Annotated in this window: 51 protein-coding genes and 3 pseudogenes (1 of these 54 running past the window's edge); 8 read left to right on the forward strand and 46 right to left on the reverse strand. The window is 43.9% G+C overall.

Annotated elements, in window-relative coordinates; translation table 11 throughout:
• Positions 1-408 precede the first annotated feature (408 nt).
• The 5 genes from PGQ38_RS11720 to gap form a co-directional block, all read right to left on the reverse strand.
• Positions 409-1,686, reverse strand: a complete 1,278-nt coding sequence (locus tag PGQ38_RS11720) for an IS110 family RNA-guided transposase (RefSeq protein WP_118701149.1) — start codon at positions 1,684-1,686, stop codon at positions 409-411.
• A gap of 99 nt (positions 1,687-1,785) precedes the next feature.
• Positions 1,786-2,790 carry a site-specific integrase gene (locus PGQ38_RS11725; RefSeq protein WP_270431850.1) on the reverse strand — a complete coding sequence of 335 codons (1,005 nt, stop codon included), beginning with the start codon at positions 2,788-2,790 and terminating at the stop codon, positions 1,786-1,788.
• A 198-nt stretch (positions 2,791-2,988) separates the two neighbouring features.
• Positions 2,989-3,738 carry a triose-phosphate isomerase gene (gene tpiA, locus PGQ38_RS11730; RefSeq protein ID WP_204453277.1) on the reverse strand — a complete coding sequence of 250 codons (750 nt, stop codon included), beginning with the start codon at positions 3,736-3,738 and terminating at the stop codon, positions 2,989-2,991.
• 188 nt (positions 3,739-3,926) lie between these two features.
• Positions 3,927-5,120, reverse strand: coding sequence for a phosphoglycerate kinase (locus PGQ38_RS11735; RefSeq protein ID WP_118580955.1), 1,194 nt, complete (start codon positions 5,118-5,120; stop codon positions 3,927-3,929).
• Between the two features lie 143 nt (positions 5,121-5,263).
• Positions 5,264-6,283 (reverse strand): type I glyceraldehyde-3-phosphate dehydrogenase, encoded by a 1,020-nt coding sequence (gap, locus tag PGQ38_RS11740; protein WP_117851616.1) that lies wholly within the window; start codon positions 6,281-6,283, stop codon positions 5,264-5,266.
• A 369-nt stretch (positions 6,284-6,652) separates the two neighbouring features.
• Here gap and PGQ38_RS11745 point away from each other — a divergent pair, with 369 nt between their 5' ends.
• A complete protein-coding gene (locus tag PGQ38_RS11745; protein WP_204453278.1) occupies positions 6,653-7,486 on the forward strand; it encodes a histidinol-phosphatase HisJ family protein in 834 nt (277 codons plus the stop codon).
• A 165-nt stretch (positions 7,487-7,651) separates the two neighbouring features.
• Here the strand turns inward: PGQ38_RS11745 and PGQ38_RS11750 are convergent, their stop codons facing one another.
• The 3 genes from PGQ38_RS11750 to nifS form a co-directional block, all read right to left on the reverse strand.
• Positions 7,652-10,258 (reverse strand): cation-translocating P-type ATPase, encoded by a 2,607-nt coding sequence (locus tag PGQ38_RS11750; RefSeq protein ID WP_204453280.1) that lies wholly within the window; start codon positions 10,256-10,258, stop codon positions 7,652-7,654.
• A 288-nt stretch (positions 10,259-10,546) separates the two neighbouring features.
• Complete coding sequence (gene nifU, locus PGQ38_RS11755) at positions 10,547-10,993, reverse strand: Fe-S cluster assembly scaffold protein NifU (protein ID WP_118580961.1); 447 nt, start codon at positions 10,991-10,993, stop codon at positions 10,547-10,549.
• A 186-nt stretch (positions 10,994-11,179) separates the two neighbouring features.
• The gene (nifS, locus tag PGQ38_RS11760; protein WP_118580964.1) at positions 11,180-12,361 is read right to left on the reverse strand and encodes a cysteine desulfurase NifS; all 1,182 of its coding nucleotides are present in this window, start codon (positions 12,359-12,361) and stop codon (positions 11,180-11,182) included.
• Between the two features lie 203 nt (positions 12,362-12,564).
• Between nifS and PGQ38_RS11765 the strand changes: the two genes are divergently transcribed.
• On the forward strand, positions 12,565-14,001 hold the full coding sequence (locus tag PGQ38_RS11765; protein ID WP_204453282.1) for an MATE family efflux transporter: 1,437 nt from the start codon (positions 12,565-12,567) through the stop codon (positions 13,999-14,001).
• A gap of 96 nt (positions 14,002-14,097) precedes the next feature.
• Positions 14,098-15,129: a 3-deoxy-7-phosphoheptulonate synthase gene (locus tag PGQ38_RS11770; RefSeq protein ID WP_118580970.1), complete on the forward strand. Its 1,032-nt coding sequence runs from the start codon at positions 14,098-14,100 to the stop codon at positions 15,127-15,129.
• A gap of 394 nt (positions 15,130-15,523) precedes the next feature.
• On the opposite strand, the gene xerD is transcribed toward PGQ38_RS11770, so the two are convergent.
• Complete coding sequence (gene xerD, locus PGQ38_RS11775) at positions 15,524-16,405, reverse strand: site-specific tyrosine recombinase XerD (RefSeq protein WP_173718393.1); 882 nt, start codon at positions 16,403-16,405, stop codon at positions 15,524-15,526.
• A gap of 24 nt (positions 16,406-16,429) precedes the next feature.
• Positions 16,430-16,543 (reverse strand): annotated as a pseudogene (locus PGQ38_RS20715) (DUF6783 domain-containing protein); the annotation flags it as partial.
• Between PGQ38_RS20715 and PGQ38_RS20720 the strand changes: the two are divergent.
• Positions 16,502-16,660: a DUF6783 domain-containing protein gene (locus PGQ38_RS20720; RefSeq protein ID WP_368072541.1), complete on the forward strand. Its 159-nt coding sequence runs from the start codon at positions 16,502-16,504 to the stop codon at positions 16,658-16,660. The pseudogene PGQ38_RS20715 and the gene PGQ38_RS20720 sit on opposite strands and share 42 nt — an antisense overlap.
• 126 nt (positions 16,661-16,786) lie before the next feature.
• Here the strand turns inward: PGQ38_RS20720 and PGQ38_RS11780 are convergent, their stop codons facing one another.
• The 8 genes from PGQ38_RS11780 to spo0A all read right to left on the reverse strand — a co-directional run bounded on the left by PGQ38_RS11780 (position 16,787) and on the right by spo0A (position 24,760).
• Positions 16,787-17,389: a stage II sporulation protein M gene (locus PGQ38_RS11780; RefSeq protein ID WP_173718392.1), complete on the reverse strand. Its 603-nt coding sequence runs from the start codon at positions 17,387-17,389 to the stop codon at positions 16,787-16,789.
• A gap of 215 nt (positions 17,390-17,604) precedes the next feature.
• Entirely contained in the window at positions 17,605-19,149 is a 1,545-nt protein-coding gene (gene rny / locus PGQ38_RS11785) for a ribonuclease Y (protein WP_408609631.1), read from the reverse strand.
• 202 nt (positions 19,150-19,351) lie between these two features.
• Positions 19,352-19,840 carry a regulatory protein RecX gene (locus tag PGQ38_RS11790; protein WP_195379679.1) on the reverse strand — a complete coding sequence of 163 codons (489 nt, stop codon included), beginning with the start codon at positions 19,838-19,840 and terminating at the stop codon, positions 19,352-19,354.
• Positions 19,841-19,843: 3 nt separating this feature from the next.
• Positions 19,844-20,920: a recombinase RecA gene (gene recA, locus PGQ38_RS11795; protein ID WP_118580990.1), complete on the reverse strand. Its 1,077-nt coding sequence runs from the start codon at positions 20,918-20,920 to the stop codon at positions 19,844-19,846.
• A gap of 655 nt (positions 20,921-21,575) precedes the next feature.
• Complete coding sequence (locus PGQ38_RS11800; RefSeq protein ID WP_118580993.1) at positions 21,576-21,824, reverse strand: spore coat protein; 249 nt, start codon at positions 21,822-21,824, stop codon at positions 21,576-21,578.
• Positions 21,825-21,836: 12 nt separating this feature from the next.
• The gene (locus tag PGQ38_RS11805; RefSeq protein ID WP_148462515.1) at positions 21,837-22,022 is read right to left on the reverse strand and encodes a hypothetical protein; all 186 of its coding nucleotides are present in this window, start codon (positions 22,020-22,022) and stop codon (positions 21,837-21,839) included.
• A gap of 394 nt (positions 22,023-22,416) precedes the next feature.
• Positions 22,417-23,862, reverse strand: coding sequence for a glycogen synthase GlgA (glgA, locus tag PGQ38_RS11810; protein WP_118580996.1), 1,446 nt, complete (start codon positions 23,860-23,862; stop codon positions 22,417-22,419).
• Between the two features lie 91 nt (positions 23,863-23,953).
• Entirely contained in the window at positions 23,954-24,760 is an 807-nt protein-coding gene (spo0A, locus tag PGQ38_RS11815) for a sporulation transcription factor Spo0A (protein WP_204453284.1), read from the reverse strand.
• A gap of 572 nt (positions 24,761-25,332) precedes the next feature.
• Between spo0A and PGQ38_RS11820 the strand changes: the two genes are divergently transcribed.
• Positions 25,333-26,664, forward strand: coding sequence for a SpoIVB peptidase S55 domain-containing protein (locus PGQ38_RS11820; protein ID WP_226855487.1), 1,332 nt, complete (start codon positions 25,333-25,335; stop codon positions 26,662-26,664).
• A 29-nt stretch (positions 26,665-26,693) separates the two neighbouring features.
• Here PGQ38_RS11820 and PGQ38_RS20030 read toward each other — a convergent pair.
• A pseudogene (locus PGQ38_RS20030) lies at positions 26,694-26,744 on the reverse strand (DUF6783 domain-containing protein); the annotation flags it as partial.
• Here PGQ38_RS20030 and PGQ38_RS20035 point away from each other — a divergent pair.
• Positions 26,721-26,903: pseudogene (locus PGQ38_RS20035) on the forward strand (DUF6783 domain-containing protein); the annotation flags it as partial. The pseudogenes PGQ38_RS20030 and PGQ38_RS20035 sit on opposite strands and share 24 nt — an antisense overlap.
• A gap of 30 nt (positions 26,904-26,933) precedes the next feature.
• Here the strand turns inward: PGQ38_RS20035 and recN are convergent.
• The 25 genes from recN to PGQ38_RS11945 all read right to left on the reverse strand — a co-directional run bounded on the left by recN (position 26,934) and on the right by PGQ38_RS11945 (position 54,106).
• Positions 26,934-28,610, reverse strand: a complete 1,677-nt coding sequence (gene recN, locus PGQ38_RS11825) for a DNA repair protein RecN (protein ID WP_226837138.1) — start codon at positions 28,608-28,610, stop codon at positions 26,934-26,936.
• Positions 28,611-28,849: 239 nt separating this feature from the next.
• A complete protein-coding gene (gene argR / locus PGQ38_RS11830) occupies positions 28,850-29,305 on the reverse strand; it encodes an arginine repressor (protein WP_118581008.1) in 456 nt (151 codons plus the stop codon).
• A 191-nt stretch (positions 29,306-29,496) separates the two neighbouring features.
• On the reverse strand, positions 29,497-30,375 hold the full coding sequence (locus PGQ38_RS11835; protein WP_270431858.1) for an NAD(+)/NADH kinase: 879 nt from the start codon (positions 30,373-30,375) through the stop codon (positions 29,497-29,499).
• A gap of 55 nt (positions 30,376-30,430) precedes the next feature.
• On the reverse strand, positions 30,431-31,255 hold the full coding sequence (locus PGQ38_RS11840) for a TlyA family RNA methyltransferase (protein WP_118581011.1): 825 nt from the start codon (positions 31,253-31,255) through the stop codon (positions 30,431-30,433).
• Entirely contained in the window at positions 31,252-33,135 is a 1,884-nt protein-coding gene (gene dxs, locus PGQ38_RS11845) for a 1-deoxy-D-xylulose-5-phosphate synthase (protein WP_173715645.1), read from the reverse strand. Before dxs ends, PGQ38_RS11840 begins: the two co-directional genes overlap by 4 nt.
• Positions 33,136-33,148: 13 nt before the next feature.
• Positions 33,149-34,045 carry a polyprenyl synthetase family protein gene (locus tag PGQ38_RS11850; protein WP_270431884.1) on the reverse strand — a complete coding sequence of 299 codons (897 nt, stop codon included), beginning with the start codon at positions 34,043-34,045 and terminating at the stop codon, positions 33,149-33,151.
• Positions 34,029-34,253 carry an exodeoxyribonuclease VII small subunit gene (xseB, locus tag PGQ38_RS11855; protein WP_270431862.1) on the reverse strand — a complete coding sequence of 75 codons (225 nt, stop codon included), beginning with the start codon at positions 34,251-34,253 and terminating at the stop codon, positions 34,029-34,031. Before xseB ends, PGQ38_RS11850 begins: the two co-directional genes overlap by 17 nt.
• Positions 34,254-34,334: 81 nt before the next feature.
• Positions 34,335-35,564 carry an exodeoxyribonuclease VII large subunit gene (gene xseA / locus PGQ38_RS11860; protein WP_118581022.1) on the reverse strand — a complete coding sequence of 410 codons (1,230 nt, stop codon included), beginning with the start codon at positions 35,562-35,564 and terminating at the stop codon, positions 34,335-34,337.
• On the reverse strand, positions 35,557-36,114 hold the full coding sequence (nusB, locus tag PGQ38_RS11865; RefSeq protein ID WP_118581025.1) for a transcription antitermination factor NusB: 558 nt from the start codon (positions 36,112-36,114) through the stop codon (positions 35,557-35,559). Before nusB ends, xseA begins: the two co-directional genes overlap by 8 nt.
• A 104-nt stretch (positions 36,115-36,218) precedes the next feature.
• Positions 36,219-36,605: an Asp23/Gls24 family envelope stress response protein gene (locus PGQ38_RS11870; RefSeq protein ID WP_118581028.1), complete on the reverse strand. Its 387-nt coding sequence runs from the start codon at positions 36,603-36,605 to the stop codon at positions 36,219-36,221.
• Between the two features lie 183 nt (positions 36,606-36,788).
• Positions 36,789-38,378 (reverse strand): peptide chain release factor 3, encoded by a 1,590-nt coding sequence (locus PGQ38_RS11875; RefSeq protein ID WP_118581031.1) that lies wholly within the window; start codon positions 38,376-38,378, stop codon positions 36,789-36,791.
• A 136-nt stretch (positions 38,379-38,514) separates the two neighbouring features.
• Positions 38,515-39,180 carry a SpoIIIAH-like family protein gene (locus PGQ38_RS11880; RefSeq protein ID WP_330674488.1) on the reverse strand — a complete coding sequence of 222 codons (666 nt, stop codon included), beginning with the start codon at positions 39,178-39,180 and terminating at the stop codon, positions 38,515-38,517.
• Positions 39,181-39,221: 41 nt separating this feature from the next.
• Positions 39,222-39,593, reverse strand: a complete 372-nt coding sequence (locus PGQ38_RS11885) for a hypothetical protein (RefSeq protein ID WP_226855058.1) — start codon at positions 39,591-39,593, stop codon at positions 39,222-39,224.
• Entirely contained in the window at positions 39,550-40,116 is a 567-nt protein-coding gene (locus PGQ38_RS11890; RefSeq protein ID WP_173769997.1) for a stage III sporulation protein AF, read from the reverse strand. The genes PGQ38_RS11885 and PGQ38_RS11890 overlap by 44 nt, the downstream gene beginning before the upstream one ends.
• Positions 40,117-40,203: 87 nt before the next feature.
• Positions 40,204-41,472: a stage III sporulation protein AE gene (locus PGQ38_RS11895; protein WP_270431866.1), complete on the reverse strand. Its 1,269-nt coding sequence runs from the start codon at positions 41,470-41,472 to the stop codon at positions 40,204-40,206.
• Positions 41,469-41,855, reverse strand: a complete 387-nt coding sequence (locus PGQ38_RS11900; RefSeq protein WP_118581049.1) for a SpoIIIAC/SpoIIIAD family protein — start codon at positions 41,853-41,855, stop codon at positions 41,469-41,471. The genes PGQ38_RS11895 and PGQ38_RS11900 overlap by 4 nt, the downstream gene beginning before the upstream one ends.
• Before the next feature lie 44 nt (positions 41,856-41,899).
• Complete coding sequence (gene spoIIIAC, locus PGQ38_RS11905) at positions 41,900-42,094, reverse strand: stage III sporulation protein AC (RefSeq protein ID WP_021924294.1); 195 nt, start codon at positions 42,092-42,094, stop codon at positions 41,900-41,902.
• A gap of 75 nt (positions 42,095-42,169) precedes the next feature.
• A complete protein-coding gene (locus PGQ38_RS11910; RefSeq protein WP_233456011.1) occupies positions 42,170-42,685 on the reverse strand; it encodes a stage III sporulation protein AB in 516 nt (171 codons plus the stop codon).
• Complete coding sequence (spoIIIAA, locus tag PGQ38_RS11915; protein ID WP_226815059.1) at positions 42,682-43,605, reverse strand: stage III sporulation protein AA; 924 nt, start codon at positions 43,603-43,605, stop codon at positions 42,682-42,684. Before spoIIIAA ends, PGQ38_RS11910 begins: the two co-directional genes overlap by 4 nt.
• 102 nt (positions 43,606-43,707) lie before the next feature.
• Positions 43,708-44,856 carry a hypothetical protein gene (locus PGQ38_RS11920; RefSeq protein ID WP_187565768.1) on the reverse strand — a complete coding sequence of 383 codons (1,149 nt, stop codon included), beginning with the start codon at positions 44,854-44,856 and terminating at the stop codon, positions 43,708-43,710.
• Positions 44,857-45,119: 263 nt separating this feature from the next.
• On the reverse strand, positions 45,120-46,949 hold the full coding sequence (locus PGQ38_RS11925; protein WP_270431871.1) for an ATP-dependent helicase: 1,830 nt from the start codon (positions 46,947-46,949) through the stop codon (positions 45,120-45,122).
• Between the two features lie 19 nt (positions 46,950-46,968).
• Entirely contained in the window at positions 46,969-48,423 is a 1,455-nt protein-coding gene (gltX, locus tag PGQ38_RS11930; protein WP_173773261.1) for a glutamate--tRNA ligase, read from the reverse strand.
• Positions 48,424-48,754: 331 nt separating this feature from the next.
• Positions 48,755-48,988, reverse strand: coding sequence for an acyl carrier protein (gene acpP, locus PGQ38_RS11935; protein ID WP_021924300.1), 234 nt, complete (start codon positions 48,986-48,988; stop codon positions 48,755-48,757).
• Between the two features lie 102 nt (positions 48,989-49,090).
• Positions 49,091-50,230 (reverse strand): FtsW/RodA/SpoVE family cell cycle protein, encoded by a 1,140-nt coding sequence (locus tag PGQ38_RS11940; protein ID WP_270431888.1) that lies wholly within the window; start codon positions 50,228-50,230, stop codon positions 49,091-49,093.
• Positions 50,231-50,524: 294 nt separating this feature from the next.
• A complete protein-coding gene (locus tag PGQ38_RS11945) occupies positions 50,525-54,106 on the reverse strand; it encodes a hypothetical protein (RefSeq protein ID WP_270431874.1) in 3,582 nt (1,193 codons plus the stop codon).
• 348 nt (positions 54,107-54,454) lie between these two features.
• Between PGQ38_RS11945 and PGQ38_RS11950 the strand changes: the two genes are divergently transcribed.
• Both PGQ38_RS11950 and PGQ38_RS11955 read left to right on the forward strand, forming a co-directional pair.
• Positions 54,455-55,075, forward strand: a complete 621-nt coding sequence (locus PGQ38_RS11950; protein ID WP_173718378.1) for a TetR/AcrR family transcriptional regulator — start codon at positions 54,455-54,457, stop codon at positions 55,073-55,075.
• 35 nt (positions 55,076-55,110) lie between these two features.
• Complete coding sequence (locus tag PGQ38_RS11955; protein ID WP_270431876.1) at positions 55,111-55,884, forward strand: DUF6062 family protein; 774 nt, start codon at positions 55,111-55,113, stop codon at positions 55,882-55,884.
• Between the two features lie 100 nt (positions 55,885-55,984).
• Here PGQ38_RS11955 and PGQ38_RS11960 read toward each other — a convergent pair whose 3' ends face one another.
• Positions 55,985-57,424: a TrkH family potassium uptake protein gene (locus PGQ38_RS11960; protein ID WP_226855056.1), complete on the reverse strand. Its 1,440-nt coding sequence runs from the start codon at positions 57,422-57,424 to the stop codon at positions 55,985-55,987.
• 12 nt (positions 57,425-57,436) lie between these two features.
• Positions 57,437-57,671: the end of a Trk system potassium transporter TrkA gene (gene trkA / locus PGQ38_RS11965; protein ID WP_195991427.1), read on the reverse strand. Its footprint extends 1,124 nt past the window's final position; 235 of the gene's 1,359 nt are visible here — the last part of the coding sequence; its start codon lies off the right edge, out of view; the stop codon is at positions 57,437-57,439.

The following is a 57,671-nucleotide window of genomic DNA, read 5'->3' on the forward strand; positions in this document are numbered from 1 at the left end:
CCTCCCATAATAATCTTTGTTTTTCTCTTGTTAACTCGCTTTTTCTCACATTTTCATTTTTTCATAGAGATTACTTCTAAGTCTATGTCATTCCCCTTGGCCATAAATCATGGATATACGGATGTTTAGGGTACACAAAACAAGACGTCGTCTTATTCTGCTATGATCGGCCTCTCTTCCCCAACTCCTTACGGCAGCCTAACCTCCCATATCATACGGGATCTCCTATAACTTCAGGGTCCTTAATTCCTTCGTTCTGCTTATCCATAAAGGGGTGTCATGATGCTCCATTGCTGAGTCTCTGCTCTGATGGTAAAAAATCTGACTTGGCTCTTTATGTTTATGAAATTCTTCTGTTTCTTTCAGCACCTTGCGGCGGACGTCTCCTGAATCTCACAGTTGATCTTCTTATGCTGCCTGTGGCTGCCTGTGAATGTCAGAAAGCATCTTCTGCGCATCATAGGTCACTCCATTTGCAAGGATGGCATAAAAGACTCGTATCAGCTTACAGCTGATTGCAATCACGGATTGTTTCTTCTTGAGCGGATTGTTCGCTCTTGTCGTGTAATACTCATGCAATGACTTAAACTCTGGATTCGTAGCTATCAGCGGAATCGCTGCATTGAACAGTACTGCCCGCAGCTTACTCCGCCCTCTTTTACTTATGGTCGTCTGTCCTTTGTGCTTTCCAGAGCTGTTCTCCCGTAATGAGAGTCCTGCCAGCTTTTGTATCTGTCTGGGTGATTCGAAACGCCTCACATCACCCACTTCTGCCAGAAATCCGGCTACCGTGATCACTCCTATACCTTTGATGGCAAGCATCTGCTCGCTTTCGGGTATCTTCCTGCACAACTTTTCTATCTCCTCTATAACGGCGTCAAGCTGTGCCTTTTTGTATTCGTAATCCTCGAGCAATAGCTTCATTTCATACTGGGCAGCCGAAGAGCCTTTCTTTAAGCCAATGCTGCGTTTTGCTGTCTCACACAGGGTCGTTGCCCTTTTCATTCCTACAGCCCTAAGCTTTGCATCTCGCCAGATTTGATTGATTTTCTCGGCTCCCAGTTCCACGATTGCTTCCGGAGTACAAACTTTCTTTAGAAGCAGCATACTGCTCTGTGCTTCATAGTCCCCAAACACATCTGTGTACTCGGGGAAATATATGGCGAACCATCTGGCAAATCTGTTTTTGATCTGGGTCATCTCCCTGATGAGTCTCTTACGATTGGTCACCATAATTCTTAAATCAGCATACACACCATCCGGTGTATACGGTGCAGAATACCGGCCCTCGGTAACCAGCTTTGCGATCACCTTCGGATCCTTCCTGTCATTCTTGCTTTGGCTGTTGTCATCCAGTTCCTTGGTCTGCTTTACCGCATAAGGGTTAACCATAACCAGGAGGATGCCCTCATCCTCAAGATAAGCGCCAAGATCAAACCAGTAATGACCTGTCGGCTCGATACCTACGATAACATCTGACTTTCTGTACTTGTCCTGTAAACGCTGCATCCATGCTTTAAAGGCTTCAAAACCTTCTCTGCTGTTGCTGAATGTAAAGACTTTCCCAAGTTCAATGCCTCTCCAGTCAAATGCTCTGGCATACTGTGTCGTACTTCCGATATCAATTCCAACTACCAAAGTTGATTCTTTTACTTGATTGATTTTTTCATTCTGCTTATAATTCATTTGTGGGTGTCTCCTTTGAACGATGATTTGTCAACCGGCCAGTTAACAATCATTATTCTATAGGTGGCACTCATTTTTTGCAAACCGGTTATTTGTTACTTAACAGGAATGCTCCATAGAAGAATTAGAACGCCTTTTCCCATTGATAAACGTCGGATATAACAGATTATCTGGATTATTCTTACATTTAAGTCGTGTCTGTTCCATCATATACAGTACACATTCCCGGCATAAGTCAGACATCATAATAAAACGTGTCTCTTTGTTTTTGGGAACTTTCGTATAGTATTCTATACCTTTATTCTTATCATTGCCCTTGAATCGAAGTGATCGCGTTTCTACAATATAGATCTTATTATTTTCAAGATCTATATTATCATTTCTCAATGCTGCAAATTCACCAGCTCGCAACCCGGTTTCTAACAAGAATAGTACAACGACCGGGTATTGTCCCATATTATTTTTGTACGCATAATAGAATTTCTGAATATCTTCTGGGGTAAAAATTTTTTTACGTTTCTTTATATCTTCTTCCCTTTTCCTGTTATATTCATCCGAAATCTCTCTCTTAACGCTCACCTGTTCAGCGTAATTTTCCTTCAGCAAACTGCGATTTACTAACCATTTACAACAACGTTTGCACAGTTGCATAGGCAATGAACAGGTCTTTTTACTCTTTAATCCCAATATAGTATCATAATATTTTTCAAACTCTACGGCATTAAGCATATGCAACTGATATTTCGCTATCGGAAAAGGATAAAAATTTCGATTCAGATTGCTAATATAAGAATGATATCCGCTTCCAGTTAAATTCGGCTTTACTTCTTGCTCAATAAACTCACTCATATATTCACCGAACGTTTTCGCCTTATTTATTTTAACATCTTTTCCTCGTTCAATTTCCTTTTCCCATGCGGCAACATCCATTTTAGCCTTGTCACGAGCAGCAGATTCCGTATCACCTATTCTTTTAATCCGCTTCGGCTTACCTGTCTTGGGATTCAAGTACTTACTCTGAATTACGCATTCATACTTTCCGCTGGGTAATTTTCTTACGTTTCCTTCACCATTTTCTTTTCTACCATCAATTTTTTTAGCCATTTTTCTTCCTCCATGTAACAAATATCACTTTTTCAATTTAAGATGTTTTCAAGCCTCAAAAGTGATAGTAAAAAGTGATAGTAGGTAAATTATAAAACGCCCCTAACCACAACTCAATTAGTAATTAGTACCAATTTTGATTGTGTTTAGAGGCGTTAAATCACTTCTCGCTTGGACACATTAGCTAAATTTAGCTATTTATTTGTAGTTTACGATATCGCCGAACTCTGGTTTCAGGGATGCACCGCCTACAAGACCGCCGTCGATGTCTGCCTGAGCAAATAACTCCGGAGCTGTCTTAGCGTTTACAGATCCGCCGTACTGGATGCGGATTGCTGCTGCAGTTGCCTCATCATAGATCTCAGCGATGCAAGCACGGATTCCTGCGCAAACTTCCTGAGCCTGCTCAGTTGTAGCTGTTTTACCAGTTCCGATAGCCCAGATTGGCTCGTAAGCGATAACGGCTGTTTTAGCCTGATCAGCTGTAACATTCTGGAAACCAACTTTAACCTGCTGACGGATGAAGTCCATAGTTACGCCCTGCTCTCTCTGATCAAGAGTCTCTCCACAGCACATAATTGGAGTAATTCCATGCTCAAATGCTTTAAGCATTTTTTTGTTTACAGTTTCGCTTGTCTCAGCGAAGTACTCTCTTCTCTCAGAGTGTCCGAGAACTACGTATTTAACACCAGCGTCTGTAAGCATGTTCGGGGAAATCTCGCCTGTGAAAGCACCTTTCTCCTCGAAGTACATGTTCTCAGCACCAACCTGGATGTTGGAGCCTTTTGCAGCCTCAACTACAGGAAGAATATCAATAGCCGGTACGCAGAATACTACGTCAACGTCATCATTAGCTACTAATGGTTTTAAAGTTTCAACTAATTTAACTGCCTCACTTGGAGTCATGTTCATTTTCCAGTTTCCGGCAATAATTTTCTTTCTAGACATTTTATATATCTCCTTTTGTGTGATAAGGAAGTTCGATTCACTAAACGGACATGTCGCCGGCAGGCGACATCACCATATATGAAAGTCAGCTGGTCTGCGCCGTTGGCTTGCTCTCATTAAGTTCCTTCGAACCAAATTCGCACATAATTCAAGCTGCGCTTACAGCTTGCTTTCATTAAGTGCTCTATTTATTTATCGTTAGCTGCTGCTACACCTGGTAACTCTTTTCCTTCAAGGAATTCAAGAGACGCACCGCCACCTGTGGAGATGTGTGTCATCTTGTCACCATAGCCGAGGATGTTAACAGCTGCAGCGGAATCACCACCACCGATGATAGTGGTAGCATCTGTATCAGCAAGAGCTTTGGCAACAGCCTCTGTGCCATGAGCGAAGTTCGGCATTTCGAAACAGCCCATCGGTCCGTTCCAAACAACTGTCTTGGCATCTTTTACAGCGTCAGCGAAAAGTTTCTCTGTCTCTGGTCCGATGTCCATTCCTTCCCATCCATCCGGGATTTCGCCACGTTTTACGACCTGGATGTTGCAATCATTGGAGAAGGAATCACCAATTCTGTTATCAACCGGAAGAAGAAGCTTAACGCCTTTTTCTTCTGCCTTCTTCATCATGTCTAATGCATACTGAAGATAATCATCCTCGCAAAGGGAAACACCAATGTGTCCGCCCATAGCCTTGGAGAATGTATAGGACATTCCACCACCAATGATCAGAGTATCCACCTTGTCAAGAAGGTTGTTGATAACAGAGATCTTGCTGGAAACCTTAGCGCCGCCAAGGATAGCTACGAATGGTCTATCAGGATTGTTTACAGCGTTTCCGAGGAAATCGATTTCTTTCTGCATCAGATATCCAACAACAGCTGTATCTACATATTTGGTAACACCAACGTTAGAGCAGTGTGCTCTGTGAGCGGTACCAAATGCATCGTTTACAAATACATCGCAAAGAGAAGCAAGTTCCTTGCTGAATTCATCACCGTTCTTAGTCTCTTCTGCACGATAACGGGTATTCTCAAGAAGAATGATCTCGCCGTCTTTCATGTCAGCTACTGCTGCTTTTACAGTGTCATCTACAACAACCGGGCTTGGAACGAATTTCACTTCCTGTCCGAGAAGCTCTGTGAGACGTTTAGCAACAGGTGCAAGAGAAAGCTCCGGTTTCGGCTCTCCTTTCGGTTTTCCAAGGTGAGAGCAAAGGATAATCTTTCCACCATCTGCAACAAGCTTCTTGATTGTAGGAAGAGCTGCTACCAGACGGTTCTCATCTGTAATCTTGCCGTCCTGCAGAGGTACATTGAAGTCACATCTTACGAGGACTCTTTTGCCTTTTACGTTGATGTCATCAACAGATTTCTTATTCAGCATCTTGTTATGCCTCCTTATAAAATTTAACTTTTTATACAGACAAAAGGGTCCGGTCCTATTCAGACCGGACCCTTCTCTGAGTCTTATTCATATGCCGCCAAACTATAGCTTGCCAGCATTCGAAAACCCTACTCTGCTACTAATTAAGCGTTAAGCAGTTTACCAAAGTGTTTGATTGTACGAACCATCTGGCTTGTGTAGGAGTTCTCATTGTCATACCAGGAAACAACCTGAACCTCTGTTGTGCCATTCTCAAGTGGAAGAACCATTGTCTGAGTAGCATCGAACAGAGAACCAAATCTCATACCAACGATATCGCTGGAAACGATCTCATCTTCGTTGTATCCGAAGGACTCGTTAGAAGCTGCTTTCATAGCTGCGTTGATCTGCTCTTTAGTTACATTTCCTTCAACAACTGCTGTAAGGATTGTAGTAGAACCTGTTGGGGTTGGAACACGCTGTGCGGAACCGATCAGTTTGCCGTTCAGTTCTGGGATAACAAGACCGATTGCTTTAGCAGCACCTGTGCTGTTCGGAACGATGTTAACTGCAGCTGCACGGGATCTTCTCAGATCGCCTTTTCTCTGCGGTCCGTCAAGTGTCATCTGATCGCCTGTGTAAGCGTGGATTGTGCACATGATACCGGATTTGATTGCAGCAAGGTCATTAAGTGCTTTAGCCATTGGAGCTAAGCAGTTTGTTGTACAGGAAGCTGCGGAAATGATGTGATCCTCTTTTGTAAGAGTCTCATGGTTTACATTGTAAACGATTGTCTTAAGGTCGTTTCCAGCCGGAGCGGAAATGATAACGTGTTTAGCACCTGCATCGATATGAGCCTGAGCTTTGTCTTTGGATGTATAGAATCCAGTACACTCAAGAACTACGTCTACACCGATCTCTCCCCATGGAAGCTCAGCAGCGTTAGCTTTTGCATAAATTTTGATTTCTTTTCCGTCAACTGTGATGGAATCTTCTCCAGCTACTACTGTATCTGCAAGAGCATATCTTCCCTGAGTTGAGTCATATTTTAATAAGTGAGCGAGCATTTTAGGAGATGTTAAGTCGTTGATAGCAACGATTTCAAATCCTTCTGCACCGAACATCTGACGGAATGCAAGACGACCAATACGTCCAAAACCATTAATTGCAACTTTTACTGCCATGATAAATTCCTCCTATGAATTAAATGGTAAAAATTATGTGAGTGCTTCAATCTTTGTGAAAGAAACATCAACCTATAGCGTATTGTACCTAATTCCGAACAAAAATTCAAGCCTATTTTCAAAAAAATAACAGGCAAATTGCCACAAATATTCTCTGATATGATATACTGCTCTCAAATGAGACAATTAAGTCCCTTTTATGACACATTGGCAGCATTTATGCACGTTTTTTCCTTTCTTTTTCGTGTAGGAAGAATTTTTTTCACATGTTCCTTCGCTGTACACTTATCCATAAAATATATCTTTATATTTACAGAAAATATATTTTTAAAATACTTTTCTTGGTTTATAATTTATAAGGAGGTTATTATGAAAATACTTTCCAACTCTCCCGGAGTTTTGTGGGACTGCCACATGCATTCTGAATTTTCCGCAGATTCCGGCACTCCCACTGAGGATATGATCCGCCAGGCCATTGCACTGGGGTTTAAGGGAATCTGCTTTACAGAGCATCTGGATCCAGACTATCCACCAACTCCGGATGACCTGGAATTTGCCCTGGATATTCCCGCCTATTACACTAAATTCAACGAACTGAAAGAAACTTACAAGAATCAGATTCACATCCATTTCGGTATTGAGATCGGTTTGCAGCTTCATCTTAAACAATATTTTCACAATCTTTTAAAGGAATATCCTTTCGATTTCGTGATTGGTTCTTCTCACGTAGTCCACGGTGCTGACCCCTACTACCCGGAATTTTTCCAGGGCAGGAACGAGGAACAGGCCTACCTTGAATATTTCGAATCCATTCTGGAGAATCTGGATGCATTTCATGAAATGGACACTTATGGACATCTGGATTATATTGTCCGCTATGGTCCAAACAAAAACCAGTTTTATTCTTATGAAAAATATCGGAACATTCTGGATGCGATTCTGAAAAAACTGGCAGACACAAATGTAGGACTGGAAGTCAACACCGGCGGTTATCACTACGGTCTTGGAGAGCCAAACCCATGTACGGATATCATCCGGCGTTATAAAGAACTAGGGGGCGAAATCATCACCATTGGTGCTGACGCGCATACACCGGATAAAATAGGATACGCTTTTGATAGGGCTGCGCAGGTGCTGAAAGAATGTGGATTTGAGTATTATACAGTATTTAAAGATCGGAAACCAAACTTTGTAAAGTTATAACGAAGCCCTGTTTTTCCATACCCGGCAGAAGAAATCAGCCCGGCTTTTAGAGCATGTTAAAAAAATGCCTCATCGCCATAACAAGCGATGAAGCATTTTTTGCGTTTCTTTTCAAATTCAGCTTGAGGTATTATTTTTGATTGCCACTCAAGACCAGGTCAGTCATTATTTCTGCACTTTCTCCAAAAACAGAGAAATAATTCCTTTCTTTTCCTTCTCATGTGCCTTGTTATACAAAGATCTGCACCATTCTGTGATAACTTCGATTACAACCGGAGAGAAGGTCATCAGGATAAATACCAGGATGATCATTCCGAACTCCAGGGAGCCAAGTGCAAGCAGGTTCTGCACACATACGGCTGCAAAGAAGAAAATAAACTGCATACCGTAAATAATGATTTTCCTGTACCTGCTTAGAGGCGCGTATACCGTCTTCAAAGCTGCCATGTAGTTCCATCCGGTTACCAGGAAACAGGCTGTACTCAGCATTACATTGCTATGGTAAACGTTCTGGCAGACCAGCATAATGGTAAATACACATCCCGTAATGGTGACTGCTGCTGGGAATGCATTCATAAATACATAACGCAGAAAACCACTCTCAATCTTGTTGAAGTTGTTTTCCTGGGCGAGCAGGAAGGTTGGGATACCCACTGCGCAGGCACTGATCAGGGACATCTGAATTGGCTCAAACGGATAGCTATCGCCCCAGAAAATAGTGATCAGACACAGCAGCACAGAGAAAATAGTTTTGATCAGGAACATGGAGGCTGCGGTACGGATGTTGTTCACCACACGGCGTCCCTGGTTCACAATTTCCGGCATAGCGGCAAAATTTGAATCCATGAGCACTACATTTGCAATGTTCTTGGCAGCGTCACTTCCCTCTGCCATAACTACGCTGCAGTCTGCCTCTTTCAGTGCCAGAACATCGTTCACACCGTCACCGGTCATGGCAACTGTATGCTTCTGTTTCTGAAGGGCAAGCACCATCTCTTTCTTCTGCTGCGGAGTTACACGGCCGAATACGGAACACTCTGCAACGGCACGCTCCATATCCTCCGGTGTGGTGATGGTAGTGGCATCAATGTATTTATCTGCATTCTCCAGTCCTGCTTTTTTTGCAATGGCAGAAACAGTCACAGGATCATCACCGGAGATCACTTTCAGATCTACGCCCTGGTCTTTGAAAAATGCCAGGGTTTCAGGGGCATTATCCCTGATAATGTCAGTAAGCATAAATAACGCAACCGGCTTTAACCCTTCCGGAAGCTCATTCTCCCGATTCAGGTTTGGGCTATGCGCCAACACCAGAACACGTAAGCCTTCTTTTCCATAAGCAGCACACTGCTTGATCAAGTTTTCATTTCCATCCGGGAAAAGGAACTGGGCAGCACCCATCAGATAAGTTCCTTCTGTTTTAAAGGCTACACCGCTGTATTTGCGATCTGAGGAAAACGGAATGCAATGATCTACCGGCATGTCCGTTCTTCTGGAGAAGCGTTTGTGGAGTGCATCTGCGGTGGCGTTCTTGTCCTTTAAAACGGACATCATGTTTGCCATGACACGTTCGATCTCACCCATGGTCAATTCTGGCTGGGCGCCGCTGATGGCTAAATCAGTATTGACATTGCCCTGTGGATCTTGTGCTGACAGCTGTTCAGTAGTTCCCATAACAACTCCTATCTGCAATTGTGCCGCAACCACGGATACTTCAGACTGCGCCTCTGCAGCTGCCATTTCTGGAACTTTCTGAGCTTGATTCGCTGTTCCATTTATTGTACTTTCGCTTATATTCTCATTTTCTGCTTCCGGAGCCTTGATCTCCATCTCTTCCACATAGGGCTGTACCTGTTCCACGCACATAGTACCGGCTGTGATGGTTCCGGTTTTATCCAGACAGAGGGTATCCACTCTCGCCAGAGTCTCAATACAATACAATTCCTGCACCAGGGTATTCTTACGGGTCAGCGTCAGCGCACCAAGAGTCAGCGCCACACTGGTAAGGAGCACCAGTCCCTCAGGGATCATTCCAAGGACAGCAGCCACCATATTCACTACTGCATCCCGGATTCCGTTTCCCGCAATGTAATATTGCTTATAAAACAACAGCATTCCCATAGGAACTATGATCACACTTATAGTCTTCAGAATCGCATTCAGGGAATTACGAAGTTCTGAGTTATGACGTTTAAATTCCTTCGCCTCGCTGGTAATCTGAGATGCGTAATTATCCTTGCCAACGTGGATAACCTGACAGCAGGCCTCTCCGGATGTGACAAAGCTTCCTGAAAAAAGCTCGTCCCCTTCATTTTTCTGAAGGTTATCCGATTCACCGGTCAGCAGGGATTCATTGACCTCAATACTGCCCTCAAGCACCTTGGCATCTGCAGGCACCTGATCTCCTGTTTTCAGAAAAAGGATATCGTCCAGAACCAGCTTCTCCGTGGAGATAGACCATTTTTTGCCTTCACGCAAGACCACTGCCTTGCTCTCCGTAAGGATAGCCAGCTTATCCAGCGTCTTTTTCGCACGCACTTCCTGGATGATTCCGATCACTGTATTGATCACAATAATTCCCATGAACATGGAGTTCTTATAGGAACCAACCAGCAATACCATAATCATCAGAGCCAGATTCAGAAAGTTGAAAAATGTAAGCACATTCTCCCTTACGATCTGCTTATAGCTCCTTGTGTTGGGGTTCTCATTGACATTGATTTTCCCCTCTTCAATTCTTTGTTGTACCTGTTCGTTTGTCAGTCCTGTCATCGTTACTTCCTTCATTCTTATGTTTTATTTAAGGATGTTTCCGTTTTACTCTTTTTCCCATTGTATGATACCAGTGTCAAAAGGTCAAAAAACCGTTCGTGCCATTGTATTAAAATAGGGCAGATGATAACATCCGCCCTGATGAATTCTCTTTACGGTCTGCCTCATCTTTACCACCTATTTATCTGTAACGAAATAAATCTGCTTAAGGATTCGGTTTCCTGTAAAAAATATTATTCTTTTGTATCGATGACGACACTTTATAATTACTGCAGTTCGCAGTAACTATTAATACTCTTCTTCCTCTGCCTCTTCACCCTCATGGATGTCAGACTTCGGTTTCTTCAGACCTTCGATCTCAATGTGATGCTTCTGTGCGTAATCCCACAGTGCAGCATGTACAGCCTCCTCTGCAAGAAGAGAACAGTGTACTTTCACTGGCGGAAGTCCGTCCAGAGCCTCCATAACAGCCTTGTTGGTAAGCTTCATGGCTTCCTCAATAGTTTTACCTTTTACCATCTCAGTAGCCATACTGCTGGTTGCTACTGCGGCACCGCAGCCGAAGGTTTTGAATTTGCAGTCTCTGATAATATGTGTCTCGTCATCGATATCCAGGAAAATTCTCATAATATCGCCGCATTTGGCATTTCCTACTGTACCGACACCGCTTGCATTCTCTATTTCTCCAACATTACGTGGATGCTGGAAATGATCCATTACTTTCTCACTATACATCTTTTTTTCCTCCTGGCAAGTGTTTTAATCAAATTTTTTATTTTTTTTAACTATTCAGCAGGCACTATTCCGCGAGGTGTTTTTTGTGAACGTAGTTCACAGAAAACCCGAGAATGTCGGCGCGAAATCATGCAAAGCATGATTTCTGTGCATCGCGAAGCGTGTAACTGTGAAGGTACTGAACAGTTACTGTTTTTTTATAAAATCTTCATATAATGGAGACATTGATCGCAGGTAAGCTACGATTTCTTTCAGCTTATCTACTACGAAATCAGCATCTTCCATGGTAGTCTCCTCGCTTAAGGTCATACGCAGGGAACCATGCGCAATCTCATGTGGGAGTCCGATAGCCAGAAGTACATGGGACGGATCCAGGGAGCCTGATGTACAGGCGGAACCGCTGGATGCACAGATGCCATAATTGTCAAGCATGAGCAGCATGGACTCTCCTTCGATGAACTGGAAGCTTACATTTACGTTATTTGGAAGACGTTTGGTGCGGTCACCATTTAATTTCACATACGGAATCTCTTTCAGGATTCTTTCAATGAAATGATCTCTTACCTGAATCTCTTTGTCTGTACGTTCTTTCATAGTGCGGACTGCACGATCTGCAGCAACGCCGTAACCTACGATTCCAGGAACATTCTCTGTACCTGCGCGGCGCTTTCTCTCCTGCGCTCCACCATGTACAAAGGAACGTATCTTAACACCCTTGCGGATGTAAAGGAAACCGATTCCCTTCGGTCCATTCAGCTTATGTCCACTGGAGCTGAGCATATCAATTCCTAACTCATCTACATTGATCGGCACCTGTCCAAAAGCCTGTACTGCATCTGTGTGGAAAAGGATGCCATGCTCTTTGGCAATTGCACCGATTTCCCTGATCGGCTGGATAGATCCGATCTCATTGTTCGCAAACATAACAGAAATCAGAATCGTCTCTGGTGTAATAGCTTTCTCAAGCTCGTCAAGCTTCACAATACCATTCTCATCTACATCAAGATATGTGATCTTCGCTCCGCGCTCTTTCTCAAGATATTCGCAGGTGTGAAGGATTGCATGATGCTCAATTTTGGTTGTGATGATGTGGTTTCCTTTGGATTTATATGCTTCAAAGGTGGCTTTCAGTGCCCAGTTATCAGACTCTGAACCGCCAGCTGTGAAATAGATTTCTTCTTTCTTGGCACCAAGTGCATCTGCGATCTGGCCTCTTGCCTTGCTGACGCCTTCTTTGCTCTTGGATGCGAAGTCGTAAATGCTGGATGGATTTCCATACATTTCGGTAAAATAAGGAAGCATTGCTTCTACTACTTCCGGAGCGGTCTTGGTAGTAGCCGCATTATCCAGATATATCATTTTTCCCATTTTTCTTCCTCCTGGTTTATTGGTATCAATTCGATATGAAAGACTCCCGGGAAAGGGTTATTTCATCTATCTCCTTAGGTACTTTTCTATTTCCTAGTATTTCGCTTGGATTTCTATCCCACTTTACCAGATAATAACAGTTCTGTCAAGGCACATTTACAGCATAAACTAATTAAAAGGATGAAGAGGATAGGCGGATTCTTATGTCTGACAAACTTTTTATCAAAGGAACCCTGATTCTTACTCTTACCGGCCTTGTCAGCCGCCTGATGGGTTTCTTCTATAGAATATTCTTATCTCATACTATTGGTGCACAGGGAGTTGGAATTTACCAGCTTACGCTTCCGGTTCACGCAATCGTACTGGCAGCCTGCTGTATGGGCATTCAGGCTGCTATTTCCAGGCTGTGTGCCTCTTTCACTGCCCTTGGAAAAGAAAAAGAGTCCAGAGATGCGTTGCTTCTTGGAACATTTCTTTCGATGGCACTTTGCGGACTTTTATCTTTTCTGGTCTATTGGAATGCAGATTTTGTGGCTTCTGCCTTGTTAAAAGAGCCGCGTACTGCGGTTCTGCTTCGTATTCTTGCCTTTAGTTTTCCTTTTTCAGCCTTGCATTCATGCGTAAACAGCTTTTATTATGCCAGAAAAACGACTGGAATTCCAGCTTTTATCCTGCTTCTTGAGCAGACTTCCCGGATCGGCAGCACTTACGTGATCTACCTGATTCTGATTTCCCAGAAAAAAGAGATTACCCCTGTAATAGCGGCCGGAGGTGCACTTTTCAGTGAGCTTACAGCCACTGCAGCATGTATGCTGGCACTTGGACTGGATTTTTCCAGGGAAAATTACAAACCAGGCACCGGACTGCTTCAACGTATTTTACGAGTATTTTTCTGTATGAGCAAAGGTGCTCACAGAAATTCACCTTCTGCTGTAAAATATATTTCACATATACAACCAGCTTCTGTCAAAAACAATACTGCCACTTCCATAAATGCTCTTATAAAAGGAATCGCCCAGATTGCAGTTCCCCACTCTGTCAACCGGCTGCTGCTTACCTTACTCTCTGGCATCGAAATGGTTCTTATTCCCCAAAGACTGCTTCTGGCTGGAATAAATCGGACTGATTCCCTGTCTGTGTACGGAATTTTTACCGGAATGGCGCTGCCGCTGATTCTTTTCCCGGCGACACTGACAAATTCTGCCTCTGTTATGCTGATGCCTTCTGTGGCTGGTTTACAGGCCCTCGGTCATGAAAAAAAAATTCGGCATGTGATCCGCCGCACCTGTGAAAACTGCTTTTTCTTCGGAGGTTTCTGTACATTCTTTTTCTTTATTTTCGGAAAATCACTGGGAAATTTTCTTTTTCACAGCGAAACTGCGGGGATTTATATAAGAACGTTAGCTTTTATCTGCCCTTTTCTTTATACAAATACTGCACTGGAAAGTATTCTGAACGGTCTCGGGCGCCCAGATGCCTGCCTATTTCACAATATTGCAGGAGTGTGTATCCGAATTGGATTTGTTTTCTTTTCTATTCCTGTGCTTGGAATCCGTGGATATTTTTACGGAATGCTCCTTTCCCAACTGATTCTTACCTTGCTTCATTTCATTTATCTAAACAGACTGGAGCATGTTTGAAAAATCATTCCCGCAATTTGCCTATCGACATTTTTTCCATCATAGTCTATAATATTGAATCGAAAATAAATTTTGCCGATAAAAGGAGAAAATACCATGGGATTTGAATTCATCAAAAAGCTTCCAACCCCCGACGAGATCCGCAACCAATATCCCATTGATGCAAAGATCAAGGCACTGAAAGAGAAACGTGATCAGGAAATCCGTGACGTATTCACCGGAAAATCCGATAAATTTCTTGCAATCATTGGTCCCTGTTCTGCAGATAATGAAGATGCTGTATGCGACTATCTGCTGAGACTTCGCAAAGTTCAGGACAAGATCGCGGATAAAGTTTTAATCATTCCTCGTGTTTATACAAATAAACCTCGTACTACCGGAGAGGGTTATAAAGGAATGGTTCACCAGCCAGATCCGGAGAAAAAACCTAATATGCTTGCCGGTCTTGTTGCCATCCGAAAAATGCACATCCGTGCTATTGAAGAGAGCGGATTTACCTGTGCGGACGAGATGCTTTACCCAGAGAACTGGCGTTACCTTTCCGATCTGCTTTCCTATGTTGCTGTAGGAGCACGTTCTGTTGAGGATCAGCAGCACCGTCTCACTGTCAGCGGTATGGATGTTCCGGCGGGAATGAAGAATCCTACAAGTGGTGACTTCAGTGTTATGCTGAACTCTGTTGTTGCAGCTCAGGGCAGCCATACATTTATCTACAGGGGATGGGAAGTTGAAACTACAGGAAATGAGTTGACACATACCATTCTTCGTGGTGCTGTAAACAAACACGGAGAGGCTATTCCTAATTACCATTACGAAGATCTTCGTCTTCTTTTCGAGAAATATTCCGCTAAGAACCTGAAGAATATGGCTACCATCGTGGATACCAACCATTCCAACTCCAACAAGCAGTATGAGCAGCAGATCCGTATTGCCAAAGAAGTTCTTCACAGCCGTCAGGTTGATTCTGATGTTCGTGGGCTGGTAAAGGGTCTTATGATCGAAAGCTACATTGAGCCAGGCAATCAGAAGATCGGACCAAACCATGTATATGGTAAATCCATTACAGATGCTTGTCTTGGATGGGAAGAATCTGAGAAGCTGCTTTATACAATCGCTGAGATGTGCTAGCGCCTGTTTGAAAAATCATTTCCGCAATCTACACGCCCCACTTTGCGGTATATTTTCAGAAATAAAATTTATTTATCTCCTGTATTCTGATTTCGGAATGCGGGAGATTTTTCAGACACGCTCTAATATCTTTCGATAGAATTTTCGGTCAAACATTTTTATAATACAAGAAAGAATCTTACTTTGCAGAATTTTCATTACATAAAAAAGAATCCTGCTTGCAGGATTCTCCGCCTGCGGCGGGTCGCCTCGAGCGACAACTACCTTTCCGCCGCAGTGCGATCCTGCCCGGTAGGGCTTTTTATGTAATAGGAAATTCCAACGGAATTTCCTATTACATAAAAAACTGCCCACAGATCTCTCCCATGGACAGTTATCATCTTATTCGCTCTTCTCAATGTCTTGGATGTGCTTTCATATACACATCTCGCATCCGGTTAATATTCATGCTTAAATATACCTGAGTCGTAGAAATATCGGAATGTCCCAGCATTTCCTGGACGCTTCGGATGTCTGCTCCATTCTGCAGCATATGTACTGCAAAAGAATGTCTCAATGTATGTGGCGTAATATCTCTGTGAATTCCAGCCTCCTGGGCATAGCCTTTCAGCATTTTCCAGAATCCCTGACGGCTCATGGCCTTACCGGAGCAATTTGTGAACAGCGCATGCTCTGAATCATCTTTCACAAATACCTTACGTCCCTCTTCAAGATAAAGATTCAACGCTTCCTTGCTTACATTTCCAATCGGAATGATACGCTCTTTATTCTCCTGGCAAACCACATAGCCAAGCTGAAGGTTTACATCTGTGGTCTCCAGATGGATCAGTTCGCTGACACGCATACCAGTGGCATATAAAAGCTCTAACATAGCCTTATCCCGAATTCCCTTAGGCGTAGTCAGATCTGGCTGCTTCAAAAGATCGTCAACTTCCTGAATACTGAGAATCTCCGGAAGCTTCTTCTCTACCTTTGGAGATTTCAGATTATCTGTGGGGTTCTCTTCCATCTTCCTAAGTGCAAACATGTGTTGAAAAAAAGCACGCATGGAAGCAACACTTCTTGAAATAGTGGATGACGCGAAGTTCTCTTTCTCCATATAATCCATGTATCCCATAAGATCAAATTCACGGACATCTTCCGCTTTCATAATCCCCTTCATTTCCAGGTATGCAGCCATCTTGTTCAGATCACGCTGATAGGAAACCTCTGTATTCTGGGATGTTTTTTTCGTATTATGTAAGTATTCAATAAACTCGCGTATTTCCTGTTCCATATTGTTTACTTCCTGTCTCTTTTGTTATAAATTCATTTCATATAGCCCATGATCATACTGCTTTAGACCATGTTTGAAAAAGATTCTGGAGCGTGTTTGAAAAAGGCTTTCTGTAAGATGTGCGTCACAATTTGTGGGAGATTTCGCCCGGAATTCCTATTGTCCATTGCATTTGCTCTTTCACGCTTTATTGCAGGAACGGGCTACCTCCCCACAATAACTGATCTTAAAATGTATTTGTATTATACTTTGTAATTGACATAAAATCAAACCTTTTTTTCGGCCAAAAATCGTATAAAAACAAGCTTTTTTTGCCCATTTTACAAAATAGCGTCGCTTTTATGGTAACCAATACTATATCTTGTATTTTTCATATTATTCTCATTCAAAAAATTTCGAAAAATCCAGAATTTTGTTTAAAATCCATGGATTTACACGCCATTCCAAAAGAATTCCCACACCGTATAAAGCTGTATATAAGAGCACTTTCAGGAGATAAGCGCTTACTTTCTGTGGAAAAATTCCATGATTGCGCCAGATTCCCATAGATTCCCTGTAGACCATCTGATACACCGAATCCCATAATGGCAGATAGATCAGATAATGCGGAAAAAGAAGTGCTACGGCAACTGCGCCTCCGGTAAGTCCGAACTGCAGAATAGACATGGAAAATACGATTCCCAGTCCAATCCCGGTAAAAAACATCGCCATAATTGCCATAGGGACTCCAAATACAGTAAAACCACAGATTAGAGAAAGGAAAAAAATCCCACCGCGCATCCAGAGAATCTGCAAAAGATAATCGATTCCTCCTGCTTCTGTTTTCCCATAGGTTTCCAAAAGGTACACTGCGGAAAATGCCTGCTGCTTCCAGGAAAAACGGTATATAAAGTTCGGGATCAGCATTCCTGCAAGAAATCCTGCAAGCAGCAAAGTCAGTCCTGGAAAAAAACTTTTCTTTTTGATACTGAGTAAATTTTCCATATATTCACCCTGTACCATTGTACGCAAGCGATGATTTGATTATGAATTACATAAAAAAATTCTTTTTGATTTTCCATGAATCAGCCCATGCAAGCATAGCTCGTTCATGGCTGCCGTCCGGGACTTTCATAATAAAAACCGCCTCCGCATCCTTCATATAGTATGAAAAATGCGGAAGCGGTTTCTTAATATTTCTTAATGTAAATTAACTCCGATTATTTGGCATAATCAACAGCTCTGCTCTCGCGGATCACATTGACTTTGATCTGACCCGGATACTCAAGCTCAGCCTCAATCTGCTTCGCTATGTCTCTTGCGAGAAGTACCATCTCAGAATCATTCACATGCTCAGGAACTACCATAACACGGATTTCTCTACCAGCCTGGATTGCAAAGGATTTCTCAACCCCCTTGAACTGATTGGTAATATCCTCAAGCTGCTTCAGTCTGTTGGTATAAGTCTCCAGTGTCTCTCTTCTGGCACCTGGACGCGCCGCGGAAATCGCATCTGCTGCCTGCACGATACAGGCAATAAGGCTCTCTGGCTCCACATCACCGTGGTGTGCTGCTACCGCATTGATCACAATAGGTGATTCCTTATATTTCTTACAAAGGTTTACACCAATCTCAATATGGGATCCCTCAACTTCATGGTCAATAGATTTACCGATATCATGAAGCAGACCGGCACGTTTCGCCATGCGCACGTCTACACCAATTTCACCGGCAAGCAGACCGGAAAGCTGTGCTACTTCAATAGAATGCTTCAGCGCATTCTGTCCATAACTTGAACGGAATTTCATACGTCCAAGAAGTTTCAGAAGCTCTGGATGAATACCATGAACTCCAACATCCATAGCTGCATTCTCGCCATCCTCGCGGATCTGAGTTTCAACTTCTTTCTGTGCCTTCTCAACCATTTCCTCGATTCTGGCCGGATGGATACGTCCATCTACGATCAGTTTCTCAAGTGCTACTCTTGCCACTTCACGTCTGATAGGATCAAATGATGAGAGAACTACTGCCTCAGGAGTATCATCAATGATAAGGTCTACACCTGTCAGGGTCTCCATAGTACGAATATTACGTCCCTCACGTCCGATAATACGTCCCTTCATCTCATCGCTTGGAAGCTGCACTACGGAAATAGTAGTCTCGGCAACATGGTCTACCGCACATTTCTGAATGGCATTTACCACATATTCCTTGGCTTTCTTTCCTGCCTCTTCCTTCGCCTGGCTCTCAAGTTCCTTGTAAAGTCTGGCAACATCAACTTTAACATCGTCTTCCACAGATCTGAGCAATTCTTCTTTTGCCTGTTCGGAGGTCAGACCGGAAACACGTTCCAGTTCCTGTACTCCTTTCAGCTCGAGTTCATCTACTCTCTTTTCTTTCTTCTGCAATTCAGCAAATCTCGCTGTGCACTCTGCCTCGCGCTTTTCAACTGCTTCAGCTTTCTTATCAACGGTTTCTTCCTTCGATAAGACACGCTTCTCATATTTCTGCAGTTCGTTTCTACGTTCCTTGGTTTCCTTCTCCAGTTCGTTCTTTGTACGGAGAGATTCTTCCTTTACTTCCAATAAAGTTTCACGTTTCTTTGTTTCGGCCGCTTTTAAGGCTTCATCAATGATGCCTCTGGCCTTTTCTTCAGCTGACCCAATCGTTTCTGCGTCTTTCTTAACTTTGTTATCCACAGAAACTTTACTAGTAATAGGAACTGCAATCAGTAGAGTGGCTACTACAGCGACAACTGCAACAATAATTGTTGTCACAGGAGCACCTCCTCAATATTTAGTTTTCATTGTGCAATCACAACAATACAAGTTTATCTTTTTTTTAGAATTATGTCAAGTTTTTCTACACAAAAACAAAATTTAAATTTCCAAAGAAACGTCTAGCGTTACTGTTCACTCCACGACCAGTAACACGCTTCGCGATGCACAGAAAGAATCCGGCAATTTATCAATAGCTTCTCTCACAGGTAATATTCATGTCTTCCAGCACGTGGGAAATATCTCCATAGGAAAAACCTCTTCGAAGAAGAAATCCCTGGAGGCGGCGCATCCCCTTCTCGTCCAGGGCAGTACCAGGCTGACACTTTTTCTCTACTGTAGTTCGGAGAATGGCCAGTTCATCTGGCTCTTCAATCTCTGCTGCCTCTTCCCAGGCTGCAAGGGCAGTCTCGCGGTCAATTCCTTTCCCTGAAAGCTCCTGGAGAATCTTCTGACGGCTCTTGGTTCCCATGCGGAAGGAAATATAATTCATGGCATAGCGGTAATCGTTCAGATACCCATAGGAACGCACATAGTTCATGGCATCCTCTGTGGCTTCTGCTGAAAAGCCTGCCTGACGCAGCCGGTCAGACAGGCCTTTCTCTGTACGGTCCATATGCTCCAGAAGAAGCATTGCCTTTCTTCTGGCATTCTTTTGCTCTTCAGGTGTAACCGCCATATTTTATTCCTCTTCTGCTGCCGGAGCGTCAGATTCTGGTGTAGTTTCTTCTTGCTTCACATCCTGCTGCTCTTCCTCCTCACCTGGAAGAAGGTGATAATGGATACGAACCTTGCGTTCAATCTCATCGCAGATGTCCGGATGCTCTTTCAGGAACAGCTTGGCATTCTCACGTCCCTGGCCGATCTTATTTCCTTCGTATGCATACCATGCACCGCTCTTATTCACAATGGAATTCTCAGCAGCAAGATCAAGGATATCCCCTTCCTTGGAGATGCCGGTACCAAACATAATATCAAACTCAGCCTGCTTAAATGGCGGAGCAACCTTATTCTTAACAACCTTGATCCTGGTGTGGTTTCCAACCATCTCGCCGCCCTGCTTCAATGTCTCTACACGGCGTACATCAAGACGTATGGATGAATAGAACTTAAGGGCACGTCCACCAGTAGTTGTCTCCGGGTTACCAAACATAACACCAACCTTCTCACGGAGCTGGTTGATAAAGATCACAACGCAGTTAGACTTACTGATAATAGCGGTCAGCTTACGAAGTGCCTGTGACATCAGACGTGCCTGCAAACCTACATGACTGTCTCCCATGTCACCATCAATCTCTGCCTTGGGAACCAGAGCTGCAACGGAATCCACGATGATAATGTCAACTGCACCGGAACGAACCATGGTCTCTGTAATCTCCAGAGCCTGCTCACCATTATCCGGCTGGGAAATGTAAAGATTATCAATATCTACGCCGATGTTCTTCGCATATACAGGGTCAAGAGCATGCTCGGCATCGATAAAACCGGCAATTCCGCCTCTTTTCTGAACCTCGGCTACCATATGTAATGCAACAGTGGTCTTACCACTGGACTCTGGTCCGTAGATTTCTATAATACGTCCCTTCGGCACACCGCCTACCCCAAGTGCAATGTCAAGGCTCAGGGAACCGGTAGGAACAGTCTCCACCTGCATATTGGCACTGGACTCACCCAGTTTCATTACAGAGCCCTTGCCATATTGCTTCTCAATATGTCCAAGAGCCGCTTCCAGCGCTTTCTTCTTCTCTTCATTTATCATTATTCCGATCTCCTATTCTTAATAATCAGACAAGTCCGTAGTAATTTCTGTAATCATTAACCGGACTGTATAACCTGTTACCATTCACAAAAGGCACCTGGCAGAACCTTATCCGTGAACAGCAGCCAAGATCTGTTACTGTTCACTCCGTTCACAGTAACGCGCTTCGCGATGCACAGAAATCATGCAAAGCATGATTTCGCGCCGCAATTCTCGGGTTTTCTGTGAACTTTGTTCACAAAAACACCTCGCGGAACATTACCAGTGAACAGCAGCCAGGATCTTCTTGCTTGCGCAAATACGAACCTATGTTCGTTTCTCTGTAGTACATACTATCTTAAATCAGTTCACTTGTCAAGCCCCTACTCGCCATATAAAAATTTTATTTTTCATGTTAAGCCAAACGAACTGTAAAGTTATTTTCACCGGTGGAATCATCCCGGAATACGGGTGTGAAATTCTTGTATACCCGGAGACAGACAAAACTCCGGTAAATTTTGAAATGAATCGTATACGACTTTTATATTGTCGTTTTCCTGTCAGTAATTCTACTATATAGCAAAACATCCGGAATTACAAGAATTATTTCCTGCAACCCGGATGTTATTTACTATCTCATTACTGTTCACTCCGTGACCAGTAACACTAGCCCCTCTTATCCCTGGCTAAGCACGCTTCTGACATGATCCACTTCTTCCCTTGTTGCCTGAGCTGCCGGCACATAATAGCCTCTTGCACGGGCAATCTGGTAAATCTCCTCCTGGGACATCTCGCACTGATTTCTCATCTGTTTTAAGGTTTGTTTCAGCTGAGGATTCTCTGTCTGAGGGATCATCTCCCCATAACGGGTCAGTTCACCGTTAATTCCGGCAAGGGTATCTGCTACCATCACTTTTTCATTCATCTGCGGCACCTCCTACTGTAAATACTGCATAAGCTGATTTTTGCAGTCCACTGCCGACTGAGCAGACTTCTGGAAAAACTGTTTTACCTGGGCATCTGTAGCCTTACTTGCATACTCCTCCATTTTACAATGGGTGGTGTCAAATCCGCCGATCAGGTGACGTAAATTCTGTAGATCCAGTTCTGAAATTTGGTTCATATAACCTGCCTCCTGTTAAAATATGTTACTGTTCACTCCGTTCACAGCAACGCGCTTCGCGATGCACAGAAATCATGCATTTGCATGCTTTCTCGCCGCACTTCTCGGGTTTTCTGTGAACTACGTTCACAAAAAACACCTCGCGGAATGTTACCAGTGAACAGTAACTAAAATATTTCTGTAGCGAAAACCAACAGTATGGAACCTTTGTTTTCGACAGCCTTCAAATGTCCATATATACAAAATACAGGAGAAAATTAATCTCTCCTGTATCCTGAGGCGGACACTTTACAGAAAGTAGTATGTCCGAATTTCATCTTATTATGTACCGTATATATTATGTACCATATATATCTATATCCGTACTTTAAATGGCATATTTCTTACAGAATCCTTATTCCCCGATCAGCCAGTTGTACATCTCTTCATACTGACGTGCGGAATTACTCCATGAGAAATCCTTTGCCATAGCCCGGTCTACCATCTTATTCCATTCGCGCTTCTTGTCATAGTAAATGTGCTCTGCATAGCGGATCGTGGAAAGCATCTCATGTGCATTGTAATTGCTGAATGAAAATCCGGTTCCGGTTCCTTCGAATTCATTGTAAGGCTCTACCGTATCCTTCAGACCACCTGTCTCTCTGACGATTGGAAGAGTACCATAACGAAGGCTCATCAGCTGGCTCAGACCGCATGGCTCAAACAATGACGGCATCAGAAATGCATCAGAAGCTGCATAGATTCTGTGAGACATGCTCTCATCGTAATAAATCTGTGCAGAAACCTTGCCATGATATTTCCAGTCAAAGTGACGGAACATATTCTCATAGCGCTCATCTCCTGTGCCAAGAGCTACAATCTGTACACTATCCTGACAAAGCTCGTCCATGATATAAGCGATCAGGTCAAATCCCTTCTGATCTGTCAGACGGGAAACAATACCGATCATCATAGCCTTCGGATCCTGCTCAAGTCCTAAATCTTTCTGTAGCTGGATCTTATTCTTAACCTTCTCCTTACGGAAGGTGGTAGCATTATAACGAGCTGACAGATTAATATCTGTCTCCGGATTAAAATCATTATAATCAATACCATTTACAATACCACGCAGACTGTTGGAGCGTGCACGGAGCAGTCCGTCCAGACCTTCGCCATAGAACGGTGTCTTGATCTCATCTGCATATGTATTACTTACTGTAGTAACAGCATCTGCAAATACAATACCACCCTTCAGGAAGTTGCCATCCTTGTATGCTTCCAGCTTATCCGGTGTAAAATAGTAATCGGAAAGTCCTGTAAGCTCCTTGATCGTCTTCACATCATATACACCCTGGAATTTCAGGTTATGTATGGTCATGATGGTCTTAATTCCCCAGAAGAACTGATTCTGCTGGAAGCTGTCGTGCAGATAAACCGGAACAAGACCTGTCTGCCAGTCATGGCAGTGAATAATGTCCGGGCGGAAATCAATTACCGGAAGTACGGAAAGCACTGCCTTGGAGAAGAATGCAAATTTCTCCAGATCCCACGGAGCACTGTCATATGGCTTCGGTCCACTGAAATAATACTCATTATCTATAAAGTAGAACTTAATGCCATCATACTCCATCTGAAGAATACCTACATAACAGTTTTTGTATCCAAGATCCATGTAGAAGTGTGTGACATATTCCATTTTATCTTTCCATTCCTGCTTCATGCAGGCATATTTCGGTAAGATCACGCGAATATCAAAATAACGTTTATCAAAGCATTTCGGCAGTGAGCCGGCTACATCAGCCAATCCTCCGGTCTTAATGAAAGGCACTGCCTCTGATGTTGCAAAAAGAATTCTTTTCATCCAAAAAACCCTCCTTAGTAATAGCAAATAGCGTTACTGCCACTTAATGCCAGTAACCTGCTTCTGTCTTTTATTATACCCCAAATTCGGCTCATTGGAAAGAACGATTTTTATATTCCAGTCTGATTTTGTCAGCAATCAGTGCAATAAACTCGGAATTGGTAGGTTTTCCTTTCCCATTGCTCACTGTATAGCCAAACAGCTGGTCAATGGTATCCATTTTTCCACGGCTCCATGCAACTTCAATGGCATGGCGGATAGCCCGCTCCACGCGGCTTGGCGTTGTCTGATGGCGTTTGGCTATGGTTGGGTATAAAATTTTTGTAATAGAATTCAGCATTTCCATGTCATTTACGGATAAAATAATAGCATCCCGCAGATACTGATAACCTTTAATATGTGCAGGTACTCCGATTTCATGTATGATATCTGTCACATCCGTTTCCAGATTTCCTGAATTGTAAGTATTTTCCTCTTCCTTTTGTCTTGGACGGTTCATTTCCCTGGCGCGTCTCTCTCCCGCCCGGCGGATGTGTTTAATTCGGTTCAGCAGCATTTTGTTGTCAAAAGGCTTCAGCATAAAATAATCTGCTCCAAGATCAAAAGCGTCCTCTGTGATCCGCTCCTGTCCCACTGCCGAAACCACAATAAATGACGGCACTTTTTTCAAATTTTCATCGTGACTGAAGCGCTCCATCACTGAAAGTCCGTCTACTTTTGGCATGATAATATCCAGTACAACCACGTCAGGCTGTTTTTCCTTTATGATGTTACAGATTTCTTCTCCATTATGTGCTTTTCCAACCAGTTTCAGTTCTTCGTCCTGATCAATGATCTTACTCAGTACCTCCACCATTTTCTCATTATCGTCCGCAATTGCCACATTCAATTTTTCCATGAGGCCATTCTCCTTCTACTATTTTGAAAATTCTCCGGCAATCCACAGCCGGAAAGTTGCTATATTTCTGATATCAGGAAGCAAACGCGTTTTTCTTCCCAATATCTTCCTATCACCTGTACAAAACAGCAGGGCCCTGTTTGCTCTTGCACATTTTTCAGAAAAATTTTCCTTTGCTGTAACAACGTCTATTATAGTGGAACTGCCATGGGGAAATCAAGCCGAAACTGCCGTTTTTACTGCATTTTCGTTCGATTAGTTTCGAGCTTTTTTGCGTCTTTTAACGACAATAATTTCATTTTTTCTGAGGGGATTTTTATATTAAGACAGCGTTTTACACCGACTCTCAATTTAACACAGTTTATTTTTTTCGCGTTTTATGATTGAAAGATATGGAACAGGTTCATAAAAATACAAGAGTGAAATCATGATTTTTCTCCATACTAGTACAGTGAAAATTAAGTTTCTGCTATATTGACACAGTATATGAAAAATCAGACAAGTCACTATAGCGGTTACTTAATATTTGCTGTACCAGCACAGTGAAAAACAAAAGAAAAGGATGTGAAAACATGTACCAGAAACGAAAATACAAACATTTTATCCTGCTCTGTCTTGTCCTTGACCTTCTGACAATGGTATTTCTGGGATATCGTTATCTGGACCGGAAAATTCCGGATGAAATACACATTGACAAAAATTCAGGACTTGACCTTTCCCAGATTTCCAATCTTCCTTTTGTATCTTTCGGAGATACAATCACTACTTCCGGGGAAGGCAGCTACCAACTGCCTTGCAGACTTTTTGGAAAAATAGCTTTCAAGAATATTAAAGTGAAACCAACAGAGGCAGACACCATTCTGGTCAGCGGCAGCACAGTGGGGATTTACATGGAAACAGACGGAGTTCTTGTGATCGACACCGGAGAAATCCTTTCTAAAAATGGGCAGATGCAGGATCCGGCAAAAAATATTTTAAAGCCTGGCGATTATATTGTTGCACTAAATGAGCAGAAAATATCCTGCAAGCAGGATTTAATTAACGATCTGGAAACTATTGATGGAAAGCCTGTTACGGTAAGCGTGCGAAGAAATAACAGTACCATTCCGGTCTCTCTCTCCCCGGCACAGGATGCTTCCGGAAAGTACAAGCTTGGAATCTGGGTCCGGGATGACACCCAGGGAATCGGAACCCTTACCTATGTAACAAAAGACGGAAATTTCGGTGCTCTTGGCCATGGAATCAGCGATATCGACACAGGAAATCTTTTGTCAATAAAGGGAGGAAATCTTTACTGTGCCCAGATTCTCGGAGTGCAAAAAGGGGAAAAAGGAAGTCCCGGAGAACTTTCCGGGCTGATCCGTTACAGAAATGACAATGTGATCGGACAGATTCGTGTAAATAGTTCAAATGGAATTTACGGCAGTTTCACCAGCAGTTCTGGCAATAATATTACAGAGCTCCAGGCCGCAGCTTCTGCTTCAGATGATACGGTCAATGCTTCTGAAAGCTTTAACCAGTCCAAAACTTCTTTCTGGGATTTTGCAGACAGTTTTTCCGGAAATGATTCTCTGCCAATTTCCCTCCGCCAGATGAAAATCGGCTACAAACAGGAAGTACAGACCGGTCCGGCTTCCATTCTGTGTGATGTAGGTAATGGAGTAAAAGAATACGATGCAGAAATCACCAGAATCGACATGAACCACGAGGACACTAACAAAAGTTTCGTCATCCATATCACCGATCAGCGGCTTCTTAACACCACCGGCGGCATTGTCCAGGGCATGTCAGGCAGTCCCATCCTGCAAAATGGAAAAGTAATCGGTGCGGTAACCCACGTTTTTGTCCAGGATGCGGCAAGTGGGTATGGAATTTTTATTGAAAACATGCTGGAGCGTGTCTGAAAAAGGCTTTCTGCAAGATGTGCGTCACAATTTGTGGGAGATTTTGCCCGGATGAGGGCGCCGTAGTGGACTACGGCAACTGAATTCGGGCAAAATATACCGCAAAGTGGGGCGTGCAGATTGCGGGAATGATTTTTCAGACTCGCTCCGGAGCCTGCCTGAAAAAGCTTCTGATATACTCAGAAATCCCCTGTCAGACAGGAGCCTGTCTCACAGAGGATTTCAACTTACATGTTTGAAAACTCATTTTCTCAATCTACAAAAAGGAATTATGCCTTGCACTCCCTGGCCAGTTTTTTCATCTCCCTTGCATTTTCCAGCACAGCGCCAGTGATCTGGGCACCCCCAAGAAGACGGGCCAGTTCGCGGATGGAGGCTTCTTCATCAAGGGGATGGATCTGAGTGGTGGTCTTGGTGCCTTCAACCTGCTTCTCGATCTCAAAATGGGAATCTGCCATGGCTGCGATCTGGGGAAGATGGGTAATGCAGAGCACCTGATGATGATGCCCGATCACTGCCATTTTCTCAGAAACCTTCTGAGCAGTGCGTCCGCTGATTCCCGTATCTATTTCATCGAAAATCAGTGTTTCGATCTGGTCACGATCTGCCAGGATTGCCTTCAGGGCAAGCATAATTCTGGAAAGCTCACCGCCGGATACGATTTTACCAAGGGGCTTCAGACTTTCTCCCGGATTTGTGGAAATTTCATACTGAATTTCATCATAACCATTCTCTGTAAAACTGCTTCTTCTGGAAAACGTGATGGCAAACTGTACATCCAGAAAATTTAAGTCTTTTAATCCCTGAATTACCTTTTCCTCCAGCTGATGGCTGTATTCTTTACGAACCTCCGAAAGACGGCTGCAGGCTGTTTCCAGCTTTTTCTCTGCCTTTTTCAGTTCTTCCCTGGCAGCCTCAAAAATTTCTTCATACTTCTGAAGTTTGTTCAGCTTTTCCTGCTGTTTTTTCTGGTATTCCTGAATTTCTTCGATACGCTGACCGTATTTGGCTTTCAGACCATTGAGCAGATCCAGGCGGTGCTCTGTCTCATAAAATACGGACTCATCAAAAGTCATGTCATCCATATAGGAGGACAGCTCCCTGTTAAAATCATTGAGAAGTCCGTCCACTTCGCTTAAGGTCTGGGAAAGGGATTCCAGCTGTTCATCGTACTCTGTCACTCTGGAAAGCTCCCGAAGAGCCTCTCCCACTGCTTCCCCGGCTCCCTGTCCGTCATATCCGGTAAGGGCATGGGCACTTTGCAGGGAATCGATAATTCTGCGTCCATTGGAGAGCTTTCGATACTGCTTTTCCAATTCTTCGTCTTCTCCTGGAACCAGAGATGCTTTCTCAATCTCATTGATCTCAAATTCCAGAAAAGCCATTTCCCGATTCTTCTGCTCTTCGTCCATATCAAGGGATTTCAGTTCTGCCTGACATTTCTTATATTCCTGATAGGCAGCTTTCACCTTCTCTTTTTCCGGAAAGATTTTCTCACGGCCATAAGCGTCCAGGATTTCCAGCTGTTTCTCCTCATAGAGAAGGGACTGGTGCTCATGCTGCCCGTGAATGTCAAGAAGACAGGCTGCAGCGGCCTTCATCTGGCTGACAGTGCTTGTCTCCCCATTTATCTTATTAATGCTCCTGCCGTCCATGATTTTTCTTGACATGAGGATCTGTCCGTCCTCCGGATAAATATCAAGTGCGGCAAGTGCTTCTTTTGCTTTCGTATTTTCAACCTGAAATAAAAGCTCTACCAGTGCATAGGGCGCATTTTCCCTGATCATGCTTCTGGATGTCTTTCCTCCCAGGATCAGCTGCATGGAACCGAGAAGAATGGACTTACCGGCACCAGTCTCACCGGTGAGGATATTCAGCCCTGGTCCGAATTCCACTTCAATTTCATCTATGAGTGCAAGGTTTTTTACGTGTAAATGTACTAACAAGGTTGACCTCCTTACGTTACTGTATATTCAAATGGACAGTAACTCCTTACTCTTTTCTCATACCCTTATAAACAGGCCTAAATGCCCATATGTAATGTCAGGCAACGCTATGCTTCAAAGCCACACATGCCCTTCAGATAGTAACAATCGAGCAGGAAATTCCTGCCCGATCCACTTTATGTTCTCAGTCAGCTCTGAAACCCGATTGAAAATTCCGGTCATGCAAACTGTTTCCATTTTTATCTTCTGTTCAAAATACTGCCCAGCTTCTCCATGACACCCTCCGCCAGCTCAGAGCTTTTGCAGGCACACATAATCGTGTCATCTCCTGCAATACAGCCCAGGATTTCCGGCCATTTCAAGGCATCCAGAGCTGTGGCAACTCCCATTGCCATTCCGGTAACTGTTTTGATCACTACCAGATTCTGTCCAACCTCAATGGACACAACCGCATCATTTAACACTCTTGTATACTGGTCCCCAAGCCCTGGCTGTGTATCCTGCAGGATGGCATAGCGGGATTTCCCGTCTTTTCCTGCAACCTTGGTCATTTTCAGTGCACGGATATCTCGTGAAACCGTAGCCTGTGTCACCTTAAAACCGGCTTCATTCAATCTGGCTGCAAGCTCTTCCTGTGTATCTATGTCATATTCTTTTATCAGTTCGATAATTTTCTCATGTCTTGCTAATTTCACTTCTTAACCTCCCCTGCAAAGATTTTCTGCCCTGAAGTCTGTTAAAAAAGGCTGTCACTTACAATACCCCTTTTTCAAACAAGCTCTAAATGAACCTTTGCAACGCATTCTGAAAATGATATTATCAATAAAATTCCCATACTATAATTAATACTTATAATAATATTTGTATTCTAACGCATTAAAAAAAATCAGCTATCCCTCATTTTTTGTCTCAACACTTCAACAAAACTAAGATGATTCAGCTTCAAAATCCTGGTTTTCACCTCTGCCTTTCGGATCACAATCTTATCTCCTGTGATCATTGGAATCTCAGAATCCCCATCAAAAGAAGCCAGTCCTTTTTCACAATCCTGGTGACGTCCCTCTCCCATTTCCACCGTGATCACATCTTCCGCCGGGAAAACAATGCTTCGGCTGTTCAAAGTGTGTGGCGCGATCGGTGTCATAATCGTCATCTCTCCACTTGGTGAAACAATAGGACCGCCAACAGAAAGGCTGTATCCTGTCGAACCTGTAGGTGTGGAAATAATAATTCCATCAGCGTTATAAGAGTTCAGATATTCGTCATTGACAAAATTTTTAAATCTTACAACACGAAGGGGACCTTCCCTTGCAATTACAATGTCGTTTAAGGCAATATCCTTGCCAATGACCCTGTCTCCCCGGTAAACAGTCCCGGAGAGCATCATTCTCTCTTCCACCTCGTAGACATCCTCCGTAAGCTTGTCAAGAGCCTGGTATACAGACTGCCTGTCCACCTCAGCCAGAAAGCCCAGATTTCCAAGATTGACTCCCAGAAGGGGAATCTGACTGCGCTTCTTATCGTGAGCCGCCTGAATGTCTCTGGCAGCCTGAAGAAGGGTTCCATCACCGCCAAGTACGATAATGCACTGTGTTTCTTCCGGAATCTTTCTTGGATCCGTATAGTGGAACAGACCTGCAGTCTGTCTTCCTGCAAGCTGAACTTCACAGTGTCCGCCTCTTTTTCCAAGATAATCCACTACCCGGTCTGTAAATTCCAGATTTTTATCTTTTTCATTGTTGGTTATAATATAAAACTTATTCATACCAAAGTCCTGTATCTGTTTACTGCCCCTGTAAGCAACAGCATTCAACTGCATACTATTTTTCTGCCGGTTTATCCAATGCTCCGTGTGCCTGTGCAACCACATCCTCCACTTTCACAGTAAGACTGTCCGGAACCTCCGTTCCCTCCGGTCTTTTCTTCAGATGCAGAAGATATTCAATATTTCCCTCTGGTCCTTTGATCGGAGAAAAAGAAAGATGGCATGGCTCGAGGGAAATACTCATGGCGAAATCCCTCACCTTCTCTATCACTTCCTCGTGTACAGCAGGATCACGGACAACCCCTTTCTTTCCCACCTTTTCCCTGCCAGCCTCAAACTGGGGTTTTATCAGGCAGACGATTTCGCCATCCTCTGTAAGAAGATTTCTCACAGGTCCCAGTACCTTGGTCAGGGAAATAAAGGAAACATCAATAGAGGAAAATGCAGGTTTCTCCTGGATATCCTCCGGTACCACATAGCGAATGTTGGTTTTCTCCATGCACACAACTCTTGGGTCGTTGCGAAGCTTCCAGTCCAGCTGGCCATATCCCACATCAATAGAATATACCTTCACACCGCCATTCTGAAGCATACAGTCTGTAAAACCGCCTGTAGAGGCGCCTACATCCATGCACACCTTCCCCTCAAGACTTACATCAAATTCATTCATTGCTTTTTCAAGCTTCAGGCCGCCGCGGCTTACATATGGAAGGGTGTTTCCTCTGACTTCCACTTTCACCGTTTCAGTAAACATGGAGCCTGCTTTATCTTCCTTCTGACCATCTACATAAACCTGTCCGGCCATGATATATGCTTTTGCTTTTTCTCTGGAAGGTGCAAGAGCGCGCTCCACCAGCATCATATCCAATCGTTTCTTCATTCTCTTATTCCTTCTGAATAGTTACCTGAAATTTTCTTTATCTTCTCTGCAATGGCATTGGCGCTAAGCCCCAGCTGTACCCTAAGACTGTCCACACCTCCATGAGGCACAAAACGATCCGGAATAGCCACTGGCAGCACCTGGATACCAGGATGATGTTCTTCCATGTAACCGCATACCTGCTGTCCAAAGCCACCATTTTGCACATTTTCTTCTACTGTTACCACCAGGCTGTGATTCCGCGCCAGCTGATCCAGCAAAGCTGTATCTAATGGCTTTACAAATCTGACATTTACAAAGGTAGAATCAATTCCTTCCTTCTGTAATTCACTGCAGACCTCTGCACAGATCTCCACCATGCTTCCAAGTGCCAGAACTGCTACCTTACAACCGCTGTGAAGGACTTCACTTTTCCCCATCTCCACAGCTGTCTGATATTCCTGCAGCCCCTGATATGCATTACCTCTTGGGTAACGGATTGCTACCGGGCCATCCGCTTTCACAGCAAAGCGAAGCATTTCCTTTAACTCCCAGTCATTCTTCGGTGCCATCACTGTCATTCCAGGCATCATGCTGAGATAGGAAATGTCAAAATTGCCCTGATGTGTCTCACCATCTGCTCCAACAAGACCTGCCCTGTCCACTGCAAAGATCACATGAAGCTTCTGCATGCACACATCGTGAAGCATCTGATCCACAGCTCTTTGCAAAAAGGAGGAATAAATGGCAACCACCGGGACTACTCCGCCAAGTGCCAGTCCGGCTGCAAAGGAAACTGCATGCTCTTCTGCAATTCCCACATCAAAGAACCGGTCTGGAAATCTCTGGGAAAACTTTTTCAGCCCGGTACCATCAGGCATGGCAGCTGTAATGGCAACCAGCTTCTCTTCTTCTGCTGCCACCTGGCACAAAGCATCTGCAAACACATCTGTATAACCCGGACAGACCTTCTTCTGGGTTGGCTTTCCAGTCTTGATGTCAAACGGTCCGATTCCATGAAACATATCCGGATTCTGTCTTGCAGGTTCATAGCCACGTCCCTTTTCTGTAAGAACATGAACCACAACCGGTCCCTTCACACGCTTTGCCTCATTAAAAAGACGCATCATCTGGCGCATATTATGCCCGTCCACCGGTCCAAGATAGGTCAGGCCCATATTTTCAAAGAGCATTCCCGGAATAAAAAGCTGCTTAATGCTGCTTTTCGTCCTTCTCACAGCATCCACCATAGCGGTTCCCACACGGGGAATCTTTTTTACCGCCTTATTCAAGCTCATTTTCATTCCGGTGTATGCTTCTGCAGTACGGATCGCACTGAGATAATTTGACATTCCTCCTACATTTGGAGAGATTGACATATTATTGTCATTTAAAACAATTATAAAATTGGTATCCAATTCGGCTGCATTATTCAGCGCCTCATAAGCCATACCGCCTGTAAGCGCACCATCGCCGATCACAGAAACCACATGATAATTCTCTCCAAGAAGATCCCTTGCATGCACATAACCAAGGCCTGCAGAAATAGAATCTGAGCTATGTCCCGCGTCAAAAGAGTCGCAATTGCTCTCCCCTCTTTTTGGAAAACCACTCAGTCCGCCTTCCTTGCGCAGGGTCTCAAATTCACCTTTTCGTCCGGTGAGGATCTTATGAGTATATGCCTGATGGCCTACATCCCAAATCAGCTTGTCATCTGGAAAATCCAGTACATTATGCAGTGCCAGTGTAAGTTCTACCACTCCAAGATTGGATGCCAGATGTCCTCCTGTCCTGCTGACGGATTCAATCAAAAAGCTTCGTATTTCTTCTGCCAGCTGCGGAAATTCAGCCAGAGGAATTTTGTGAATATCGTTGGGCTTTTTTATTTTATCCAGAATCATTTGTATCCTTCTTTCACTTCCTGCGTCCCACCAGCTCGTTCACCAGAGTAAACAGGAATTCATTTTTCTTATTCAGTCCTTCAAGCAAAGTAACTGCCTCATCTGACAGCTTCTTCACCTGCTGTGATGCTTTCTCAATTCCCATAAGTGTCACATAAGTAGTCTTATGGTTCTTCTCATCACTGTGAATTGGCTTACCCAGCTCTTCCTCGGTGCTGGTCACATCCAGGATATCATCCTGGATCTGGAACGCAAGGCCGATATTTTTTGCTGCCTTTTCTACTATAGCAGTCTCTTCTTCCGTGGCACCTCCAAGAATTGCGCCTGTCATCACAGAAGCTTCAATAAGTGCAGAAGTCTTATTCTCATAAATATAATCAATCATCTCACGGCTCATAGGCTTGCCGTCATTTTCCACATCCACACTCTGTCCGCCAAGCATTCCGTAAAGTCCGGTCTTATGGGACATTACCTTCAGTGCCTGAATCACATGTGCCTGACAATCTGGTGTATCTGCCGTGTCAAAAGCTGTAAGCATCACTTCATAAGCATAATTGAGAAGTGCCACACCGCTAAGAACCCCCATAGCTTCCCCATAAACTTTATGAGTAGTAAGACGTCCTCTCCGGTAATCGTCATTATCAAGAGCCGGAAGATCATCATGGACCAGTGAATGGGTATGAATCATCTCCATTGCTGCCATAAAAGGATATGCCAGCTTCTCTTCTCCTCCAAACAGCCTTAAGGTTTCCAGGATCAGCATAGGGCGAAGGCGCTTTCCTCCTGCCAGAATACTGTAATTCATTGCCTGTGCCATAGTCTTCGCAAAACCTTCCTCTGCAGGAAGATAAGACTGGATCACTTTATTAATTTCTTCTGTTCTTTTCTTTAATTCATCTTGAAAATTCACCAAGGCTACCATCCTCATTCATCTGCAGCATTTTTTTCTCTACGGTATCAAGCTTATCATTGCAATATTTCAGAAGCTCCATTCCCTGTTTATAAAGGCGAAATGAATCTTCCAGAGAGGTCTCACGGTCTTCCAGCCTTCTCGCCAGAACATCCAGCTCTGAAAAAGCCTCCTCCAGAGTTTTCTCTTCTTTTTTCTCATCAGCCATCCTTCCGCACCTCCGTCTTTATTGCTGCACACATTGTGCACAGAAGTCTTTTACTAGCTATGCACGATCTGCATGCTGACTTTATTTTTCACTGTCTGTATCTGCTCCGTAACTGCTGGCTTTTGTATTCTGTACAGACGCCTCTATTGTACCATCTGTAACATAAATCAGCAGACCATCCCCTTGTTTTACCTGTGAAACGCTTGTCAATGTCTTTCCTTCCTTATCAGAAACGTAGGAGTAACCCTGATTCAGCTTCCGAAGAGGAGAAAGACCGTGAAACCTTTCCAGATAGAGGGACAGTCTGTGTCTTTTATCTTTTATCTTTTGTTCCATGGCAGACTGGATTCGTTCCTGCACATCTGCCGCATACTGCTGACGGTCACGCAGACGGCTCTCTGGATTCAGATACTGAAGACGTGTTCCATATCTTTCCAGTTTTGCCCTGTTTACGTCAATTTTATTCCACACTGCCCGTTCCAGCCGTTCCTGATACCCTTGCATGGAATTCAAAAGAGTCCGGCAGTCAAAATAGGCGAGTTCTGCCGCTGCTGAAGGTGTAGGGGCACGAAGATCCGCCACAAAATCCGCGATGGTAAAGTCAGTCTCATGTCCCACTGCAGAAATTACAGGTGTATGGCACTCAAAAATCGCCCTTGCCACCTCTTCTTCGTTAAAAGCCCATAGTTCCTCGATAGAACCACCGCCCCGGCCTACAATGATCACATCCACGCCTGCCTCGTCCAGCATGCGGATACCACGTACAATACTGGCCGCTGCTCCCTCTCCCTGCACAAGTGCCGGGTAAAGAATACTCTGGATAAAAGGATTTCTTCGGGTGGAAACGTTGATAATATCCCGAATCGCAGCACCTGTAGGAGATGTGACAATTCCCACTCTGTGGGCAAATTCCGGTATGGGCTGCTTGTACTCCTGTGCAAACATTCCCATATCCTCCAGCTCCTGCTTCAACGCCAGGTATCTTTCATAAAGCGCACCAGCTCCCTCTAAAGTAATCTCCTTCGCATAGAACTGATATGCGCCATCTCTTTCATAAACATCTACTCTGCCCCCGGCTATCACCTTGTCTCCGTCTTTCATGCGGAAAGCAAGACCTTTTCTGGAACCTGCGAACATAACGCATTTCAGTGTGCCGCCTTCGTCCTTCAAGGTAAAATAGATGTGTCCTGTGGAGTGGTATTTACAGTTGGATACCTCTCCCTTTACATAAATATTCTGTAAAAAATAGTCCTGGGTAAACATGTTCTTCACATAGCGGTTTACCTGACCAACAGAATAGACATTATTCATTTTTATTTTCCGGTGCCCTGGAGCTTACATTGCGGTTGACAACTACCACCTTTTTGGAAGGATCCTTTACCTTGAAACCGGATTTCGGTCTTGCAGAGGTCTGTTCTTCTTTCTTAGAAGATGCCTTTCTTGCAGCAACCTTCTTATCCGGGTTGGCAATCTTTCCAAGGATTCCGTTTACGAATGCACCGGACTCTTCAGAACCGAAGCATTTCGCCAGTTCTACAGCCTCATTGATGGCAACTCCTACCGGCACTTCCTCTTTCTCATATTCAAGCTCATACACAGCCAGACGAAGAACTGTCAGATCAACACGGTTCATACGGCTTGTCTTCCATCCCATACTGATGCTGTTCAGCTTCTCATCAAGCTCATCTGTGTGGTTCATAATGTTCATATATTTGCGGCTGATATAGTCCCGGTCGCTCTCTTCCAGATTCTCAATATCAGCTAAATATAAAGCCAGCTGCTCTTCCATTTCTTTCTGTGTATTAAACTCGCTGATAAAAAGCAGCTTAAAAATATGTTCTCTCTGTTCCCTTCTTCTCATGTTTCCTCCTACTATCTGTAACTCCCGAAAATCCCTGCAAAGAAATGTCAGCTCACGCAGACATTCATAGAAAAAAAAGGAAAGGTTTACTTTCCTTTTTTCGTTTACTTGCTTTTTTCATTCTCCATATCTACGCTTGCAATATGAATATTGACATCTGCAACCTCAAGTCCTGTCATGTTCTCAATGGCTGCTTTTACTTTCTCCTGAACCTTCTTGCTGGTCTCAAGGATATTCATGCCATATTCAATATTCAGGGTAAGGTCAACGCTTACCACACTGTCAACAATTTCAACCTTAACTCCCTTGGAGAGATTCTTCATTCCAAGCTTGCTTACCAGCTCATTGGTAATATTACCTGCCATGGAGGCAACTCCGTCTACTTCTGTAGCGGCAAGTCCGGCGATAATAGTAACGACCTCATCTGCGATCTGAACCTCACCGATTCCCTCAATATCCTGTATTTTATATGTTGTTCTCTTCTCTGCCATGCTTACAAACCTCCTAGGTTTAATCTGCCGGCTGCCGGAAAATTCGCATCTTTCCCCGAGGCCAGCGTCAAATCTGCCTTACGGCGTATTTACACGAAACGGACTATCCCACGCATCTGCGCAGTTCTATTTCTATCCGAGACTTTCTTTAATTATAGCAAAATGCGTCAAAAATGAAAAGAGTTATTTACTGAATTCTGTTAATATTAAATCCGGATTTCTGTCTTCTGTCATGCCCACACTCCATGCATTGATAAACAGAAGCAACGGATTGCCTTTCAGATCTGTAACCTTCTTCATGTCAGAAGTTCCGACGATCTTGTCCACCTGAATCTCATCCTTGTTCGCAATCCATCTGATGTGCTCATATGGCAGATTTTCCAGACGAATTTCCACATTATACTCGTTCTCCAGACGATATTTCAAAACATCAAACTGGAGCACACCAACAACGCCCACAATGATCTCTTCCATATTTCCGTAAAGCTCCTGGAAAATCTGGATGGCACCTTCCTGTGCGATCTGGTTAATTCCCTTTACAAACTGCTTTCTCTTCATGGTATCCAGAAGTCTTACCCTTGCAAAGTGCTCCGGTGCAAATGTAGGAATGCCCTCAAATGCAAATTTTTTTCCAGGCGTACAGATCGTATCTCCAATAGAGAAAATACCGGGATCAAATACACCGATAATATCTCCTGCATAAGCCTCCTCAACTACATGGCGTGACTCAGCCATCATCTGCTGGGGCTGAAGAAGTCTCATCTTCTTATCCCCCTGTACATGATAAACCTCCTGGGAGGCATCGAATTTGCCGGAGCAGATACGCATAAATGCAATTCTGTCACGGTGAGCCTTATTCATATTTGCCTGAATCTTAAATACAAAAGCAGAAAAATCATCGCTCATAGGATCAACAAGACCTGAGTCTGCCATTCTTGGAAGAGGTGACGTAGTCATCTTCAGGAAATGCTCCAGGAAAGTCTCAACACCAAAATTGGTAAGAGCGGATCCAAAGAACACAGGAGTCAGTTCTCCCTTACTTACCATCTCCTGATCGAACTCGGCACTTGCGCCATCCAGAAGCTCGATTTCCTCCAGAAGCTGTTCTTTCTGCTCCGGATCCATAACCTCAAGTGCATGAGGAGAATCCAGATCGATTTCCTCAATAGTTCCCTCCTTGGTACCTTTCTGGGTATCTGTGAAAGTAAGGATCTTATTCGTGTTGCGGTCGTAAACACCGCGGAATTTCTTACCGGAACCGATTGGCCAGTTAATAGGGCAGGTTGCGATTCCAAGCTCTTTTTCGATCTCGTCAAGAAGATCAAAGGTATCGTTGGCATCACGGTCCATTTTATTGATAAAAGTAAAAATAGGAATGTGTCTCATAACGCAGACCTTGAACAGCTTTCTGGTCTGTGCCTCAACACCCTTGGACCCATCGATTACCATAACTGCAGAATCTGCAGCCATCAGGGTACGATAAGTATCCTCTGAGAAATCCTGATGTCCAGGAGTATCCAGAATGTTGATGCAGTAACCGTCATAATGGAACTGCAATACGGAAGAAGTAACGGAAATACCTCTCTCCTTTTCAATTTCCATCCAGTCTGATACTGCATGGCGGGCCGTTGCCTTTCCTTTAACACTACCGGCCAGATTAATGGCTCCGCCATACAGCAGGAATTTCTCAGTCAGAGTAGTCTTACCTGCATCCGGGTGGGAAATGATGGCAAAGGTTCTTCTTTTTTCTATTTCTTTCGTATACTTCGACACGTTTAGCCTCCTATTTGAATTCTCTATTTCAGACACGCTCTAGAGCGTGTATTCTTATATTTTTGCAGCATTCCTATTCTAGTATAAGGACTGCTGCACTGTCAAGGGGGTATATCATGGATTTACTGTAGTATTATCACGGATTTACTGTAGTATCATCATCAATATCCACGGAAGTCTCCAGTGATTCATCTTTATTTACCAGTTCTTCCTCGCTTTCATTTAACGGCGTGATCACAATATTTTCCGGCGCAATTCCCGTTTTTCTTTTCACAATGTCTTCAATCTGAGCCCGTTTTGCATCTGTCAGATCTGCTTCCGGAACCACCACATCTGCCGTTTCTCCGGTAAGGTTTACGATCACATTTTCGAAGCCTTTGGCTTCCAGAAGAAGTTCTGCTGCCGACTCTTTTTCCGTCAGATCCGCCATGGAAACCATGGTGCTCACAGCCTCCTGCTTCTGGTCATCTCCCAGATCCTGGTTGTTAATAATAGCCTGCAGGTCTGCTTTATTCTGGGAACGGATCTGTTCTCTGGAAAGTTTGGCCTGGGCCGCAAAATCAGAAGCCGCAGTAAGTACAGCTTCCCCCGGCGTGCTGGTGGTCTGATCCTGCACATCCGTAAGGCTGCTATCCGCCCCGTTCTCATCCAGAAGGGCTGTTTCATCGGTCAGATCATAGTCTACATCCTCCAGAATACTGCTGCTGTCCGCGCTTGCCTCCTTATTTTTCAGGCCAAGATCTACATCTGCAAAATTCAGGTATCCTGCAACTGCGATCAGAACCGCCAGTGAAGTAATGATTACCTAGTTCTTTTTCAGAATCTTTTTCACTTTACCTCTCCTCATTTCATTTTCATTACTTTAATTTTATGGGCATCCAGCTGAAATAATGCCATAACTCCTTCTACAATATTCCTGGAAACCACAGAATTATCTGCTCCTTCCGCCGCGATCAGCACTCCGGTCACCGCCTGATTTCCGGAATCGTAGAAACTGCTGCTGTCTTTTTCTTCCCCCGTCATAAGGAGTACCCGCACTTTTCCCACTCCTTCTGCCTGGGATAAAAGATCTTCCAGTTTTTTCTCCAGAACTGTTCGTTCTGCATCTGTATTTTCCTCAGAAGAAGCTGAAAAAAAGGAACTGCTTTTTACTTCCGGGGAGCTATCCTTTTTATCGGATACCGGAAGTGCAATTACCGTAAGCAGAAGTCCCAAAAGGAGAAGAATCACCCATTGTCTGCTTCCCATTTTCCCAAGCAAGGACTTCACAGTTTTCTTCCCTGATTCCCCAGTTTGCTGCAAGTTCATCTTTTATCCCCCTCTCAAGCTCTCCATCTGGCACCTCCTTCGTCCACAGGCAGACTTTTAACAGCTCCCCTTCTATATGTACTTTGCATGCCGTCACTTCTATGCCTTTCTTTTTCAAAGATTCCGGAATATTTTTCTCAAGCTGCTCCTCCACACCTTTTTCCAGAAGGCTTTTCTGAAGATTTTCCAGATCAAGAGTGAGCCGCTTTTTTTCTTCCTGCTGGTAAAGGCTGGAAAAGCTTTCCGGCAGTGTCTTAGCTTTTTCCAGAATGGAAAGCATGGGAGTGATCAGCATAACCATCAGCAAAAGTCCCATAAAAAAACGCACATAACGCTGATATTTCCCGGTAGGCACCAGATGGATGAGCATAGTCAACAGAATATAAAATATGGCAAGGCATTTGATCCAGCTGTAGATGGCTTCTTTCATAATATATCACTTCCCGCATCCCATTTTGGTCCCATATCTCAGTCATATGCTCAGGTTATTATGGTTCATTTCCGCTTACTGTTACTTTTATCCGCCTACAGACGCCATGAGAACTATAAAGGTAAGCACACACAGAATTTCCGCAGTCAGCATGATCCGCAGAAGCAGGGCACAGCCTTCTCCCATTGTGCCAAGGCAGCCTACGATTCGTTTGTCTGATACAGGCTGTGCCACTGCACCAAGGAAGCGAAAGCTAAGAGATAGGAGACCATAATGAATCACAGGTCCGGCTCCTGCAAGAAGCAGAACCACCACCGCCATTGCTCCAAGACAGTTTTTCACAAGCAGTGCCCCTGCCAGAATCAATTCTGTTACCGCATTTACGGCATTTCCCACAGCCGGAATCGCTCCGGCAGTTCTGCCCAGGGCAGTTCGTTTGATGGCATCCATGGCAGGCGCAACCAGTCCTCGTACCGCCTGAAGCCCAAGGACAGCCCCAAGCATAGTTTTCAGGCTCCAGTTGATCATAGTTTCCAGAAGTTCTGCCATCTTGCTTAACATATCCTCTTTGGAAAGATGGTTCACCATACAAAGAAGAACATACAGATTAGCCCCTGGCAGAATCAAAGTGAGAAGAAGCCATTCCACCAGCCACACCAGAAGAAGAACCCCCTGATAAAATACAGAAGCCGTGACAGCTCCTGATGCTGCTGAAACTGCCACGAAATAAGCAGGTGCCAGGCCTTTCATAAACTGAGTCATCCATTCCAGCTGTTTTCCAAGAGAAACTCCAAGCTGCTGATAGCTGTTCATCAGAATGGTAAATAATAAAAGATATACCATGTAAAAACTTACCTCTCCAATCTGGCTGTTTTCAAATACCTCTGCAAAATTTGAAAAAACAGCAGCTGCCAGCACCAGGAGAAGAATGCGAAAAAAATTAGCCCGTTCTTTTTCCAGCCGTTCAAAAAAGAGGCTGCGCAGAAATTGCTGCACCGCCTCTTTTGAAAATACTGTTTCGCCGTTTATCATGTTTTTTAATGCTGTTCCTATGGAGAAGCTGTCCTCTCCCAGCATTTCATCCATTAAAGTTTGTACCTGTTCGAAAGACATGTCAGAAACCAGCTGCTCCGTAATGCCCTCAGAATCAGCGGAAGCTGCACAATAGCCAATACCTGCTGTTACCGTTTTCTCCGTTGTCTCTTTCTCTGTTTCGACTGCTGTTTCACCTGTAAAACTCTCTGCTTCCATGTTCTCTGCGTTTACATTTATTTTTCTGGTTTCCATCAGAATCCATACTGCAAACAACAATGCAGCAATTACCTGCCATTTTTGTTTTTTTCTCCAGACCCTCATACCATGAACTCCTGAATTGTCTTCAGAAGTGCCATAAGCACCGGCATGCTCAGAACCATCACCGACAATTTACAGAACAGCTCAATCTGCGCCGCTGTTGTGCTGTAGCCTGCATCTTTACAGATTCCGGAGGCAAACTGACCGATGTAGGTAATTCCGATCATTTTTACCAGTGTGGAAATATATTCCGTGTCCACTGGAAGTGTCTCCTGGATTTTCCCCAGAGATTCAAACAGGTAATAAATTTTCCCCACAGCAAGTCCCATGATCACAAGACCAATTCCAACTGTAATAAAACAGGCGTATTCCGGTTTGGTTCCTTTCATAAGAAATCCAAGAATAACACCGCATACGCCTAGTAACGAAATCTTTATAATGTCCATTTTCCACCTCCTGAACACAGGTGACAGGATATTGGTGAATCAGATCACAATTCAAATAATTTTTTTATGCTGTCAAACAACTCATAAATATATGGTACGATCCAGAAGAGTACCACAAGGAGACCTGCCAGGCTGACTAAAAAAGCCTGTTCCTCTCTGCCGCTGTGTTTCAGAACCTGAGAAAGCACGGAGACCAGAATCCCCACAGCAGCTATTTTGAAAATAATACTGACTTCCAAGGGGGCCTCCTTTCTTACCGTTATCTGCCTTTACATAATCGTTTCTCAGGCAACTTTTCCAGATATTATATGAAATTACCACAACAGGACTGCCAGCAGAATTCCGCCCAGAATTCCCATGCTCTGATATGTTTTCTGCTGCTTTGGCATAGCACTTTTCAGAGTCTTTATCCTGTAGCCTAGCTCCTCCTCCAGAAGTGTCAGCTGTGCCACCTGCATTTCCCTGTCCAGATATCCCAGTTTTTCACCCAGAGAAAGAAAGCTTTCCCGCTCTTCCTCTGAAAGTTTGTAAAGGGGAAGCAGTCTTGCCGCGCATTCCCTGAAAATCTCATCAAAGGTAATTCCAGGCCGCTGCTGAAGCCATCCTGCAGTTTCTTTGAGAAAAAGCCTGTACTCTCCTGGCATTTTTGCTGCAGCATCAAGAAAGGCATCTTCCAACGTCGCCCCTGTGCAGCGGATTTCCCCTTTCAGTAACAGAAGAAGCTGAGCCAGTTTTTCCAGAATTTTCAGTCTGGCTGTCAATTCCATGCTTTTACACAACCCAAGACCTGTTCCGGAAAAAAGGATCAGAATGATTCCTGCTGTTTTCAACAAGGCCTCCCGTTTCTGTCATAAATTCCAAGTATGGTTCCCGCATGTTCTCCCTTGTCCAGGAAAATATACCGTTCAAACACTCTTCTTCTCACCAGCCTTTCAAAATAAGGCTGATGGATCACGTCCTCAATGGAATTTCCATGAGCGGTGGCGATTACTTTACATCCACTGTGAATCACAGATTCCACAGCTTTAAAGTCTTCTTTCCGTCCCAGTTCATCTACGGCCACAACTGCCGGAGACATAGAACGGATCAGCATTTCCATCCCTTCTGCCTTTGGACAGCCGTCCAGCACATCCGTACGCATACCAAGGTCATTCTGGGGAACTCCCTGATAGGAACCGGCAAGCTCACTTCTCTCATCTACAACGCCAACCGTTACCCCCGGCATTTTTTTCTTTTCCTCACCATTGCTCAGCTGACGGATAATATCCCGAAGCAGGGTTGTTTTCCCCCCTCTTGGCGGAGAAACGATCAAAGTATGCGCTACCCAGTCTTTTTTGCGGATATAGGGCATCACCTGGTCTGCGCAGCCTACCACTTCGTGAGCCAGACGTACATTGATACAGGAAATATATTTCATTCCCTGGATCTCATTGCCGTCAAGAATCACCTTTCCGGTAACACCTACCCGATGACCTCCCTGAACAGTAAGAAACCCCTGGCGCATTTCATCTTCATAGGAATAAAGGGAATAACCACTTATATATTCCATGGTTTCCTTCAGATCTTCCCTTGTCACCACGTATTTGCCATCATGGTCGGTAAGGAAACCCTCACCTCCGTCATAGGTGTAGAACAGCGGTCGTCCTACTCTTAACCGTATCTCATATATTTTGTCATAATCAAGGTTTGCATTCATCAACAGTCTGCGGATATTGCCCGCAAACAGGTTCTGAATCTGCTCTGCTTCTATGTTGTATCACCTCTCAATTTTAATATATGTGGACAATCCCGGATTCATTCTTAAATAAATCCACCAGATTTACAGGCTCTAGAGCGTGTTTGAAAAATCCTTCTAATACTGGCTCACATTACTCTGTATGCTCTGCTGGTATTCTTCCATTCTGGGAAGGCTCAGTTTTAAAACCCTGTCCACAATATTCACAGACGCTGAACTATATGCATAAGCAGCGGATTCAAACAGCACGTACAAGTCATCCCCATCCACAAAAATCTGTTCGATCCGTTCCGGAAACCGATAGCTGACAGCAGAATTTTCATCTACATAAAGCCTTTTATCGGATTTCTCATAAAATACCACTCTGGAAGGCAGAATTCCAAAGGAATGAGACAAAAGAAGCTTGTCGTTATAAAAAGCCATTCCCTGTGCCTGTTCGGAAATGGTGGAATAATCAAGGGGAACTGCCATCCCAAAGTTCATTCCCAGACCTTCATCCATAGTATTTATCAGGTTTCCCTGATCATCTACTGCATATCTTGCAATTGCACTGTCTGTATATTTTGTAAAGCAGCCAACGTATAGACACCCATCATAAAAGGTCATAAAGGAATCACGGACGATTCCGTAAAGGCTGGCTATCTGGTTGGTCGCGATAGGATGCCTACCCGCATCATAGTCATAATTTTCAATGGATTCCATGGTAAGACTCACTGCCTGGGCAAGCTCCTGCGTATTTGAAGAATACCACAGAATCTGATGTTCACTGTCATACGCCAGACCGCCAACATGTGGCTGTCCGGGCAAAATAATTTCTTTTATAAAACGGTGCGATTCTTTGTTGATCATATAGATCACAGAGTTATGCTTTTTCGCATGACAATAGGCACTTACAAAAACATAATCCTCTGTTACTGCCAAACCCTGCGGTGTCATAGTGGTACACATGGCCGGCATATCACCTTCACTGGTAAGAAGGGTTTGTGTTGCTTTCAGACCGGGAATAATATAGGTTCCATATTCCCGCTCTTTTTTCCTGTCTTCAAAGGCAAATGCCATCAGCTCTTCTTTCTGGGAAAGCATCTGGATCTGTCCACGAAGCGTATAGTAAGCCGCTTCCTGATTGGTGGTTTTCCTCTTGGTGGGCGGCTCATTTCTGCCTCTGTATATAAAGGCATATGCCAGATAAGATCCCACAATGACCAGAACCATGATCAGGATCCTGAGCCAGAAAATGCGGTTTCTCCATTTCATCTTTTTCTTCATTTATCTGCACTGCTTCCGCAATAGTACTCTTTTGGTAACTGTTCCGTACCTTCACAATTACATGCTTTACAATTGCATGCTTCGCGATACACAAAAAATCATGCTTTCCATGATTTCACGCCGCAATTCCCGGGCTTTCTGTGAACTGTGTTCACAAAAACAACCTCGCGGAATACTGTCTCCTGAATAGTTACCTCTTTTTTTGTTATAATTTCACAACAGACATCATTATACTTTATCAGGTTTACGTTTACAAGAGGAAATTAGAACAGCCCGGTTTCTTCCAGGAACCGTGAAGGGTCACGCTCTTTATCGTACTGACGGCGCACATAACAGAGCATAAGTTCTTTCCTTGCCCTGGTCATGCCTACATAAAAAAGCCGGCGTTCTTCTTCCAAGGACTCTGCCAGAACAGCTTTTTTATAGGGAATGCTCCCTTCGTTTACATTCATAATATAAACTTTATCGTATTCCAGCCCTTTTACCGCATGAAGGGTGGAAATTACAATCCCTTCCCTTTTCGTCTCCTGTTTTTTCGCCTGTTCGGCCAGTTTCTTTGTGTAATCCTCTATGTAGTTTTCCCACTCTTCCAGGGTTTTCATGCCTTTGGCACTTTCCTGTATGCGGTCAAGGACCTCAAGGAGCTCCTCTGGACGAATTTTACGATACTGGGCATATTCAATCAGATACTGCTCGTAGCCCATTCCTTTTCGGATAAAATTCACTGCAGCATAGGGTGCTAAAGTGGAAAGAATACGAAGATGTGTTTCCAGTGTGGTAATCCTGTCGCACATCCAGTCTTTATCTTTATAGAAATCTCTCAGTGCAGAAAATGAGATTGTGGTCTGAGTCAGGGCATCCCTCGCTATATACCGGTTGGGGCGGTTCATGATTTCCAGGAAAAGCTTTCGCGTCCTGTCTCCTGCTGCCATTTTCAGATATGCCATCAGGTTTCTGCTGATCCAATGCCGGAACAGATTGGGCAGCTGTTCTTTCATGGTAAAAGGAATCTGGTACTCCATCAGCGCTCCAACAAGCCCCTCTGCCTCCTGATTGGTGCGAAAAAGCACTGCAGTATCCTCCAGATTCTCTCCTGCCTCCAGCCGCTTCTTCAAAAAGGCGGCAATCTTCACATACTCTTCTCTTGGATTGTCAAATTCCATCACTTTCACAGGTTTTCCCTGCTCATTTGGCGTAGACAGCCTCTTCTTAAAGCGGATCTGATTGCAGCCCACCACATTCATGGCTGCCTGAAGTACATTTTTCGTACAACGATAATTAATGTCCAAAAGAACCGTTTCTGCCTTAGGATAATCTTTGGTAAAGTTCAGCATGATCTCTGGCTTGGCGCCACGGAAATGATAAATAGACTGATCATCGTCTCCCACTATGAACAGGTTATCCCTGGGCTTTGCCAGCATCCTTACAATATCATACTGGAGATGGTTGATATCCTGAAATTCATCTACCATAATGTATTGGAATTTGTTTTGCCATGCCGCCAGGATATCTTTTCTCTTGACAAAAAGTTCATAGCAGCAAAGAAGCATGTCATCGAAATCCAGTTTTCTTCTCTGACGCAAGGCCTTCTGATACCCATTATAAATCTGGCGGAATACCTCATCTGGGCAGCAAGAAGAATAATAGTGATCCAAGGAAATCCTCCCCCCTTTTACCACGCTGATTTCCTTTGCCACATCCTCCTGGAAATCTCCCTCCTGCGCTAGTTCCTGACCAAATTCCAGAGTCATTTCTTTTAAAATGGCATATTTTTCTTCTTCTGACAAAATATTGCCGGCACCAAGTCCATAAGCCTGCTTCAGAATTCCATAAAAAACACCGTGAAAGGTTCCGAAGGTAACAGCCGTGGAGGTCTGTCCGGTAAACTTCAGAAAACGCTCTCTCATCTCTTTTGCTGCAGCCCGGGAAAAGGTTACAACAAGAACAGAGGACGCCGGTATTTCCCCCTCACCAGTCATATATGCAGTTCTTTCAACGATCACTGAAGTTTTCCCCGAACCGGGGCCTGCCAGAACCATCATAGGTCCTGACAGGTGGGCGATTGCCCTTAATTGAGATGGATTTTTCTTCATAATTGAGACAGATTCTTCATTACAGATTCTCAAGCTTCTCGATTGCAGCTTTCACACGGCGGATTGTCTCATCCTTGCCAATGATCTCCATGATCTCGGTAGCGCCTGCCGGTGTCATCTGCTTGCCTGAAACAGCTGTACGAAGAGGCCACATTACATAGCCGTTCTTGTAACCTTTCTCCTTGACAAATTCGCTTAAGGAAGCAAACAGCGGATCATTGGTGTAATCCTCCTGAGCCTCCAGAAGCGGAAGAACTTCTTTCAGAACTGTAAGAGAAGTCTCTTCGTTTGTTTTCATTTTCTTATGGCAGTACATAGATGCATCATACTCCGGAACTTCCTGGAAGAAATCGATCAATGCCGGAATGTCAGGGAAAGTTTCGATTCTGGTCTGAACCATTCCTGCAATTTTCTTAAAGTTAAAGTCTCCCTTCAGAACTTCCTTCATGTATGGAAGTGCTCTCTCATAAAATACTTCCGGATCCATTTTCTTAATATACTCGCCATTCATCCAGCGAAGCTTGTTGATATCAAATACAGCCGGAGATTTATTAATGTGATGATAATCAAATTTTTCAACCAGTTCCCTGAGGCTGAAGATCTCGTTATTATCTGCCGGACTCCATCCCAGAAGTGCAACATAGTTTACAATTGCCTCGGAAACAAATCCCTGATCCAGAAGGTCCTCATAGGAGGAATGTCCGGAACGTTTGGACAATTTGGCGTGAGTTTCATCCGTGATCAGCGGACAATGTACATAAACCGGAATATCCCAGCCAAATGCCTCATAGATACGGTTATATTTCGGGGAAGAGGAAAGATATTCATTGCCTCGTACTACATGTGTGATTCCCATAAGATGATCGTCTACAACGTTAGCAAAATTATAAGTCGGATATCCGTCAGATTTGATCAGGATCAGATCCTCAAGCTCCTCATTGTTTACTGTAATATCTCCGTAAATTACATCATGGAAAGTGGTAGTTCCCTCTGTAGGCATGTTAAAACGGATTACATGTGGCTCTCCGGCATCCAGACGGCGCTGAACTTCTTCCTTGGAAAGCTTCAGGCAGCGTTTGTCATAAATGGAAATCTCCTTGCCTGCTACCACGCGCTTCATGCTCTCTAATTCTTCCTTCTGGCAGAAACAGTAGTATGCGTCGCCCTGGTCTACAAGCTGTCTGGCATATTTCATATAAATCCCCTGTGCCTGGCGCTCGCTCTGTACATATGGGCCATATCCACCGTCCTTATCCGGACCTTCGTCATGAATAAGACCAGTCTTCTCCATAGTACGATAAATAATATCTACAGCGCCCTCTACATAGCGCTCCTGGTCTGTATCCTCAATACGGAGAATAAAATCTCCGCCTTCATGCTTTGTAATAAGATATGCGTATAACGCAGTACGTAAATTTCCAACATGCATTCTGCCAGTAGGGCTTGGTGCAAATCTGGTTCTGATCTTAGTCATGTCTTCTCTATTCTCCCTGTTTATTCTTTCTTATCTTCTGCTGCCATTCCGTGATGGCAACTGCCTTTTCACATTATATACCTAATCCATTCAAAATGTCTATAGAAAAAATCCCCCTGAAGCCCAGCCTCAGGGAGATCGTTACGTTCACTCCGTTCACCGTAACGCGCTTCGCGATGCACAGAAAGACGAACCTTCTTGTGACAAGCACAAGAAGTAGCGTTTGCTGCGCAAACTTAATTCTCGGGTTTTCTGTGAACTTTGTTCACAGAAACACCTCGCGGAATGTTACCAGTGAACAGTAGCGGGAGATCATCATCTGCGAAAAAAATTAAGCATCGATTCCTTTATCTCTCAGATAGTCGATCACATCACCAACTGTGTTCAGCTCTGTAAGCTCCTCTGCCGGAATCTCGATGTTGTACTCGTCTTCCAGAGCCATAACAAGCTCGAAGAGGTCAAGGGAATCTGCTCCCAGGTCATCCTTGAAAGAAGTATCTGCTGTAATTGTCTCTGCGTCGCAGTTAAGCTGCTCTGCGATCATTTCACTCATCTTTTCTAACATTGCTCATTCTCCTTTAATAAATATCTCGAAAACCGGCTTCTATCAGCCGTATGTCATACACTGCGGAAAGTATATAATCTGCTGGCTCATTTGTCAAGAGAATTATAGGATAAATTCCGGCTCCTGGAATTTAATCTGTCTGGCCACACTTAAGGCCAGTCCCATCTCTGCCATCAGGAACAAAATGGAGGTACCTCCATAGCTGATAAATGGCAATGTGACACCTGTGTTTGGCATGATGTTCAGCACAACAGCCACGTTCATAATAACCTGCAAAGCGATATGTACAAAAACACCGCTCACAAGCAGGGAGCCAAACATATCCGGTGCATTCTGTGCAATAAAAAACAATCTGTATAACAGATAACCAAACAACGCCAAAACCATGATTGCGCCAAAAATCCCAAGTTCTTCACAAATAATAGAAAATATCATGTCATTCTGTGCCTCAGGCACACTTCCAAGCTTCTGAATACTATTTCCAAGACCTCTGCCAAAGAAACCTCCTGAACCAATTGCATACAAAGCCTGCAGGGTCTGATAGCCATCTCCGCTTGCATAATCCTCCGGATGAAGCCATACCTGAATACGACGTAAACGGAAGTTAGAGCTCTGATCCATATGGGAAAGACTGTATACCAGGATTGCCACCAGAATAACCGTAACAACTGCAAGAATAACAAATGGTTTTGTTTTTGGATGTGCAATAAACACCAGACCTACGGTAATCCCAAAAATAATCATAGCAGTACTCAGGTTATCTGTAAATACATATGCAAACAGGGCCTGAATGCCGCCCATTCCCAGAAGTACCATAGTAGCTTTCAGGGTTTCCACTCTCTTTCCCATTTTGACGATCAGATAGGACAATGTGATGATCACTGCAATTTTTGCAATCTCTGCCGGCTGAAACTGTACCCCAAGCTTCAGCCATCTTCTCGCTCCATGAGAGGTGACTCCCAGGGGAGTCTTTACCAGCACCATGAGAACAGCGGCTGCTACATAGATCACAAACGGAAATTTCGCCAGAATATGATAATCGAAATAGGACTCTACAATTGCCAGCACAAGACAGCCAATACTGTACATTGCCTGTTTTTTGAAATAGAACATATCGTCCCCTTCATTAATCTGAGCCATATAAGAGCTTGTACTGTAAAGCATGATCAGACCAAAGCACATGATCAATATGATTACTGCGACCAGATTAAAATCATAGTAATCTGATTTTGCCTTTTTCATTTTGACCTTGGACTTATAGTCAGGACCTGCCTTTTTCTTTCCTGACCGGATACTTGCTTTTTTCTTTTTCGCAATATCCACTTTATCACCTTTTTCTGTTCATTTTTATATAAACTCTTTTATTTCCTTAATTGTTTTTCATTATAGCAGACTCTTTTTGCAGGTGCAACCCAAAGGTGCTGTTACTCCGTGAATGGTAACGGCTGCAGGGTTTATCCCGTAATAGAAAAGAGCAGGATACTCTCCTGCCCTTCTCTGGTTCCTTATAGAAATCTATATCTGACCTGCTTAAGATCAGTCTTCGCTGCCATCATCAAAGCCTTCTGTTTCAATAATGAACTTCACGTTGCCGCTCATGGAATCATCTTTTCCTGTGAAGGATGTATAAGCAGCATCATCAGACTGAAGTGCTTCCAGGCGATCCAGAACACTCTGGAAATCCTCTTCCATAGTATCTTTCAGTTTCTTAATACCATCATCATAGAATTCTTTCTCACCATCTTTCAGATCTTTTGCTCCGTCCTTCAGAGTCTTAGCTCCGTCTTTCAGATCTTTTGCCCCATCCTTCAGGTCTTTTGCTCCATCATCCAGGGTCTTAGCTCCGTCTTTCAGACTGCTTGTTCCGTCTTTCAGAGTCTTAGCTCCGTCATTCAGATCCTTAGCTCCATCTTTCAAAGTCTTGGTTCCGTCTTTCAGATCTTTTGTTCCGCTTACTAAAGAAGATGTACCACTCTTCAATTCACGTGTTCCATTATTAACACTGTTTGCACCGCTTCTTAACTGGGAAGCTCCGCTTCTCAGATCTGCAGCACCGTTCTTTAACTGTGCAATACCGGATTTTACCTGTCCACTGGCTGCTACTAATGTACCTGCTCCGCTTACAAGGCTCTTGGTTCCTGCTGTCAGCTGGGATGCTCCACTGTTCAGGGTATCACTGCTTGCTGTCAGCTGAGATGCTCCGCTTCTCAGTGCCACACTGTTTGCGGCAATCTGACCAACACCAGTTACCAGCTTGCCTGTTGCTTTGCTGATTGAACTGATACCTGCATCAAGGCTCTCCTTTGCACTCTTTAATGTACTTGCGCCATTGAGAAGTGCTGTTGCGTTGGCATTATCCTTGCCCTGAAGGGTATTGATTCCATCTGTAATAGTCTTCTCACTGTTAAGGAGCTGATCTGCTCCGCTTGTCAGTGTCTCAGCAGCCTTAGTATCCTGTAACTTTTTATAGCCAGCCTGAAGCTTCTCATTTCCTTCTGAAATCCGTTTTGCACCTTCTGCTAACTGATTCACAGAATCTGTCATGGAAGAAAGATCTCCAAGTCCTGCAACCAGGCTGCTTACTGCTGTCAGACTCTCTCTTACCTGCGTTCCGGCTGCTTTCAGATTTGATGCTCCTGTAGATAACTGACCTTCACCTGCATCCTTCAGCTGTGCCATTCCACTGTTCAGAGAATCAGCACCTGCGCTCAGCTGTGCGGCTCCTGCATTTGCGGTCTGGGCTCCTGATTCAACAGCAGCTGCACCTGCGATCAGTTTATCTGCTTCGCCAGCTAAAGTTGAGGAGCTCGCTGATGCTGCTTCTGAAATACTGCCCGCTGCACCTTCCAGGGTGGACGCAATGGCATTTAAGGATTCCTGAACACTGCTTCCGTTTGTCTCAGCCTGGACAGCTACCTGTGACTGTGCCTGAATGTTACCTAGCTCACCCTGGGCGGCAGAAGCATTTCCAAGACCTGCATTTAACTGCTCGATTGCAGAATTAATAGCTGCTGCAGTTCCTTCGTCAAGTCCCTCTGTTCCAAGTGCTCCCTGCAAAGTTGCGATTGCACTGCTCATAGAGCTCTGGGTTGCACTGATTGCACCAGCTGCAGCATCTGTAGATACCCCTGCGGACTGTGCAGTAACCGTAGTCTCAATCTGGGCAGCTGCCTCACGGATACTTGCTGCTGAATCATTCATTGTCTTAGAGGCACTGTCGCCGATCTGACTGATTGAATAGCTTGTTCCTTCTTTTAATTTTCCAATTCCGTCTTTTACCTGAGTTGCACCGGAAACAAGAGCCGCTGTACCATCAGTCAGGCTCTTTGCACCCTCTGCAACACTTGCTGCTCCAGAAGCAGCCTCACCTACTTTTCCAACGTATTCCGTTACACCGTCAGCCAAGGAATCAGCTCCATCTGCATACTGATTCAGGCTCTTCACCATTGTTTCCGGCTTTGCAGCTGCTACATTCTTGGCAATTTCTGTAAGTTTTGCAGAAGCAGCGCTGATTCCTTCTGAAGCCTGCTGGATTCCAGGTGCCAGCTGTCCTACCCCTTCAACCAGTGCAGATGTTCCACTTACATAGTCCTTGGTTCCCTGTGCCAGGGCACTTGCACCGCTTACATAAGTGCTTACTCCGTCAGTCAGCTGAGTTGCACCATTTACATAAGCGGTTACACCGTCTGCCAGCTGATTTCCACCAGCCACATATTTGTTCACACCATCTGTCAGGGATTTCATTCCTTTATTGTACTCTGCCATGTTGCTGTTTACAGTGTCAACACCTTCTGTGTAGCTGTTCACACCAGAAGCCAGTGAATCCACCCCTGCAGTATACTGGGAAATACCGCTCTGCAGTGTTTTTGCACCGCTGTTTAACTGGGAAGCACCAGTCTTGGCACTTGCCACACCAGCATCAAATTCATTGTAACTGGAAGCCAGTGTACTGGCTCCGCCATAAAGAGTTCTGGTCCCATCGTACAGAGTCTTTGTTCCACTGTATAAGGAAGTAGTTCCATCATAAAGCTGACCGGCTCCTGTATTAAGAGTCTTGGCTCCGTCGTAAAGCTGGCTGGCTCCGTCATCCAGGTCTTTACTTCCATCATAAAGCTGGCTGGTTCCATCTTTCAGAGTCTTGGCTCCGTCATCCAGTTCCTTGGCTCCATCATAAAGCTGGCTGGTTCCGTCTTTCAGATCTTCGGTTCCATCATAAAGATCTTTCGTTCCATCATAAAGCTTCTTAGTTCCATCAAAAAGATCCTTAGATCCATCTACCAGCTTCACTGCTGCATCATCCAGTTCATCCAGAGAATCCTGAAGTTCATCCAAATCATCGGAATCCTCAAGATTCAGACTGCTGAGCAAGTCTGTAACCGCCATAGTGAAAGTATTTCCCATAGTACAGTCTGTAACATCAGCCTCCATTGTGAATCCTTCCGGAATATCAATCTTATCGGAAAGGTCACCGCTTAAATCCAGGCTGTCCTTTAAACCTGGAACTGCAACTCCTACAACCATTTCCTTGTCGCCATCGGAAATCACCTTTCCATTATCAATGGTAACATTGGAAAAATTATCGGAAGAAAGGATCATTCCGGTTACCATAACAAACGGAGAATAAACTTCTACGTCTTTTTTATCAACTTTTACTGTCTTTTTGGATTTGTTTGTATAAGAAACTTCCATACGAAGATGTCCACTCTTGCCAGCAAGCTCCTCTGGAGTAATTTCCTGGTCATCCAGATAATATTTGATCTTCATATCTACCGGAAGTTCCTTGTTGGAAGTTCCCTGATAGTAAATATCACTGCTGTCTGTATTCCAGGTAACCTTGTCGCCATCCTGGGTAAAGGTTTCATCACCTTTTACATTCTTGATTCCTTCCAGGTCAGATACATCGGATATATCTCCCTCTGCTGATCCGGAATTCTTCAGCCAGTCAGATACGGTGATGTCTTTTATTTCACCTTCTGCAGTAGCGTTTACATATACGGTTTCTTCCTTGGATACTCCATTGTCTGCTTCCTGTGCTGCAGCAATTACTGGTGTAGTTCCAAGGACGGCAGCCATTCCGGCAGCCATTGTAACATTCAGAATCTTTTTATTTCGGTTCATGTTAGCCAACTCCTTAATTCTTACTTAAATATCTGACGTCTGCAAACTCCTATCGCTGTCCTGCAGCGTATCTGTTTTCCCGACATCAGTTAGTCATCTCTTAGCCTATGAAAGTTATACAACAAAACTGACCAGTAGTCAATATCTGCTTTTTACCCAAATCTTTTCCTGTTTTGATATTGACTTTTGGTCATTTTTGTTTAAAATAGAAATAAGCCACCATAATTATCAAGAAAAGTTCAGATAGTGAAGCTATAATTGTAACAACCGACTTTTATTGCTGCTGGAAGAGACAGTAAACTTTTATTTATAGAATATCTGACAGACATAAGCTTAGGAGGAACTGGCATGGGAAAACTGGAGTTAAATAAAAAAAGGAAGAAAAGTGCTCTGTACAACACTGCCTTTGAACTCTTTACCACTAAGGGGCTTGCCAAGACAACCATTTCCGATATTGTGGAAAATGCAGGTGTTGCAAAAGGAACTTTTTACCTCTATTTTAAAGATAAATATGATATTCGAAATAAGCTGATCTCTCACAAAGCCGGCGAACTTTTTTCCGAGGCGCATGACGCTCTGGAAGCCTCCCACATTACCGGTTTCACTGCGCAGCTTCATTTTATTGTAGATAATATTCTGGACAGGCTGGAAACTGAAAGTAGTCTGCTTGGCTTTATTTCCAAGAATCTATCCTGGGGAGTTTTTAAGGATGCGTTTCAGGAACAGGCAGATGACGATGATTTTCCATTTTTCCAGGAATATCTCAATCTTCTGGATCAATCTGATGTACAGTATGATTCCCCAGAGCTGCTTCTTTTTACCATCATTGAACTGGTAAGTTCCACAAGTTACAGCTGTATTCTTCACTCCCAGCCAGTCTGTCTTGCTGAATACCGTCCTTATCTTCATCGGACGATAGACTGTATTTTGCAGGCATTTATCCATGGAGCAGATGTTGAAAAATTATAGACTTATACATTAAAATCCTGAAGGAGACCTTACAGATGAAAGAAAAATTATATACCATTCCTCTGATGGATGCTTTTAAAGCAGAGGACGAATGCCCTTTCTGTTTTGTGGAGCGCCAGCTGGAACAGCATGCCATGGATTTCGTTTTAGGTGCCGGTGCATCTTATATGGAAGACGATGTACGGGCAGAAACTGATAAAATGGGCTTTTGCCGTACCCACTATAAGAAAATGTATGACTATGGAAACCGTCTGGGTACAGGGCTGATTCTGAAAACCCATTTTCAGTACAAAACAAAAGAACTTCATGAACAGATCAGGATTTTCGCCCCTTCCAGGGCTTCCGTTTTTTCCCGATTTAAGAAGGGAAACACAGATACAGATGCACCGAAGACTTCTCTTGGCGTATGGGTAAAAGAACAGGAAGATACCTGCTATATCTGCAATTTTTATAAAGATACCTACGCAAGATATCTGAATACTTTTTTTGAACTGTTTAAAAAAAATCAGGAATTTCTCCCGCTTTTTGAAACCTGTAAGGGATTTTGCATTCCCCATTTCGGAGATCTGGTTGAAACAGCTGAAAGTGCTTTATCTGATAAAGAGAAAAAAGCCTTTTACGCTATCCTTTTCCCAATGATGGAGCAGAATATGCAAAGGCTTTCTGATGATCTGGACTGGTTCTGCGATAAGTTTGATTACCGCAATAAAGATGCGGACTGGCGTACTTCCAAGGATGCACTGCCGCGTGGAATGCAGAAAGCGGCAGGAGGATATCCGGCAGATGAGCCATATACTATGGACAAGTAAAACCAGACAAGCTCCTGTTCGTTGCTTACGCAAATAAAGACTCCTCAAATTAACATTCTTTAGAGCGTGTTAATTTGAGGAGTTTTTTATTTGTCAGTTTTCAGAACTTTCTCCAGGTATCTCTCTTAAACAAAAGTAACAGCGGGAATACTTCAAGCCTTCCTGCCAGCATATCAAAGATCATAACACCCTTAGAAATATAAGAATACGTATTAAAGTTCCCGGTAGGTCCCACAGCTCCAAGCCCAGGTCCTATATTATTCAAAGTGGCTGCGATCGCAGTGAAATTGGAAACCATATCCAGATTGTCCAGACTTATGATCAACAGTGAAATAACAAAAATCATAATATACACAAACAGGAACATGTTTGTAGCTCTCACCACCTCATGGGGAATCGCCTTATCATCCATCTTGATCTTCTTCACTGCATTTGGGTGCAGATACAGCTGCAGTTCCTTGCGTGCAGATTTACACAGGATCAGAAGACGGGATACCTTGATACCGCCGCCTGTACTTCCTGCACAGGCTCCCACAAACATAAGGATAACCAGAATGGTCTTGGAAAATACCGGCCACACATTGAAATCTGTGGTAGCATATCCAGTAGTCGTAATGATGGAACCCACCTGGAAGGCAGCCTGCTGGAAAGCTCTTCCAAAGCTTGTGAACATCTCTCTTGTATTAATAGCGATAGCTACAATGGCCAAGCCAATAATCCCCAGATAGTAACGTACCTCTTCATTCTTGGCTGCCTGCATTACTTTTTTCGTCAGAAGCAGATAATAGGCATTAAAGTTGATTCCAAAAAGAATCATAAAGACCGTGATCACCACCTGATTATACGTGCTGTAGCTTGCAATACTGTCATTTTTGATACCAAAACCACCAGTACCTGCGGTACCAAAACTAAGGCACAATGTATCAAACAGAGGCATTTTTCCAATGAGAAGGAAAATGATCTCCACAATAGTCAGAATAATGTATATGGTATACAAAATCTTGGCTGTGGACTGTACCTTCGGCACCAATTTGCTGACAGACGGTCCCGGGCTCTCTGCTTTCATCAGATTCATGTGGTATCCACCGGTAAGAGGCAGCAGGCAGAGAATAAATACCAGTACTCCCATTCCGCCAATCCAGTGGGTAAAGCTTCTCCAGATCAGCATACAGTGAGACAGAGCCTCCACATCACTCAAAATACTGGCTCCAGTCGTGGTAAAACCGGAAACAGTCTCAAATATTGCATCTATAGGATGGGGAATACTTCCTGAAATAATAAAAGGAAGCGCTCCTGCAATACTGAGTACCAGCCAGCTGAGAGCAACTGTAACAGCACCCTCTTTGGCATGGAATACTTTGCTTTTTCTTTTCCTCCTGGTAAGCGGAATTCCAATTGTCAGACAGATCAACATCGTGATCAGAAATGCCAGACCATTTTTTTCCCGGTAAATGATTGCTGTAATTCCTGGCAAAATCATAAATGCCGCTTCAAAATTGAAGATCCAGCCAAGAATATAAGATATCATGGAATAATTCATGTCCGGACTCCTTTACTTTGCAAGTATATCGTTGATATCACGAAGGCCTCTGTTCGTGGTAACAATTACAACTCTGTCTCCAATCTCCAGGGCATCATGTCCACGAGGAATGCGGACACTGCCATCCCGGTAAAGACATCCAACAAGAAGATTCTTCTTCAGATTCAGTTCGGACAATGTCCTTCCTACAATAGGTGAATTATCACAGATCTTAAATTCCAGAGCTTCTGCCTTTCCATCCAGAATG

It is taken from the genome of Blautia faecis, from assembly GCF_027662325.1.
Classification (GTDB): domain Bacteria; phylum Bacillota; class Clostridia; order Lachnospirales; family Lachnospiraceae; genus Blautia_A; species Blautia_A faecis.

What these genes read in the sequence shown, in the direction of transcription:
- PGQ38_RS11720 (WP_118701149.1), bottom strand. Translation starts at nt 1,686, where the DNA reads ATGAATTATAAGCAGAATGAAAAAATCAATCAAGTAAAAGAATCAACT.
- PGQ38_RS11725 (WP_270431850.1), bottom strand. Translation starts at nt 2,790, where the DNA reads ATGGCTAAAAAAATTGATGGTAGAAAAGAAAATGGTGAAGGAAACGTA.
- tpiA (WP_204453277.1), bottom strand. Translation starts at nt 3,738, where the DNA reads ATGTCTAGAAAGAAAATTATTGCCGGAAACTGGAAAATGAACATGACT.
- PGQ38_RS11735 (WP_118580955.1), bottom strand. Translation starts at nt 5,120, where the DNA reads ATGCTGAATAAGAAATCTGTTGATGACATCAACGTAAAAGGCAAAAGA.
- gap (WP_117851616.1), bottom strand. Translation starts at nt 6,283, where the DNA reads ATGGCAGTAAAAGTTGCAATTAATGGTTTTGGACGTATTGGTCGTCTT.
- PGQ38_RS11745 (WP_204453278.1), top strand. Translation starts at nt 6,653, where the DNA reads ATGAAAATACTTTCCAACTCTCCCGGAGTTTTGTGGGACTGCCACATG.
- PGQ38_RS11750 (WP_204453280.1), bottom strand. Translation starts at nt 10,258, where the DNA reads ATGACAGGACTGACAAACGAACAGGTACAACAAAGAATTGAAGAGGGG.
- nifU (WP_118580961.1), bottom strand. Translation starts at nt 10,993, where the DNA reads ATGTATAGTGAGAAAGTAATGGATCATTTCCAGCATCCACGTAATGTT.
- nifS (WP_118580964.1), bottom strand. Translation starts at nt 12,361, where the DNA reads ATGGGAAAAATGATATATCTGGATAATGCGGCTACTACCAAGACCGCT.
- PGQ38_RS11765 (WP_204453282.1), top strand. Translation starts at nt 12,565, where the DNA reads ATGTCTGACAAACTTTTTATCAAAGGAACCCTGATTCTTACTCTTACC.
- PGQ38_RS11770 (WP_118580970.1), top strand. Translation starts at nt 14,098, where the DNA reads ATGGGATTTGAATTCATCAAAAAGCTTCCAACCCCCGACGAGATCCGC.
- xerD (WP_173718393.1), bottom strand. Translation starts at nt 16,405, where the DNA reads ATGGAACAGGAAATACGCGAGTTTATTGAATACTTACATAATACGAAA.
- PGQ38_RS11780 (WP_173718392.1), bottom strand. Translation starts at nt 17,389, where the DNA reads ATGGAAAATTTACTCAGTATCAAAAAGAAAAGTTTTTTTCCAGGACTG.
- PGQ38_RS11790 (WP_195379679.1), bottom strand. Translation starts at nt 19,840, where the DNA reads ATGGCGGTTACACCTGAAGAGCAAAAGAATGCCAGAAGAAAGGCAATG.
- recA (WP_118580990.1), bottom strand. Translation starts at nt 20,920, where the DNA reads ATGATAAATGAAGAGAAGAAGAAAGCGCTGGAAGCGGCTCTTGGACAT.
- PGQ38_RS11800 (WP_118580993.1), bottom strand. Translation starts at nt 21,824, where the DNA reads ATGAATGAAAAAGTGATGGTAGCAGATACCCTTGCCGGAATTAACGGT.
- PGQ38_RS11805 (WP_148462515.1), bottom strand. Translation starts at nt 22,022, where the DNA reads ATGAACCAAATTTCAGAACTGGATCTACAGAATTTACGTCACCTGATC.
- glgA (WP_118580996.1), bottom strand. Translation starts at nt 23,862, where the DNA reads ATGAAAAGAATTCTTTTTGCAACATCAGAGGCAGTGCCTTTCATTAAG.
- spo0A (WP_204453284.1), bottom strand. Translation starts at nt 24,760, where the DNA reads ATGGAAAAATTGAATGTGGCAATTGCGGACGATAATGAGAAAATGGTG.
- PGQ38_RS11820 (WP_226855487.1), top strand. Translation starts at nt 25,333, where the DNA reads ATGTACCAGAAACGAAAATACAAACATTTTATCCTGCTCTGTCTTGTC.
- PGQ38_RS11835 (WP_270431858.1), bottom strand. Translation starts at nt 30,375, where the DNA reads ATGAATAAGTTTTATATTATAACCAACAATGAAAAAGATAAAAATCTG.
- PGQ38_RS11840 (WP_118581011.1), bottom strand. Translation starts at nt 31,255, where the DNA reads ATGAAGAAACGATTGGATATGATGCTGGTGGAGCGCGCTCTTGCACCT.
- dxs (WP_173715645.1), bottom strand. Translation starts at nt 33,135, where the DNA reads ATGATTCTGGATAAAATAAAAAAGCCCAACGATATTCACAAAATTCCT.
- xseB (WP_270431862.1), bottom strand. Translation starts at nt 34,253, where the DNA reads ATGGCTGATGAGAAAAAAGAAGAGAAAACTCTGGAGGAGGCTTTTTCA.
- xseA (WP_118581022.1), bottom strand. Translation starts at nt 35,564, where the DNA reads ATGAATAATGTCTATTCTGTTGGTCAGGTAAACCGCTATGTGAAGAAC.
- nusB (WP_118581025.1), bottom strand. Translation starts at nt 36,114, where the DNA reads ATGAGAAGAAGGGAACAGAGAGAACATATTTTTAAGCTGCTTTTTATC.
- PGQ38_RS11870 (WP_118581028.1), bottom strand. Translation starts at nt 36,605, where the DNA reads ATGGCAGAGAAGAGAACAACATATAAAATACAGGATATTGAGGGAATC.
- PGQ38_RS11890 (WP_173769997.1), bottom strand. Translation starts at nt 40,116, where the DNA reads ATGAAAGAAGCCATCTACAGCTGGATCAAATGCCTTGCCATATTTTAT.
- PGQ38_RS11895 (WP_270431866.1), bottom strand. Translation starts at nt 41,472, where the DNA reads ATGAGGGTCTGGAGAAAAAAACAAAAATGGCAGGTAATTGCTGCATTG.
- PGQ38_RS11900 (WP_118581049.1), bottom strand. Translation starts at nt 41,855, where the DNA reads ATGGACATTATAAAGATTTCGTTACTAGGCGTATGCGGTGTTATTCTT.
- PGQ38_RS11920 (WP_187565768.1), bottom strand. Translation starts at nt 44,856, where the DNA reads ATGAAGAAAAAGATGAAATGGAGAAACCGCATTTTCTGGCTCAGGATC.
- PGQ38_RS11925 (WP_270431871.1), bottom strand. Translation starts at nt 46,949, where the DNA reads ATGAAGAAAAATCCATCTCAATTAAGGGCAATCGCCCACCTGTCAGGA.
- gltX (WP_173773261.1), bottom strand. Translation starts at nt 48,423, where the DNA reads ATGACTAAGATCAGAACCAGATTTGCACCAAGCCCTACTGGCAGAATG.
- acpP (WP_021924300.1), bottom strand. Translation starts at nt 48,988, where the DNA reads ATGTTAGAAAAGATGAGTGAAATGATCGCAGAGCAGCTTAACTGCGAC.
- PGQ38_RS11940 (WP_270431888.1), bottom strand. Translation starts at nt 50,230, where the DNA reads ATGAAAAAGGCAAAATCAGATTACTATGATTTTAATCTGGTCGCAGTA.
- PGQ38_RS11945 (WP_270431874.1), bottom strand. Translation starts at nt 54,106, where the DNA reads ATGAACCGAAATAAAAAGATTCTGAATGTTACAATGGCTGCCGGAATG.
- PGQ38_RS11950 (WP_173718378.1), top strand. Translation starts at nt 54,455, where the DNA reads ATGGGAAAACTGGAGTTAAATAAAAAAAGGAAGAAAAGTGCTCTGTAC.
- PGQ38_RS11955 (WP_270431876.1), top strand. Translation starts at nt 55,111, where the DNA reads ATGAAAGAAAAATTATATACCATTCCTCTGATGGATGCTTTTAAAGCA.
- PGQ38_RS11960 (WP_226855056.1), bottom strand. Translation starts at nt 57,424, where the DNA reads ATGAATTATTCCATGATATCTTATATTCTTGGCTGGATCTTCAATTTT.